Origin of the sequence: Streptomyces sp. SID8352, assembly GCF_009862265.1 — a bacterium.
Classification (GTDB): Bacteria; Actinomycetota; Actinomycetes; order Streptomycetales; family Streptomycetaceae; genus Streptomyces.
The window spans coordinates 1-53,714 of record NZ_WWGX01000009.1; the positions used below are offsets into that span (position 1 = coordinate 1).

Below are 53,714 nucleotides of genomic sequence, written 5' to 3' on the forward strand. Positions count from 1 at the left end.
GGCCGGATCAGGGAGCGGGGTCCGGCGCCGTGCGTCGCAAGGCGGAGGAGGGAGTCAGGGCGGAGCCCTGGCGACCGACGACAACGCGGCGAGGTGCGGTGTCAGGGCCCGCGAGCCCGGCATGATCCAAACGAGAGGCCCTAGACCGCCCGCTCCGGCGCCCACGCGCGCGGGCCCGGCACCGGTGCCGACGCGCCAGGGCCCCGCTCCGACTCCTCGGGTTCAAGGGGACGGAGCGGGGCCCGTGCGTGGGTGCGGCCCGCGCGGGGCCGGGGCGGCTACTCCGCCTTGATGGCCAGCAGGGTGTTCAGCCGCGCCGCGCGGCGGGCCGGCCAGAGCGCCGCCAGGACGCCCACTACGGCGGACAGCAGCAGGAAGACGGCCATCCGGCCCCAGGGGAGGACCAGTTCGTAGGTCGCCAGCGTGGTGCCCATCAGCTCACCGGCGGCCCAGCCGAAGAACACGCCCAGGCCGATCCCGAGCACGCCGCCGAAGAGGGAGATCACCAGGGACTCCAGGCGCACCATCCGCTTGACGGCCCGGCGGTCCAGGCCGATGGCGCGCAGCATGCCGATCTCCTGCGAGCGCTCGAAGACGGACATGGCAAGGGTGTTGATGACCCCGAGGACGGCGACGATCACCGCCATGGCCAGCAGGCCGTAGAGCATGTTCAGCATCATCGTGAACATCTGGGCGATCTCGTTGGAGATGTCCTTCTTGTCCTGGATCTTGATGGCCGGGTTGCTGCCCAGCGCCTTCTCCAGGGCCTCCTTGGCCTGCCCCGAGGTGCCGTCGGCCGTCTTCACCATGACCTGCATGTCGACGGGGTCCGACAGATGCGGGGTGAGGGTGGCGTTGTCGACCATGATGCCCCGGATCATGTCGTTGCCCTCGTAGACCCCGGCGACGGTGAGGCGCTGCTTCTTCCCGTCCTCGTAGCCGACGGTCAGCGCCGACCCGGTCTTCCAGCCGTGCCGCTCGGCGGTGTCGCCGTCCACGACGATCCGGGTGCCGGTGACGGTGAATGCCCCCTCCTCGACGGGCAGGTCGGTGAGGGCGCCGATCGTGGCGCCGTCGACACCGGTGAGGTACTCGGTCTCGCCGTCGATGCGGGAGGGCGAGTCGCGCAGCGGGCTGAGGGCGGTGACGCCCTCGGCGCGCCCCAGCTTCTCGCCCACGTCGGGGGAGAGCGGGTTGCCGTTGGCCATGGAGACGACGTAGTCGGCCCGGATGGCGGACGACGCCATCCGGTCGATGGACTTCTGCAGGCTGCCCGCCATCACGGTCATGCCGGTGATCAGGGTGAGTCCGATCATCAGCGCCGAGGCGGTGGCGGCGGTGCGGCGCGGGTTGCGCACCGAGTTCTGCCGGGCCAGCTTGCCGGCGATGCCGAAGACGCGCAGCAGCGGAGCCGCGGCGGCGATCAGCGGACGGGACAGCAGCGGCGTCAGGATGAAGACGCCGATGATCAGCAGCACCGCGCCGAGGCCCATCGGGGCCTGCCCGTCGGAGCCCTTCATGGTGGTCGCCGCCAGGACCACGGCGACACCGGCTGCCGAGAACAGGGCGCCGAGGGTGTTGCGCAGTACCAGGGACTTGGTGGTCGCCGCGGCGTGCACGCTGTTCATCGCCGCCACCGGCGGGATCTTCGCCGCGCGGCGGCCGGGCAGCCAGGCGGCCAGCATGGTGACCAGGACGCCGACCACGAGAGCGGCGGCGACGGTGCCGGGGGAGACCACCAGCGGGCCGTCGGGCAGGTTCCCGCCGAGGGAGCCCACCAGCGAGCGGAGTCCGGCGCCGATGCCGACGCCGGCGGCGAGACCGGCGACCGCGGCGACGGCGCCCACCACGAACGCCTCGATCAGCACCGACCGCGTCACCTGGCCCCGGGAGGCGCCGACCGCCCGCATCAGGGCCAGTTCCCGGGTGCGCTGGGCCACCAGCATGGTGAAGGTGTTGGCGATGATGAAGGTGCCGACGAACAGCGCGATCCCGGCGAAGACCAGCAGGCCCTGCTTCATGCCGCTCATCGACCGGGCGATCATCTCCGCCTGGTCGTCCGCGAGCTGCCGGCCGGTGTGGGTCTCGTAGAGGCCCTCGGGCAGCGCCTTGTCGAGCTGCGCCTTGAGCGCGGTCTCGGTGACCCCGGGCCTCGCCTTGACGTCGATCTCGTCGAAGGTGCCGGGCTTGCCGAACAGCCGCTGGGCGGTGTCCGTGTCGAACAGGGCGAGGGTGCCGCCGGCGGCGACGGCGCCGTCGTCGGTGCGGAAGACACCGGTGACCTTCGGGGTGAGCACCGGGCCGTCGACCGACAGCCGCACGGTGTCGCCGACGCCGTAGCCGGTGCGCTCGGCGGTCTTCGCGTCGATCAGGATCTCACCGGCGCCCCGGGGGGCGCGGCCCTCGGTCAGGGGGTAGCGGGGGTCGTCGGTGCCCCAGTAGTTGCCGCCCTGGGTGCTCCAGCCGTCGCCGATCAGGCCGCCGTCCTTGTCGGCGATGGCGGTGAAGCCGCGGACCACGCCGATGGCGGAGGCGGCGCCGGGCACCCCGGCGCTCCGGTCGAGTACGGAGCCGGTCAGTTCGGGGACCTTGCCGGGGGTGTCCCCCGAGGCCTCCTGGTAGGCGGGCCCGATGGCCACGTCGACATGGCCGAAGCCCTTGGCCGAGCTGTTCTGGAGGGCGCCGGAGACGGAGTTGGTGAAGACCAGGGTGCCCGAGACGAACGCCACGCCGAGCATCACGGCGAGCACGGTCATCAACAGCCTGGCCTTGTGCGCGAGTACGTTGCGCAGGGCGGTACGGAGCATGGGTCTTCTCTGTCGGTGGAGGAGGGCGGCGGCGCGGAGGCGGCGGCGGGGGAGTGCGGGGCGTGGTGCGCCCCGGGCGGGAGCGCGGGGGCCGGAGTCCTGGGAGGCGGAGGTCCGGGGCCGGTGGCGCGGGTGCGTGGTCGGGCGCCCGGTGCCCCGGCGGGGCGGGACCGGGCGGGGGCTCAGCTCGTGCGGCCCTTGGCGTCGAAGCGCTTCATCCGGTCCAGCACGGAGTCCGCGGTCGGCCCGCGCAGTTCGTCGACGATGCGCCCGTCCGCGAGGAAGACCACGCGGTCCGCGTAGGCCGCGGCCACCGGGTCATGGGTGACCATGACGACGGTCTGGCCCATCTCCCGCACCGAGTTGCGCAGGAAGCCCAGGACCTCGGCGCCCGAGCGGGAGTCCAGGTTGCCGGTGGGCTCGTCGCCGAAGATGATCTCCGGCCGGGAGGCCAGGGCGCGGGCCACGGCCACACGCTGCTGCTGGCCGCCGGAGAGCTGGGCGGGCCGGTGCCCGAGCCGCCCGGACAGTCCCACCATGTCGATCACGGAGCCGAGCCACTCCTTGTCGGGCCTGCGGCCGGCTATGTCCATCGGCAGGGTGATGTTCTCCAGCGCGGTCAGCGTCGGCAGCAGGTTGAACGCCTGGAAGATGAAGCCGATCTTGTCCCGGCGCAACTTGGTGAGCTGCTTGTCCTTGAGCGAGCCCAGCTCCGTGTCGCCGATGCGCACGGAACCGGAGGAGAAGGTGTCCAGCCCGGCGACGCAGTGCATCAGCGTGGACTTGCCGGAGCCGGAGGGCCCCATGATCGCGGTGAACTCGGCGCGGACGAAGTCGACGGAGACGCGGTCCAGGGCCACGACCTGGGTCTCGCCCTGGCCGTAGATCTTGGACAGCTCCGTGGCGCGCGCGGCCACGGTGGTGGCCCGGTCGGCGGTGGGTGCGGTGGTCACGGGGGTGCTCCTGTCGGTACGGCGTGCTCGGCTACCCCTTCATCGTGCCGTGCGGGAGCGCCGCCGCCGTCAGCCCTTGTTCCGGTTCCGGGGGGCGACCTCGGTCGGACGGCACCGCCGGACCGTCCTACCTGAGGATGACACCGGCCCCCGACGGGCACCGTTCACGAACCGTCCGACCGGGATGTCGCCCATGCAGGTTCGGACGCTTCTGTCGAGACGGTGAAATTACGTCATTCCGTATACGCGGCCCGTTCCCGCACGCAAGGCTGTTGGCAAGTGCGGATGGCCTGCCCATGGAGCTGATGACCCCTCAGGCGCCAATAAAATAAGACAACATGGGTCCTCCCGGCCTCGGTCGGGACGAGCCGTCCCGATAGGCTCAGGATGCTCGATGCGGTGCCCATGGCCTGCCCGGATGGTGGAATGCAGACACGGCGAGCTTAAACCTCGCTGCCCCTGTGAGGGCGTGCCGGTTCAAGTCCGGCTCCGGGCACGAACCGGCATGCGGGTCCCGGCCCGCATGCCCGGTGCGGGCCCCCGTACCCGCCTTCCCGACGGGGAACACAGGGAGGAGGCGCCGCCTCCGCGGCACACCGCGCGGGCCCGCCGGAACCCGGGCGGGCGAGGTGTCCGGTCACCGGGCGAGGCGGGCGCCCCGGAGGCTCCGGGCCGGTGCCCGTGCGGACGGGCCGCCTCTTCCGTCTCTCGCCGGGGTGGGCGGCTCTGAGCGGCTCACGCGCGGGTGCGGCCGAACGGCGGGGCATCCCGCCGGGGCGCCGTTGACCTGGCGAACTGCCGTCCGGCCCGCCCCATGCGCGGCGGCCCGCAGCGGCCCCGGCGAAAGTCCCGGCCCCGGCTGTCTTCGTCCCGGCGAGCCGCCCATGGCCCTCTGCGGGCCCGGCCCGCCCGCACGGGCCGGGAGGCCGTGTCGGCGGGCCAATGGATCAACCGGCGCACAGATGGGTGCTGGTGGGACACTGGGCCATGGAAAGTCGGAGAGGTGAAACACCTTTTTGGCTCATAGCTGGACGTATTGCGACAATCGGCGGCATTCTGGCGCTGATCGGCGTCCCGTCGTTTTTCGCGTTACTCAATGGGGCCGACGATGAGAAGGGTGCCGCCTCCCCCACGCCGACCCTGAGCGCGGAGGTCACGTCCCATGCGCCCGAACCCGCACCGTCTCCACCGTCCGAGAGTCCAAGTCCTTCGCGTGCCAAGGGCCTGACGATCAACCTGTCGGTGGACGAGACGTATCGCCCCGGCAAGGACAAGGTCTACTCCTGCGAGGAGATCCAGGTCTTCTGCGTCGCCGTGGAGAACTCGGTGTACACGCTGGAGGGCGTCGAGCAGAGCAGCGGGTGCCACCTGACATGGCGGCTCTACGCCGGCCGGGAGCTGTTCGAGCAGGGCGCCATCCAGTACTGCGGCGTGGACACGATCTTCCTCGGGCGCAAGCCGATGTACCCCGGCACCTACTACCTGGAGGCGTCCGTCGAACTCGACGACGGCACCAAGGGGTCGACCAGGTACGAGTTCGCCGCGTTCCCCCGTCCCTCGAACTGACCGCGGCGCATCGCGAGCCGCCCCGGAAGAAGGCACGCCAGGGCGCCGATCGACCGTGAGCGGGCTCGGAACGGGATCGCACCCCGTCACCGAGGAGGGAACCGACCGCGTGCCGGACCGGAGGGCGGTGGCCGCAGCCCGGGACGGTACGGTGCACGCGGACAGAGCCCTTCCTCCGGAGTGCACCCTTCCGGGCGCATCCCGTCCGAATCGGGCCGGAGGGGCCCGTCGGCGTCGAGTAGCGCGCCGCCCGGGCGGACCGGCGGACCGGCGCGGCCGGGACCGATGGCGGGGCGACGAGGAAGCGTGCGAGACGGGGAACGACGTGGGAACACGGAAGAGAGTCATGGCGGGGCTTGCGGCGGCCGTCCTCGGACTGGGCCTCGCGGCCTGTTCGACGGACGAGGCGGAGCCCTCGGCGGCCGGGGGGAAGCCCGCCGCCGAGACCACCGGCGCCGCGCCGTCGGAGGCGCCCTCGAAGCCGGCCTGGGAGGCCCCCGCGTCGTGCACCGCGCTGAGCCTCCGGCCGGGCGCGACGCTCGCCGGCGGACCGCTCGGCACGTGCGTCTCCGAGGCGCTGTCGAGTCACGGCTCCGGAAAGATGCGCATCACCGCCGACACCTTCGGCGACGTCGAGTTCACCTACGACCCCGAGTACAACTTCCAGGGTGAACTGACCAGCCCCGAGGGCCCGGTCAAGATGGTCTTCCTCGACGGGACGATGTGGATCGACCAGGGGGACGGCCCCGTCAAGGGCGACAGGGACTCGGACGACCCCCAGGAGCAGCTCGTCGGGGTGACCGGTGAGCTGTACCGGGTCTTCTCCGACGTCAAGTACACCGCGGAGATGGTGCGGTCGCAGCCGGTGTGGAAGGTCGACGACGCGAAGGACTCGATCGAGCTGCCCGACGGCAAGACCGCCCAGGCGTACCGGATCACCAGCGACGGCGCGTTCACCTGGAACGGGTTCCCGGTGCAGGACTTCGTCCTCTGGTTCGCCGAGGACTGGACCCCGGTCGGCGACCAGGCCACGGTGGAGGTCGCCGGCACCCGCGCGACCCACACCCAGCACTTCTACGACCTGGGCGAGCCGGTGGAGATCACCCCGCTCGGGTGACGAACGGCGAGACGGCACCCGTCCTGGACGCGGCGGCGTCCGCCTTGTTGAGGGCGGACGACCGCCACCGGCGCCCGTCCGCTCCCATCGCCTCCGGTCACGAGGTGGGGCGGATCATCACTGTGAGGAGCGGGGACGCCGGAGAGGGCCGGCTGTGGCCGATGTCCACGTAACCCCAGGACCGGTACACGGAGTGGACCTTTCCGTCCCCGGCCGCCGGGTTGACCATGAGCGTGACGTAGGGCTCGCCGCGGGCGAGGAGCAGCGCGTCGTGGATGCGCCGGGCGGTTCCTGTCCCCCGCCAGGCGGGGCGGACCCCGATCTCCTTGAGCGCTACAGCAGGTTGCGCCGTGTACTCCGGCGACGGCGGCGGGACGGACCGCTGCCAGTACCGGTCGCCGTGGGTGATCCTGTTTGCGCGTAGGCGTAGCCGACGGGCGCGTCGTCGGCATACGCCAGAACGGCCAGGAACCCCGACTCGTTCCCGTGCCGGTCCAGGCGTTCGCCGAACGGAGTGATCCGCGTACGGGCAATGCCCGGCAGGCCTGAACTCTCAGCTTGCACAGGGTGGAAGTTTGCTGAGAATGGAGTGAGTTTGGCGAAACCGCGCAACTCGATCGCGCTCGGCCGGCCTATGCGGGCCTTCTCCAGTTGGAGGTGTGTTCACTCCATGTCTGTGCGCTGCTGCTCCCGCGCGCGGCAGTTCGCAGGCTGATTCCGAACGCGTCGAGAATGCGTGTCACGCGAGCGTGGCCGGTGGCGACATCGGTGGGTACACGCATGGCCGTGGCGGTGGCTGCCTCAGCGTCTCCCTGCCGAAGCTGCGCGTACGCTAGCCGGGCGGTGTTGAGGGCGCGGTCACGCCGCATGTGGGGGCGGAGCAGGGCAAGGCTCCGATGGGCATGGGCTTCGGCTTGTTCGAAGTCGCCGAGGCGTAGGTGCGCGGCAAGCGAGAGCGTTTCAAGTTCTGCTCCGCTGAGGGTCGCTGTCATCCACACCGGACGGGAGAGGCGGGGGTCAGCGCGGTCCATGGAATCCCGAGCACTGCCGAGTGCGCTGCGTACTGCTGCCGAGTCTCCGGTGAGGCCGAGAGTGGCGGCCTGGCGAGCATGCCCGAGGCACGCGAACAGCGGGTCGCGGCGCGTGATGTGCAGGTTGCGGGCGACATCGTTCGCGGCGATGGCGTCCGCAGGACGGCCCATGTGCCGGTACATGGTGCCCGCGTGGCTCCAGATGCGGAACTTGATCGCCTGGTCGTCGGACATCTCGGCGAGTGCCTGGGCCTCGCGCATGTGATCCGTAGCTGCTTCGTAACGGCGTCCGTCGATAGCGGCCCACATCGCCGACGAACGAAAGGCGGCGGCGGACGCGTAGAGGCTGCCGCGTACGCGCTGAGTCGCGCTTCCCGCGTTCTGGAGACTCAATGCATCGTCGGCGAGCGCGGCGGCACGCTGTTCGGTAGCTGGCTGACCGCCGTGGCGGTGGTCGCTGGCGATGATCTCGGTGAAGCGCTGTTGCAGGCGTTCCACGTCGCTCATGCCGATCCGGCGAGCAAAGGTGCTGGGGGTGGTGGCAGCGGCAGTTGCCGCCGCAGCGATACCGCCGACGAAAGTTCGGCGCTTCATGTCGGAGTCCTCCTGCGTTGGGGCGGGCGCGGATGAGATCCGGCTCCGCGGGAGGAACCCTAGAGCGGTGGCGGGTAGGCCGGTGATGTCCTCAAGGGCCGTGCGGGTCGCAGAGTTGGGCCATCGAACGCGCCCCGACTTCCACCTGCGTACGGACGATCCGTCGTGTCCACCGGGGCGTCCGGTGAGGTGCTCCACGGCCACGTTCACCGCTTCAGCCAGGCTGTTTGAGCTGTGGCCGTGCTCTGCCATCCATGCTTCCAATGCTGTGTTGCGCATGGCGTCCATCTACGCACCGTAGCGTTTTAGCTGCCGTGAGTCAGGTAAATAGGTCGCCAAATCTCCCTATGTGGCCGTGCACGGTTCTTGCCGGATCGTCCTAAGTGAACTGCCCGGCAGGGGAGTTGTCTGGTCATCGGCGGCCCGTTCGCGGGTCCTGGTGCGAGCCTGGCCCGGTCGGTGGACCGAGGCGCGGGCGCTCCGATTCCCCCAGAGGCAAGGCGTAGTCATGGCGAGAGCAACCACGCAGAAGACCGATCCGAGCACCACCGTTGCGCTGTCCGGTTTCCTGGCCGGACGGATCGTCATAGGAGGCGAGCCGTCTCCGGCCGCGCAGTCGTGGCCCCTCGGCGTCGCCCCCTTCCTGATGTCTGGCACGGTGCCTCGGGGTCCGGCGGCAGGACGCGTGGGAAGCGGCTACCCCGGGGCGGTGGGGGACGGCGCATGGTGACCCCGGAGACCCTGCGCGCCGAGGACGACACGCAGGCCGCGTCGCTGCCCCGCACGGCGGAATCCGTCGGAGCGGGACGGCGCGTCGTACGCCGGGTGCTCCGGGAGTGGGCCCTCTCCGGCATTGCCGACGCGGCGGAACTGGTCACGAGCGAACTGCTGACGAACGCCGTCCAGCACGCGCGGCGGGACTCGGTCCGCCTCACCGTGACGCGGCTGAGTGACCGGTGTGTCCGGGTGGCCGTGGTGGACCTGTCACCGAGCCGTCCACAGCCCCGCGCCGCCCGCGCCGGAGAGGAGAGCGGGCGGGGCCTGGAGATCGTGGAGGCGCTGAGCGGCGGCCGGTGGGGCGTCGAGATGCTGCGGGAGGGCAAGCGGGTGTGGGCGGAAGTCGCCTGCGAGGAGGCGGAGACCGGTGACTGAGCTGCCGGGCCGTTCCGTCGGCGCCCGAACCGTGGGCGTCCCGGCCGGGGGCGGCTCCCGTAACGCCGTCCCACCGCCGGGAAGGGGGAACCCCACGGCTTCCGCCGCGCGGCGGGACGCCGTGGTCGACGCCGTGCTGCTGGACACCGCCACCCGGCGGATCATCACCCGCGCGGTCGCGGACCTGTGGCCGGGGCGGGAGGTGGTCCTCGGCCCCCGGAGCCCGAGCGCGGCCTCGTACCTCCGCCGGGTCCTGGTGGACGGCGAGGAACTGGTCGCCCGGTACGACTGGCTCGGCCTGCCCCTCGGGGCGGTCCTGCGGGGCGCCGGGGGGACCTGGGCGCAGGTCCGGCAGGCCCAGCGCCCCTACCTGGCGAACGCCGACCCGCTGACCGTGCGCGAGGCCCGGCACCTGGACCGTCTCCGCTCGCTCGGCCGCCCCCGGGTGTGCGGGACGGCCGGCCTGCGCGGCGGTGTGCTGCTCACCCGGACCGCACCCGGCACCCCGGTCTCCGACGTGCTGGCGGCCCGCCCGTGGGAGACGGGCATGCTGCTCGACGAGGTCCTCGGCGCCCTCGCCGCCCTCCACGGCCCGCCGGGGGCGGGCAGCCTGCGCGGGGTCGCGACGGTGGGCGAGCGGTCCGTGGTCCGGGTCTTCCGCCGGACGTTCGGCGGCCCCACCGCCCCCGCCCGGCTCCGAGTGCTCGGCCGGGGCGGCGGACTTCCGGAGGACGCGCGCCGGAGGGCCGTGGTCCCCATGGGGAGCGCGGCGCGACGGCTGCTCCCGATGGCCGACGCGCTCCCGCCCCAGCGGGAGACGGCCGTGTTCGGGAACCTCGACCCCGAGCACGTCCTCCTCGACGGCCCGCGCCTGACCTTCACCCGCCCGGCCGTCCGGTGGGCCGCCGGGCCCCAGCCGGACCTGGCGACGCTGCTGGGCCGGGCGGTGCTCGTCGCCGCCGCGCATCCGGATCCGCGGGCGGCGCGGCAGATCGTGGGGGGTGTGGCCGCGACCCTCGAACGGCACCTCGCGCGGCTGCCCGGGCGCGAGCGGACGGCCCGGCTCCGGGAGGTGGCGCTGCTCTGGCTGATGGACACCCTGAACGTCCTGGCCGACTGCCTCGGCGCCCCGCCGGAACTCCCCCTCCCCGCCCGCCGCCGGGCCCTCGTCCCCCGCGCCCCCGTGGTGGCAGCCGCCGCGGACCGGATGAGCGCGGTGCTCACCGGGCCCCTGACCGGGCCCGCCCTCCTGGACGCCCTCCTCACCGAGGCCGACCGGGCTGTCGGGAGGGCCGGTGACGGGGCCGCGACCCGGGGGCCGGCGGGCCGGGGACCGACGGTGCGGGGGCGGTGGTGAAGGGCCCCGCCGTGCGGTCCCGCCGTCCGTCCCCGCCGGGAGGCCCGGTCGTGCGGGTGCTCCGGGATCGGCGCCCTGCCGAGGGGATGCGCGCACCGTTCCCGTTACCCGCGCGCTGCGGCGGACCGGCCGACGGCACCGCGTCCCCGGAGGCCGGCGGCCCCCGGGTACCCGCCGTCCGTCCCCGCCGGGAGCGCCGGGCCGGGTCAGCCGTCGGCCGGGCGGAGTCCGTGTTCGGCGGCGAGGGTGCCGATCCGGGCGGCCATGGCGGTGTCGAGGGAGGTGACGGCGTCCCCCGCGTCGTGGGTGCTGAGGGCGAGGCGGACGGTGCCGTAGAGGATCGTGACCTCGGCGTGGTGGTTCGCCTCGTCCTCGGCCGCGGCCACCGCCGCGTAGAAGTCGGGGACGGCGGAGCGCTCGCCCTTGAAGGCGGCGGTGAGCCGCCCGTCCCGGACGGCCCAGCCGGGGAGGCCGGTGAGGGCCCGGTCGATTTCGGCGTCGGTCAACGGGGTCGCGGCCATGGGTGGGCTCCTTCGGTTCAGCGGTTGTCGGGGGCGAGGGGAGCGAACGCCCGGTCGAGCCGGGCGCCGAGGGGGGGCGTTCCGTCCGCCGGAGCATCGGGTGCGCCCCGGGCCGGCGCGTCGGCCCCGGTGGGCGGCGGCCCGCTGCCGGGACGACCGCCCGTGGGCGGGCCGCCCCGCGCGCGATCCGTCGCCGGTCCCCACGCGTTCCCTCGCGCGATGCCTCTCCAACGTAGCGTCCAACCGGCCTGTCCGAAGCAGGTGTTGCGGCGTGGCGGCCCGTCGTTCCAGCAAGCCGCTCGGTCGTCCCAGGCGGCTGGGCCTGCCCGGCCATCGGGCGGGCCGCCGGGGAAGTCCGGGGGGTCACCACCGGCCCACGGAGGGGTGAGACGAGGCCCGCGCTCCTCCGCCCGCCNNGCCACGGGCGTCGGCGCCGAGGTGTGGGCGGAGTCGCGACGGGACCGTCCCGGGTGCCCCGCCGCCCAGGGCCCCGGCGAGCCGGGGAGCGGGACCCGCGCGCGTGCCGTGGACGCGCCGACGGGCGGCGGACCGCCACCGGTGGCCGGAATTCGGATGACCCGGGGGAACGGGCCGGTCAGGATGGGGGCATGAGCGACGGAACGGTGGGGGAGCGGCGGCCGGTGGCCCTGGTGACGGGGGCCGGGCGGTCGGCGGGGATCGCCGCCTCCGTGGTGCTGCGGCTGGCCCGGGACGGCTGGGACGTGGCGTTCACCCACTGGACGCCCTACGACGCGCGGATGGAGTGGGGCGCCGAGCCCGGGGCGGCCGGGGCGCTGCGGGAGCGGGCGGCGGACCTCGGGGCGCGGACGTACGCCGTCGAGGCGGACCTGGCCGACCCGGCCGCGCCGGCCAGGCTCTTCGACGCCGCCGAGCGCGAACTGGGCGGTGTCACCGCCCTGGTGCTCTGCCACTGCGAGTCCGTCGACTCGGGCCTTCTGGACACCACCGTGGAGAGCTTCGACCTGCACTTCGCGGTCAACGCGCGGGCGACCTGGCTGCTGATCCGGGAGTACGGGCTGCGGTTCCGCGGGACCCACGGCACGGGCCGTGTCATCAGCCTCACCAGCGACCACACCGTCGGCAACCTCCCCTACGGGGCGAGCAAGGGCGCCATGGACCGGATCACCCTGGCCGCCGCCCGGGAGCTGGCCCATCTCGGGGTGACCTGCAACGCCGTCAACCCCGGTCCCGTCGACACCGGGTGGATGTCCGAGGAGCACCGGGCGGACATGGTCCGGGCCACGCCCCTGGGGCGGCTCGGCGTGCCCGGGGACTGCGCCAACCTCGTCGGCTTCCTCTGCTCGGCGGAGGGCGGCTGGGTCAACGGCCAGCTCCTGCTGAGCAACGGCGGCATCGGCTGAAAGAGGGCTGTCCCGTGAACCCCGGCGGGCGCACGGCACAGCCACGGCGCCTCGCCGCGTTGTCGGATCGGCCCGGTATGAGGACGCCCCTCCGCCTTGCGATGCACCGCATCCGACGCCGCGCGCTGATCCACCGGGGATCACGGGACAGCCCTTGGGGGGCCTTTCCCCGGGGCCTGCCGGGCCGGGGGCGGCGGTCCCGGCCCGCCCGTCCCGCCACCGCCGCGCCGCACGGGCGGCGGCACCGCTCACCACAGGGCCTGGGCGACGGCCATTCCCGCGAACGACAGTCCGAGCCCGACGGCGAGCGTGACGAGGAGATAGCCCGCCGCCCCGGCCAGGCGCCGGGCGCTGGTCAGGGACAGCAGCTCGTTGGAGAACGTCGACCAGGTGGACAGCGCGCCGCAGAAGCCCGTCGACAGCAGGGCCTGCCCGGTCCTGCCCAGCGCGCCGTCCGTGCCCGCCTGCACCAGGAAGCCCAGCAGCAGACAGGCGGCCATGTTGGCGAGAAAGGTGCCCCAGTGGAAGGCGGACCGCAGGTGCTCCCGCGTCACCACTCCGGTCAGATGGCGGACCGGCGCGCCGACCGCCCCGCCCGCGAGGACCAGCAGCCACTCCATCAGACGCCCCCGTCCGGGCGTCCCGGCCCGCTCCGCGCGGCCGGGGGGCCGTCCGCGTCCCGTCGGAGCCGCCGCCCGGTCAGGGCCAGGCGGGCCAGGGCCGTGCCGAGGGCCACCCCGGCCAGCGCCCCGGCCACCGTCACCACCATGGAGGCCACGGCGGTGCCCGGCTGGCCGTTCTCCAGCAGCCGCCGCACGTCGTCGGTGTAGGACGAGAAGGTGGTGAAGCCGCCCAGCACCCCCGTCCCCAGCAGCGGGTTGAGCAGCCGCGGGGCGCGGGTGAACCGCTCCTTCAGGGCCACCGTCAGCACCCCCATCAGAAAGCACCCGAGCACGTTGACCACCACGGTCGTCCAGGGGAACGCGGCGGAGCCGGTGTGCCAGAGCAGGGAGGCGTCGCTGCCGTTGCGCCAGAGGCGGGACAGCCCGTAGCGCAGCAGCGCGCCCACCGCCCCGCCCACCGCCACCACCGCCACCACCGGGCCCAGGGAACCGGGGGTGTGGTCCGGATGGGGATGGAGGTGCACATCGTTCATAAGGTGCATATCGTCACATTAGCTGGCGGCCGGTCACTCGGCCCCGGCACGGCCGGCGGCGGCACCGCCCCCCGGCCGACGGCCCGTCAGGGGTCCCTTCCGAAGGAGTACGTGTGGCCTCGCAACCCCTCGGTCCCGGCACCGGGCCGTCCGCCCCAGCCCCGGGGAGCGCTCCCCCGTCCACAGCGCGCGCGTGGCGGGACACGGCGCTGGGCACGCTGCGCGGCGTGGGCCAGGTCGACTTCCAGGCCAGCGTGTGGACCTCCCTGGCGATCCTCGCCGCGCTGTGGGTGGAGGGCTGGCAGACCGGCCTCTTCGCCACCATCGGCGCCGTCGCCTCCACCCTCACCGCGCGCCTGCTGGCCGTCCCGCACGACTCCCTGACCCAGGGGCTGATGACGTACTGCGGGGTGCTCGGCGGCATCGCCATGCTGGTCTACCTCGGCCACCACCCCTCGACCTATGTCATGGCCGTGGCCGCCGCCGTCATGTGCACCCTGGTGACGGCCACCCTCACCACCCTGCTGGCCCCCTTCGGGCTGAGGGCCTTCACCGGGCCGTTCTGCCTGGTCTCGCTGGTGATGGTGCTGGGCGCCCCGTCCTTCGACCGGATCTGGCACGGCACCCCGGAGACCGCGGTCACCGGGGCCACCCCCAAGAGCCCCGTCCTCGACTGGACCGACCTGTGGCAGGGCTTCTTCTCCAACGTCTCCCAGATCTTCTTCGTCGAGACCTGGTACGTCGGCCTGATCATGCTCGCCGGCCTCTTCCTCGCGGGATGGCGGGTGGGCGCCTTCGCCGCGCTCGGCAGCGCCGTCGGCCTCCTCACCGCCTGGGCGCTGGGCGCCCCGGCCGTCCTCGTCCACGAGGGCATCTACGGCTACAACGCGGTCCTGACGAGCCTCGCCTTCGGCGTGGTCCTGCTGCGCCCCACCCTCTGGAACCTCGGCTACACGGTGCTGGCCGCCGCCGCGACCACCGCCCTGACCGCGTCCCTGGCGGTGTTCTTCGAGGAGTTCGGCAGCCACACCTTCACCTGGCCGTTCAACATCGCCACCTGGGCGCTGCTGGCCGCCGTCCCCACCCTGTCGCGCATCACCCCGCTCACCGACGACTGACCGCCCCGCACCCCGCCCGTACACCCGTCCGACGTCCCCCACCCGCTCCGGCCGGTCCGCACCGCCGCCGGCCGCGGCCGTGTCCCGCGAACGCGCTTCCCGAGGAAGGCAGCCCAGCCCATGAACCTGGCCCCCCGAGAGATCGACAAACTGCTCGTGTACGTCGTGGCGGACCTGGCCCGCAAGCGCCGCGACCGCGGACTGAAGCTGAACTTCAGCGAGTCGGTGGCCCTCATCACCGAGGCCATCCTGGAAGGCGCCCGGGACGGGAAGACCGTCGCGGACTGCATGGAGCTGGGGCGGCACATCGTCCGCGAGGACCAGACCATGCCGGGCGTCCGGGAGATGCTCCCGCTGCTCCAGGTGGAGGCGACCTTCGACGACGGCAACAAGCTCGTCTCCTGCCACGACCCGGTCGGCGGCTGAGCCGTGCGCCGGGGCACGGTGGTGGCCGTCGGCGGCCACGAGAGCGACGGCGGACGCGCCCTGCGCGGGCTGCTGGATCCCGGGGTGGCCCGGGTGGGCCGGGGGCGCGAACTGCTCGCCCGGGTCAGGGCGGAGCGCGCCCGGGACGAACCGGTGTGCGTGGTGCCGATGACCCTGGGCCGGGACCCGGACCTGATCGCGGACGCCGCCCGCACCCTGCTGGCCCTCTCGCCCGCGGAGCGCGCCGGCACCGTGCTGGCCGGGCCCTTCGGCACCGCGGACCACCTCACCGGCTGGCTGCGGTCGGCCGCCCTGCGGGTGCCGGCGGACCGGGCGCTGCTGGTCACCGCGCCGACCGGGGACCCCTTCAGCGACGCCGACCTCTTCCGGATCGCGCGCCTGGTGCGGCAGTACGGACGGCACCGCCTCGTCGAGACCGCCCTGATCGGCGGCGACCCGGACCCGGCGGAGGGCGTGCGCCGCTGCCGGGCCCTCGGCGCGGAGCGCGTCGCGCCGCTGGCCGCCTCCTGGGTGCTCCCCGTCCTCCCCGCCGGGGCGAGCGAGCCGGTGCGGCCGCTGCTCACCGCGCCCGCGGTGGCCGGGGTGCTCGCCGCCCGCGCGGCCGACGCCTGGCACCTCCACGACCGGCACGGCGACGACGGCCTCTCCCGCGCCCTGACCGCCGCCCACGGGCACGGCCACGCCCACAGCCACGGCCCCGGGGACGACGGGCACGGCCACGGCACCCCCGGCCACGGGCACGGCACCCCCAGTCACGGACACGGTCCCGGCGGCCACGACCACGGCCACGGGACCCCCGGCCACGGCCACGCCCCCGGCGTCCACGGGCACGACCACGGTGAGCACCCCCACCCCCACGGCCCCGGGGAGCCCGGCCCCGCGCACGGCGGTCACGGCGACCACCTCCACGGAACCCCGGCGCCCGGCGCGCACCCCGACCCCCGGGACGGCCGCGCCCCCGCCCCGTACGCCCTCCCCTTCGGCAGGAGCCTGTCATGACGCTTCCCCCCCGCCACCAGTACGGCGAAGGCACCATCGAGATCAACGCCGGACGGCGCACCGTCAAGGTCACCGTCCGCAACACCGGCGACCGGGCCATCCAGGTCGGCTCGGACTACCACTTCTTCGAGGCCAACTCCGCCCTCGAATTCGACCGCAACGCCACGCTCGGCACCCACCTCAACATCGCCGCCGGGACCTCCGTCCGCTTCGAACCCGGCGGCACCCGCGAGGTCGAGCTGTGCGCCTACGCCGGCACCGGGCGGCTCACCGGCTTCAGCGGCCTGCTCAACGGCAGCGTCAAGTCGCACCCCGCCCGGGTGGAGGCCGTCGCCCGCGCGTTCCAGCGCGGCTTCCGCGGCGCCGAGGGGCCGGCCGGGAGCGCCGCCGGGAACTCCCCGTCCGCCGGAAGGTCCTCCGCCGGAAAGGCGGAGGGCAAGGGCGACTCCGCCAAGTCCGGAGCCAAGAAGGCCAAGAAGAAGGGAACGAACTGACATGCCGACCCTCTCCCGCAAGCAGTACGCCGACCTGTTCGGCCCCACCGTCGGCGACCGCTTCCGGCTGGCCGACACCAATCTCGTCGTCGAGGTCGAGAAGGACGTCCGCGAGGGCTCGTACGGCGACGAGATCGTCTACGGCGGCGGCAAGACCATGCGTGACGGCATGGGCTCCGACCCGCAGGCCACCGCCGCGCAGGGCGCCCTCGACCTGGTGATCACCAACGCCGTGGTGCTGGACCCGGTGCTCGGCGTCGTCAAGTGCGACATCGGCGTCAAGGACGGCTTCATCGCGGGCATCGGCAAGGCCGGCAACCCGCAGACCCAGGACTCGGTGGACCCCCGGCTCGTGATCGGCACGGGCACGGAGGTCATCGCGGGCGAGCACCTGATCGCCACCGCCGGGGCCATGGACGCGCATGTGCACCTGATCTCCCCGCAGCAGTGCGAACAGGCCCTGAGCAACGGCATCACCACCCTCTTCGGCGGCGGCACCGGGCCGACGGACGGCAGCAACGGCACGACCTGCACCCCGGGCCCGTACAACCTCGCCCGCCTCCTGGAGGCCGCCGAGGACCTGCCGGTCAACATCGGCATCATGGCCAAGGGCAACGGCAGCCTCCCCGCCGCGCTCGACGAGCAGATCGAGGCCGGGGCCGCCGCCCTCAAGGTGCACGAGGACTGGGGCTCGACGCCCGCCGTCATCGACAACGCGCTGGCCGTCGCCGACCGCCACGACGTGCAGGTCGCCATCCACACCGACACCCTGAACGAGGGCGGCTTCTTCGAGGACACCCGCTCCGCGATCGACGGCCGCACCATCCACACCTTCCACAGCGAGGGCGCGGGCGGTGGCCACGCCCCCGACATCCTGCGGGTGACCGGCGAGCCCAACGTGCTGCCGTCCTCCACCAACCCGACGCTGCCGTACACCAGGAACTCGGTCGACGAGCTGCTGGACATGGTGATGGTCTGCCACCACCTCAGCCACGACATCCCGGAGGACGTCGCCTTCGCGGACAGCCGGGTGCGGGCGGAGACCATCGCGGCCGAGACGGTCCTGCACGACCGGGGCATCATCAGCATGGTCTCCTCCGACTCCCAGGCCATGGGCCGCGTCGGGGAGTCCGTCACCCGCGCCTTCCAGATCGCCCACGTGTGCAAGGAGGCGTTCGGTCCGCTGCCCGAGGACTCCGCGCGCAACGACAACGAGCGGGTGCTGCGCTACCTGGCCAAGGTCACCATCAACCCGGCCATCGCCTGCGGCGTCGCGGACCACGTCGGGTCCCTGGAGGCGGGCAAGCTCGCGGACATCGTGCTCTGGCCGATGCACTCCTTCGGCGCCAAGCCCAAGATGGTCATCAAGGGCGGGGTCGTCTCCTGGGCGCAGATGGGCGACCCCAACGCCTCGCTGCCCACGCCCCAGCCCGTCTACTACCGGCCCATGTTCGGCCAGTACGGGAGGGCCCTCCAGAGCACCCACGTCACCTTCATGTCCCAGGCCGGCATCGCGGCCGGGGTCCCGGAGCGGCTCGGGCTCCGGCGGCGGGTGCTGCCGGTGCTCAAGACCCGCACCATCGGCAAGCACAACATGGTCCGCAACGACGTGCTGCCGGAGATCGAGGTCGACCCGGAGACGTACCAGGTGACGGTGGACGGCGAGGTGGTGACCATCGACCCGGCCCGCGAACTGCCCCTCAACAAGCTGTTCTTCCTCGCCTGAGCCCATGTTCCGCGACGAGGACACCACCCTGGAGGCCGCCGGTCCGGGCCCCGGCGCCCCACCGGGCACGGCACCGCCCGGGACCGCCGCCGCCCCGGCCGCGACGGCGGTGGGGCGGCTGCTGACCGCCCTCCAGCTCACCGACTCGGCCTTCCCCAGCGGCTTCTACACCCTCTCCCACGGCCTGGAGGGCTTCACCCAGCAGGGCGCGGTGGACCGCGACACGCTCCCCGCGCTCCTGCACGACGTGCTGCGGCACGGCGTCGGCCCCTCCGACGCCACCGCGCTCGCCCTCGCCCACCGGGCCGCCTCGGCCCGGGACTGGGAGACCGTGGCCGCCGTCGACCGGCGGCTGCACGCCACGAAGCTCAACCGCGAGTCCCGCCAGGCCGCCATCCGCACCGGGCGGCAGCTCCTGGACCTGGCCGCGGAGGTCTTCGGCGGGCCCGGCATCGTCCGCTACCACCGCACGGTGGCGGAGCGCCGGGCGCCGGGCACCCAGGCGGTGGCCGCCGGGGTCGTGCACGCCGCGTCCGGGGTGCCGGTCCGGCAGGCCGTCGCCGCCGACCTGTTCGCCTTCTGCGCCAGCTTCGCCGGTGCGGCGCTCCGGCTGCGGCTCACCGACCACCGGCTCGCCCAGGTCCTGCTGCGGGGCGCGGCCCCGGTCATCGAGCGGGCCACCCGCGAGGCCCTGGCCCGGGACCTCGACGACCTCGGGGCGACCACCTTCGCGGTAGACGTGATGTCGGCCCGCCACGAACGGGCGGAGGCCCGCCTGTTCGCCAGCTAGGGAGTGCCGGGCACCCCGCCCGAACCGGGTGCCGGACCCCCGGCGGCCCGGCCCGTCCCCATCGAAAGGAAATCGGACCATGACGGACAACGTCCTGCGCGTCGGAATCGGCGGCCCCGTCGGATCGGGCAAGACCGCCCTCATCGAGGCCCTCGTCCCCGTCCTCATCGGCCAGGGCCGCACGCCCGCCGTGATCACCAACGACATCTACACCCAGGAGGACGCCCAGCACATCCGCCGCACCCTGGCGGGCGTGCTGGACGGCGACCGGGTGGTCGGCGTGGAGACCGGCGCCTGCCCGCACACCGCGGTGCGCGACGACCCGACGATGAACCTGGCGGCCGGCGCCGAGATGCTGGAGCGCTGCCCCGACGTGGACGTCCTCCTCTACGAGAGCGGCGGCGACAACCTGACGCTCACCTTCAGCCCCGCCCTCGTCGACGTCTTCGTCTTCGTGCTGGACACCGCCGAGGGCGAGAAGATGCCGCGCAAGCGGGGGCCCGGAATCACCGACTCCGACCTGCTGGTCATCAACAAGATCGACATTGCCCAGTACGTGCGGACCGACATCGGCGTCATGGAGTCCGACGCCCACCGGGTGCGCGGCGACGGCCCGGTGGTGCTCACCGACTGCCTGACCGGCACGGGCGTCGACGAGGTCGCCGCCTTCCTCGCCTCGCGGCGCAAGGTCCTGATCTGAGATGCCCGCCGTCCGCGACCGGCTCGCGCCGGAGTACTACGAGCCCGCCCGGCTGCCGCCGGAACTGGCGGCCCACGCCGGCGCGCCCCGGACGCTCGGGCCCGGCTCGCCCGCCAAGGTCGGCATCCTCGACCTGGGGTTCGCGCGGCGCGGGGACCGGACGGAGCTGGTCGAGCGGTACCAGAAGGCGCCGCTGGAGATCATGCGCCCGCTGCACGTCGACCCGTCGCTGCCCGGCATGGCCGTCACCTATGTGATGGCCACCGGCGGGGGCGTCGCCCAGGCCGACCGCTACCGCCAGGACCTGCGCTGCGGCCCGGGCACCGAGGCGCTGTTCACCACCCAGGCGGCGACCAAGGTCTACCGGATGGAGCAGGACTACGCGACGCAGCTCGTGCGGCTCTCCGCCGACGAGGGCGCCTACGTGGAGTACCTGCCCGATCCGCTGATCCCGTTCGCGGGCGCCCGCTTCCACCAGAGCGCCGTGGTCACCGTGCACGAGGACGCCACGGTGGTGTACGGCGAGACGGTCACCGCGGGGCGGCTCGCGCGGGGCGAGCGGCACGCCTACACCGTCCTCGGCGGCGACCTGGAGTTCCGCCGCCCCGACGGCACCCTCCTGGCCGCCGACACCCTGCGGCTGCGCCCCGGGGGGCGCGGCGGGGTGGACGGGCCGGGGGTCTTCGCCGGGCACGACCACGTCGCCTCCCTGTTCGTGGTGAGCGGCCGGTGCCCCGCCGCCGGGATCGCGGACGCCCTGCACGCCTCCCTTGCCGGGCACGAGGTGCTCCACGGGGCGAGCGTGCTCCCCGGGGAGTGCGGGGCCTGGGTGCGGGTGCTCGCCCACGAGGAGCCCGCCGTCACCGCCGCCGTCCGCGCCGCCTGGGACGCCGTGCGCCGTCTGCTCACCGGTCACCCCGCCCCCGACCTGCGCAAACCGTAGGAGGTACCGCCGTGATCACCGCACCCGCCCCCATGCCGCCCGCCTACGACTCCGGCGACACCGCCTGGATGCTGGCCGCGGCGGCCATGGTGCTGCTGATGACCCCCGCCCTGGCCTTCTTCTACGGCGGCATGGTGCGCACCAAGCACATCCTGGTGATGCTCAAGATGAGCTTCGCCTCGCTCTGCTTCGTGAGCATCCTCTGGTACATCGTCGGGTACACGCTCGCCTTCGGCCCGGACGCCGGGGGTGTCGGGCTCATCGGCAACCTGGACCACGCCTTCCTGCGCGGCATCGGTCCGACCACCCTGACGGGCTCCATCCCCACCTATGTGTACGCCACCTTCCAGATGGGCTTCGCCATCGTCACGGTCGCGCTGATCAGCGGCTCCATCGCGGGCCGGGCGACCATGCGGGGGTGGCTGGTCTTCTCCGCGCTCTGGCTGCTGATCGTGTACGTACCGCTCGCCCACTGGGTCTTCGACACGGAGCACGGCTGGATCACCGCCCGGCTGGGCGCGCTGGACTTCGCCGGGGGCCTGCCGGTGGAGCTGAACTCGGGCATCGCCGGGCTGGCCGCCGCGCTGGTCGTGCGGGGCCCGGCGGACTTCCGGCGCCAGGAGCCGCGGCCCAACAACATCCCCCTGGTCATGATCGGCGTGGCGCTGCTCTGGTTCGGCTGGCTGGCCTTCAACGCGGGCTCCGCGGTCCGCGACACCGGGACCGCCGCGACGGCCTTCATCAACACGCAGCTCGGCGCGGCCGGGGCGATGGTGACCTGGCCGCTGGTGGAGTACTGGCGCACCCGCAGGGTCACCATGATGGGCGTCGGCTCGGCGGCGGTGGCCGGCATGGTCGCCATCACCCCCGCCTGCGGCGAGATCGACCCGACCGGCGCGCTGGTGACCGGGCTGGTCGCCGGGTTCGTCTGCGCCTTCGCCGTCACCCTCAAGTACCGGATCGACGTGGACGACACCCTGGACGTGGTCGGGGTGCACGGCGCCGGGGGGCTGACCGGCCTGATCATGGTCGGCCTGTTCGCCACGGCCCAGGTGAGCGGCAAGAAGGGGCTGTTCTACGGCGGCGGCGGGACGCTCCTCTGGAAGCAGGTCGTGGCCGTCCTCGCGGTGTCGGCGTTCTCCTTCGCGCTCACCTGGCTGCTGGCCAAGGCGGTGGACCTGACGGTGGGGTTCACGGACCGGAAGGCGTACGCGGCGGTGCCGGGCGAGGACGAGGAACGGGCCTACGACTTCCGCGCCGCGGCCCGGCTGGACGCCCTGGCGTCCGGCGGCCATGCCGACCGGGAGGCCCTCGCCGAGATCCAGCGCCTCCTCAAGGACCACCGGGACGCGTGAGGGGCGGGGGCGGGGGGCGCCGCTGTGCTGTGCGCCCGCGGGGCCGGGACGGGACGGCCGGGGACGGGGATGCCACCGGGGGAAGGGGGCGGCCGGGGCGGATTCCGGTCCGCCGGGCCCGCACCGCGCGATCCCGTCGCCTTGGGCGACCGGTAACAGGCAGGGCTGTCTATATGGCAACCCTGTTCGATGGTTCGGGGCGTGAATGAAGATCCCTGGTCGCGACCGACAGGGGCCGGGTTTCGGTCAATCATCAACGATTCTGGTGGGTGTTCCGCGCTTCGCCCTGCCCATCAAAACAGGCAGAGTTGTATGCTCTCTGGTGTCGCCGGTGCCCACGCCTGCGGCACCTCATGTTGCGGCGGGAGCGGGCGGGAGCGGATCTGATGCAGACGCGGGCCGAACGGACGCGCCGGTCCCTCGTGCGGGCCGCGGCCGAGCTGATCGCGGACGGGAGCCCGGCCGACGCGGGGCTGGTCAACGTCTGCCGCCGGGCGGGGGTGAGCCGGGGCGCCCTCTACCACCACTACTCCTCGCTCGGGGAGCTGACCGCCGAGGTCTACGGGCAGGCCCGCGGCCGGCTCGTCGAGCTGATGGACGAGGCGTTCGCGGGCCCGGCCGCCGACGCCCCCGAGCGCTTCCTCGTGGCCCTGGGCGGGGCGCTGCGCGCCGAGACGGTGGTCCGGGCGGGGGTGCGGCTGGCGGCGGACGGCTCCGCCGGCCCGCCGCTGCTGCGCGACGAACTCCCCGCCCTGGTGCGGGAGAGGGTGAGCCGCGCCCGCTGGGAGGGCGGGCCGCCGGAGCCCGGCACGGCCGATCTGGTCCTCGCCGTGGCCGCCGGGATCGAGTCGCTCGGCTACACCGACCCCCGCTGGTGGGACCGGACGACACTGCAGCGGCTCAGCGGCCTGCTGCGCCCCCTGGTGGCACCGGTGGAGGAGGGGCGGTGCTGAGGCGGGCGCGCGGCTCCCGCGGGCGGCCGGGTCAGGGAGCGGCGGCGGGAGCGGGCGGCGCGGCCTCCGGGGCCGGGACGGCGGGCGGGACGACGCGCAGCCGGCCGATCAGCCCGGGGGTGGCCAGGCCCGGGAGCGTGAAGCGCCAGAACGCGGTGACGCGCTCGGGCAGGTCCGCGCGGTTGGTGTACACCTGGGACACGATCTGGAGTCCGGTGAAGGCGCCGATGATCAGCGACGTGGCCTCCCGCACGTCGACGCCGGGAAGGATCTCGCCCTGGTCCTGGGCCTGCCGCAGAAGGCCGAGGATGGCGGTGCCGGACTGCTCGTAGGCGGTCTGGCGGGGCGCGTCGAACGACGTCTGCTCTATGGTCAGGCGCACGCTGGCGCGCAGCACCGGGTCGATCTGGAGGCGCCGGGAGAACTCCAGCGTCAGGTCGATCACGGCCTGGAGCTTCACCGGCTGGTCGGGCACCTCCAGGGCCTCGGCGTGCGCGTCGACCAGGGCCATCGCGATGGCCTTCTTCGACGGGAAGTGGTGGTACATCGAGCCCCGGGTGAGACCGGTGCGGGCGAGGATCTCGTTGGTGCTCGCGGCGTCGTAACCGCGTTCGTCGAAGACCTGGGCGGCAGCCTCCAGGATGCTCCGTCTCGACCTCCTGCCGCGTTCCTGCTGCGTCATCCCGCTCCCCTACCCTGTATGAACAGACTTGTCTGTATCTTAGGGGACGGCGGGCCGCGCCGCCGGTCCCACGACCGCGCCGGGCGCGCCGGGGCACCGCGGGGCGTGCGGGGCGCCATCGGGCGCGCCGGGGCGCCGCCGGGCGAGCGGGGTGCCGTCGCCGGGGCGGGGTCCGGGGTGGGCGTCGGACGTCCCGGGTCCAGGGTTCGCGCTTCCCCGGCCGACCGGTCCTCCCGCGGTCGGCCGGTTCTCCCGGCGCCGCCCCTCTGCGGCCGTCGCCCTCCTTCCGTGGCCGGTCGGCCCTCCTGTCGCCGTCGCCTTCCTCCCGTGGCCGGCCGGTCCTCCCGCCGCGGGTCGGCTCCTTCGGGCCCACCGCCCGCCCGCGCGGGGCCCGTCGGGGCTCCTCGCCGCCGTCCTCCGTCCCGTCCGGCCCCGCCCGGCCTCGCCCGGGATGCGGTGCTTCCGGCCCGTGCCCCCGCCCGCGCCCCCGTCCGAGGGGGCGGGATCGTCTCCGCCCGGCCGGCGCGGGCGGTGGGCCCGTTCGCCCGCGCCGTCGTCGTCGCGCCCCGGCGCCGTCCGGGCACGTGCGCGGACGGCGGTGACCGCCCCCGCCGTCCGTCGCCCGCGCCCCGGCCCTCCCGTCGCCCGCCCCACCTTCCCGTCGCCCCCTCCGCCCTGCCCGGCCGCTGCGCGGGGCGGTGGGCGGGCCGGTGGGCGTTGACAGATGGAGGCACACGGCAGAGACTCACCCCCAGAAAGTGAAGGAATTTTCACCAGGCGAACAAATGCTCGCCGCGCCGCCGCACCCGCGCCGCCGCACCCGTGCCGCGCACCCGGCGCGCCGTGCCGCCGCACCCACACCGACCGAAGGGAACGACCGATGCGCACCACCGTCGGGATCATCGGGGCCGGCCCCGCCGGACTGCTGCTCGCCCGGCTGCTGCACAACGCCGGGATCGACTCGGTCGTCCTGGAGAGCCGGGACCGCGCCTACGTCGAGCAGCGCCAGCGCGCCGGAATCCTGGAGCAGGGCACCGTCGACGTCCTGCGCGCCGCCGGAGCGGGCGCGCGGATGGACCGTGAGGGACTGCGCCACGACGGCGTCGAGCTGCGCTTCGACCGCCGCCGCCACCGCGTCGACTTCCCCGCGCTCACCGGCGGCCGGTCCGTGATGGTCTACGCCCAGACCGAGGTCTGCAAGGACCTCATCGCCCTGCACGCCGAGGACGGCGCCCCGCTCCTCTTCGAGGCGGAGGCCCTCGCGGTGGAGGGCGCCACCACCGACCGTCCCCGCGTCCGCTTCCGCCACCAGGGCACCGAGGACGTCCTGGAGTGCGACTACGTCGTCGGCTGCGACGGCTCCTGGGGCGTGGCCCGCAAGGCCGTCCCGGACTCCCTCGGCCGCGGCTTCGAGCGCGTCTACCCCTACTCCTGGCTCGGCATCCTCGCCGACGTCGCCCCCTCCCACGACGAACTGGTCTACGCCCGGCACGACCGCGGCTTCGCCCTGCTCTCCATGCGCTCGCCGTCCGTCTCCCGCCTCTACCTCCAGGTCCCGGCCGGGACCGACGCCGGGGCGTGGAGCGACGAGGAGATCTGGGACGAGCTCGACCGCCGCCTGGAGACCGACGACGGCTGGACGCTGCGGCGCGGCCCGATCACCCAGAAGTCGGTGACGCCGATGCGCTCGGCCGTCCACGAGCCGATGCGCCACGGCCGGCTCTTCCTCGCCGGGGACGCCGCCCACATCGTGCCGCCCACCGGCGCCAAGGGACTGAACCTCGCCGTCGGAGACGTCGTCACCCTCGCCCGCGCCCTCACCCACCGCCGGGACACCGGCTCGGGCGCCCTCCTGGACGCCTACTCCGCCACCTGTCTGCGCCGCGTCTGGCAGGCCGAGCGGTTCTCCTACGACATGACGACGATGCTGCACCGCGACCCCGGTGCCACTCCCTTCGAGGACCGGCTCCAGGTGGCGCGGCTGGACCGGATCTCCCAATCGCGGGCCGCCGCCACGGACCTGGCCGAGGGCTACACCGGCTTCCCGCTGGACGCGTAGTCCGCCCGCACCCGGCCCGGCGGCGCGCGCACCCCGCCCGTGAGGAGCGTCACCGGTCCGCGTAGCGTGTTCCGTCAAAGAGGGAGGGAAAGATCCTCCCCAGGCAGTAGGGTCAATCCTTTGCCGTTCTATTACTCTTGAGCCCAAGGCTGCGCCGTGTGGCCATGGAGGAGTGAAATGAGGAGCAGAAACCCGGTCTTCTCGCGACGGGGGTTCAGCCGCGACAACGGCTACGCGGGCTTCAACGCCGCGCCGCAGGCCGGGGGCCCCGCCGTCGCCACCCAGGGCAACCCGTACGCGCAGCCGTCCGGCAACCCCTACGCGCAGAACCCGTACGCCACGCAGGACCCGCAGTACGGCGTGCCGCCGCAGGCGCCCGCCGTCGCCGACCGGATGACGATGGACGACGTCGTCATCCGCACCGGCAGCACCCTCGGCCTGCTGGTCGTCACCGCCGCCCTGTCCTGGGCCCTGCTGCCGGTCGACGACGCCAACATCGGGCGTTCCTACGGCATCGCCATCGGTGCCGCGCTGATCGGCATGGTGCTGGCGTTCGTCCAGTCCTTCAAGCGCAAGGCCTCGCCCGCGCTGATCCTGTCGTACGCGGCGTTCGAGGGCGTGTTCCTCGGCGTGGTGTCCAGCGTCGTCGACAACCGCATCGCCAGCGGCGCGGCCATGCAGGCCGTGATCGGCACGATGGCGGTCTTCGTGGGTGTGCTGATCGCCTACAAGGCGGGCTGGATCCGCGTCAACCGCCGCTTCTACGGCTTCGTGATGGCGGCGGCGCTCGGCTTCGTCCTCCTGATGATGGTGAACATGCTGTTCGCCGTCTTCGGCGGCGGCGACGGCCTCGGCTTCCGCAGCGGCACCCTCGGCATCGTCTTCGGCATCGTCGGCATCCTGCTCGGCGCCTGCTTCCTCGCCCTGGACTTCAAGCAGGTCGAGGACGGCATCGCCTACGGGGCCCCGCGCGAGGAGTCCTGGCTCGCCGCCTTCGGCCTCACGCTGACCCTGGTCTGGATCTACATGGAGTTCCTGCGGCTCATCTCGATCCTCAACAGCAGCGACTGACCCGGCGCGAGCGCCGGCGGCCGTCGCCGCAGCACAGGAAGGGCCCCGGGCACCCGCCCGGGGCCCTTCCCGCCGTTCCGGGGCCCCGCGGCCCCGCCGCGGCCCGTCGCGCACCGGGCGCGCCCGCCCGACGCCACCGGGCGCGCCGGTCGGACGGGGGGACACGACGCCGGGTCCTAGCGCTCCCGGGCGGGTGCCGCGAGGGCGTCCAGCAGCCGGTCCACCGGCAGTCCCGGAAGGGTCCGCCCGCCGAAGCCGGTGGTCGTGGACGCCGCGAGCAGCGAGTTGAGCACCGCCTCCTCGACCGCGTCGAGCACTCCGTCGAACAGCGGCCCCAGTTCCGCGTCGGCCACGGCCGCGCCGCCCGTGCCCGGTGGCACCGTCCCGAGGGCGACGGCGTAGTCACCGCTGCCGTGTCCGTACGCCGCGCCCGTGCGGGCCAGGGCGAACACGGCGCGCCGGGCCAGCCGGGTGAGCTGCCGGGCGTCCAGCGGGGCGTCGGTGGCCACCACGATCACGCAGGAGCCGGTCTCCGCCGCCCCCGCGCCCGCCCCGTCCGCGAGCCCCAGCGAGTCCGGGGTGAGACGGCGGCCGAGCACCCGCAGCGTGCCGCCGAAGTTCGCCTGCGCCAGCACCCCCACCGTGTGCCGCGCCCCGCCCGGGGCCGCGACGCGCGAGGCGGTGCCGATGCCCGCCTTGAACCCCAGCGCGCCGGTCCCGGTGCCCGCGCCCACGCTCCCCTCGGCCACCGGGCCGCCGCGCGCCCCGTCCAGCGCGGCGCACACGTGCTCCTCGCGCACCGGCCGGGACCGGATGTCGGAGAGGAAGCCGTCGTTGCACTCGCCCACGACCGGGTTGAGGCTGCGCACCTCCGCGCAGCCGGGCCGCCGGAGCATCCAGCCGACGAGCGCGTCGGCCACCCGGAAGGCGGAGAGCGTCGAGGTGAGCAGCACCGGGGTCTCCAGGGTGCCCAGTTCGGCGAGCTGGGTGGTGCCGATGAGCTTGCCGTGGCCGTTGCCGGTGAACACCCCCGCGGGCAGCGGGGAGTGCGGCCCGACCGCGCCGGGCACCACGGCGGTCACCCCGCTGTGCACGTCGGGCGGGCGGCGGACGGTGGTGTGCCCGACCAGGACGCCGGGCACGTCGGTGATGGCGTCCAGGGGACCGGCGGGGAGGTCCCCGGCGACGAGGCCGAGGTCGCGGGCCCGGGGCCGGGCGGGGCCTTCGGGGGCGGGGTCGGTGAGGGGGTTCATGGGGCGGGAGGCTACGCGCCAGCCGGGGCGGCGGGGAACGTTCGGCCCGGCCGGTGCGTCCGGAACCTCCCGGCGCCCGCACTCCTTCCGGTACCGGAACTCCTCCCGGCGCCTTCGGGCACCTTCCGGCGCCGCGCCGTTGGCGGCCCTCCCCGGCGGGCGCGTACGCTCGCGCCGTGCTTGATACGACGCCGTTGACCCGTGCAGTGGAGGACTTCGCCGACCGTCTGCGGGCCGCGCCGCAGAGCCGGCTGCAACGCGGGGCCGCCGCGGAGGCGCTGGAGCTGGCCAGGGAACTGGCCCGGCGCGCCCAGCGGCTGGAGGAGCCGGGGACCGAGCCCCGGGTGATGCCGGACGCGGGGATGTTCGCCGCCGCCGACCAGATCGCGGTCGCCGCGAACGACCTGGCCGCGGTCCTGACGGAGCCGGGCCAGGTGGAGGAGGCGGTGGGCCTGGTGGAGGAGGCCCGCGGACGGGCCGGGGTGTGAACCGGGCGGCCGGGGAGTCCGGCGCGGGTGCGGTCCGGCGGGCGGGGCGGCGGCGGTGCCGAGGGGGCGCCGCGGAATCCGCCGGGCCCGCGGTGGTCCGGGCGCCGGTTACAGCGAGGCGATGACCCGGTCGGCGAGGATGTACACGTTCTCCTCGCCGCAGGAGAAGGTCAGGGTGTAGGCGCCGGAGACGCCCGAGCCGCCGAGGAGGCGCGGGGTCTCGCCCCCGGCCAGGGCGGCGGCCAGGCGCTCCGCGGTCTCGCGGTGGCCCGGCGTCATGCACAGGGTGGTGCCGTCGGCGAAGACGTACACGTCGAGGGTGCCCAGCGGGCCCGGCCGCACGTCGGCCAGCGCGACGCGGGAGGCGGCCAGTTCCTCCAGCGCGGCGACGGTGCGCTCGTGGTCGGCCACGGCGGGCGACGGGGTGGGCACGAAGTCGGGGTGCGAGGGGTGGCGGCGGCGGGCGGCGGCCAGTTCGGCGGATTCCGCGGCGCCCTCCTCGGCGTCGGCGACCGGGTCGGCCAGCGGCTCCACCACCGGCTCCAGACCCGCGAAGTCGGCCTGGCGGGGCAGGAACAGCTCGCTGTCGGAGAGCCCGAGCAGCAGCGGGGTGTCGGAGGCGTCCCGGGACTCCTGGGCGGCCCAGAAGGCCCGCGCCTCGGCGAGTTCCCGCTCGCGCTCCTCGGCGAGGGCCTCGGCGACGGCGGCGCGTATCTCGTCGGCGTCGGCCGTCGTCCGGGCGGCCGGGACGAGGCCCCGCGCGGCGGCGGCACGGCTCTCGATCAGCTCGGTGTGCAGGGCCGCGACCCGGCGGCGCAGCACCAGGACGGTGCGCAGGACGGCGACGCCCACGGCGCCGGTGGCGGCCGTGGTGAGCAGCAGGGCGATGGGCATGGCGCTCACTGACAACTCCCGGTTCAAGGTCGATCCCCGACTTCCTACCTCAGCTTGAAGGGTGGACTAACCGTCTGTCAGTGCGTAACGTCACGAAACGGACAGGACTTTGGGCCCCCGGGAGCCCGCTCGACCCCTCTGACCTGCGAGGATTCCCCGCTGAGAGAGGTAGGTCACATCCTGAGGGAGATTGAGTCACAAAACGGCCCAGAACCCAGGGGATTCCGGGGTTCCGGGCCGTCGGGTCACACCGGGTGCCGTCGGGGTCACTGACGGTTTCTCAGCCGGTGGTGCCGGGTCAGCTCAGCCGCTCGACGACCATGGCCATGCCCTGGCCGCCGCCGACGCACATGGTCTCCAGGCCGAACTGCTTGTCGTGCCACTGGAGGGAGTTGATCAGCGTGCCGGTGATGCGGGCGCCGGTCATGCCGAAGGGGTGGCCGACGGCGATGGCGCCGCCGTTGACGTTCAGCTTCTCCAGCGGGACGCCGAGGTCGCGGTAGGAGGGGATGACCTGTGCGGCGAACGCCTCGTTGATCTCGACGAGGTCGATGTCGTCCATGGTGAGCCCGGCGCGGGAGAGCGCCTGCCGGCTGGCCTCGACGGGGCCCAGGCCCATGATCTCGGGGGAGAGGGCGGAGACGCCGGTGGAGACGATCCGGGCGAGCGGCGTCAGGCCCAGTTCGCCGGCCTTGGTGTCGCTCATGATGACGAGGGCGGCGGCGCCGTCGTTGAGCGGGCAGCAGTTCCCGGCGGTGACCAGGCCGTCGGGACGGAAGACGGGCTTGAGCCCCCGGACGCCCTCCATGGTGACCCCCGCGCGCGGTCCGTCGTCCTCGGCGACCACGGTGCCGTCGGGGAGGGTGACCGGGGTGATCTCGCGGTCCCAGAAGCCGTTCGCGACGGCCTCCTCCGCGAGGTTCTGGGAGCGGACGCCGAACTCGTCCATCTCCTGGCGGCTGATGCCCCGCAGCCGGGCCAGGTTCTCGGCGGTCTGGCCCATCGCGATGTAGGGGTCGGGGGTCAGCCGGTCCTCGCGCGGGTCGTGCCAGGTGGTGCCCTCCCGCGCGGCCGTCCCGGCGGTGCGCGCCTCGGCCTCGGCGAACAGCGGGTTGTGGGTGTCCGGCAGGCTGTCGGAGTTGCCCTTGGCGAACCGGGAGACCATCTCGACCCCGGCCGAGACGAAGACGTCGCCCTCACCGGCCCGGATGGCGTGCAGGGCCATGCGGGAGGTCTGGAGGGAGGAGGAGCAGTACCGGGTGATGGTGCAGCCCGGCAGGAAGTCCATGCCCATCCGGACGGCGACGATCCGGGCGAGGTTGTTGCCCTGCTCGCCGCCGGGCAGCCCGCAGCCGAGCATCAGGTCGTCGATGTCCCGGGGGTCGAGTCCGGGGACCCGCGCGAGCGCCGCCTCGATGACGGTGGCGGTCAGGTCGTCGGCGCGCAGGTCCTTCAGGGAGCCCTTGAACGCGCGGCCGATGGGGGAGCGGGCGGCAGAGACGATCACGGCTTCGGGCATCACGGCTCCAGTGGCGGGACGGTACGGACGGGGTGGGGGCGGGCGGGCAGGCGGCGGCGGCCGGGTCGGGGTCGGAGGGGCTGCCTGGGAAGTTACCGCTCCGTAGTGGCCGGGTCACGGGGGGCGGGGTGTGAGATGGGCCCCATGTGTCCAAGCGCTTGCTTGGCAGCGTACGCCGTGACCACGGCCGCTGCCACGGGGGCGCGGCCCCTGCCCTTGGCTCCGTCCTGGCCCGGCCCTGGCTCCGCCCGGGCCCACGCCGGCCCCGGCTCGGCCCCGCCCTGTCCGGAGCGGTCGGCGGCGGGCGACGCACCCGCGCTCCCGCCCCGTCCGGTCGGGTCGGCGCCGCCACCCCGCCGCGCGTCGCGCCGTCCGTGTCCGCCGCTGCCACCGCTGCGACCACCGGTCGCCGGTCACCGTCCCCATGGCCCCCCGATCCGTAGCGGCCCCGGCCGGACGGAGCGGGGTGGGCGGGCCGGTACCCGCCCCGCCCGCCTACCGCGTCGTCCGCTCCGAGGGCTCCGGCTCCGCCTCGGCGACCCGGCGCCTGCGGCGCCGCTTGAGCAGGACCCAGGCGCCCCAGGGCCCCCGCGGTCCCGTCGGGAGCGCGGCGGCGACCTCCGTGCCCGCCTCGTCCGCGGCCTCCGCCGCCGCCCGCGCCACCGGCAGGAACCCCTCGCGCCGGGCGGCGTCCGGCCGCTCCTCCTCCGCGGGCCACAGCCCGAGCGCCGCGCAGACCGACGGCAGCACCGCCATCGCCGCCGTCGCGTATCCCTCGGCCGAGGGGTGGTAGTTGTCGGGGCCGAACAGCTCCCGCGGGTTCTGCGCGAACTCGGGTCCCAGCAGGTCGCCCAGCGACACCGTGCGCCCGCCCTGCTCCACCGCGCCGATGGTCTGCGCCGCCGCGAGCTGCCGCGAGGCGCGCCGGGCCAGCCAGCGCAGCGGCTGCCGCACCGGCTCGATGGTGCCCAGGTCGGGGCAGGTGCCCACGACGACCTCCGCGCCCGCCGTGCGCAGCCGCCGTACCGCCGCCGACAGGTAGCGGACCGAGCGGGTGGCCGGCATCCGGTGGGTGACGTCGTTGGCGCCGATCATGACGACGCAGATGTCGGGGGCCTCGGCCGGGTCGGCCAGCACCAGCGCCACCTGGCGGTCCAGGTCGTCCGAGCGGGCCCCCGGCAGCGCCACCGACCGCAGCCGCACCGGCCGCTCCGCCACCGCCGCCAGCCCCGCCGCCAGCAGGGCCCCCGGGGTCTGCCCGGCCCGGTGCACGCCCTGCCCCGCGGCCGTGGAGTCGCCCAGCATCACCAGCCGCAGCGGTGTCCCGCCCGCCGCGGTCAGGGGGCCGCCGTAGAGGCCCTCGGCGTTCGGCACCCGCTCGGGCGTGCCGCCGCCCACCGCCCGCCGGGCGAGCTGCACCTCGGCCAGCAGCAGCCCGGCCGCCGCGGCACCGGCGAGCCCGATCCCCCCGCCGCCGTACGCCGCGCCGGCCGCGATGCGCCGGGCCACCCTGGCCCTCGACATGCTGGTCATACGTCGCCACCACCTCCGTCGAGCCGTACACCCACTGCTTGCCCCGTACGGACGGTTGCCCAATCCCACCGGTGAGTGAACGGACGGCGCAGGACACCGGCCGGTCGGCAGGCCATAGGGTGGCGGGACCCAGACGACCCCATACTTCGCCGCCCCCGGAGACCACGTGCACTTCCACGACTCGATGATCAGCCTCGTCGGCAACACACCGCTGGTACGGCTCAACAGCGTGACCCAGGGCATCAGGGCCACCGTCCTGGCCAAGGTCGAGTACTTCAACCCGGGCGGCTCGGTCAAGGACCGTATCGCCCTGCGCATGATCGAGGCCGCCGAGCGGAGCGGCGAGCTGCGGCCGGGCGGCACCATCGTCGAGCCGACCAGCGGCAACACCGGGGTGGGCCTGGCCATCGTGGCCCAGCGGAAGGGCTACAAGTGCGTCTTCGTCTGCCCGGACAAGGTGTCCACGGACAAGATCAACGTGCTGCGGGCGTACGGCGCCGAGGTCGTCGTCTGCCCCACCGCCGTCGACCCGGAGCACCCGGACTCGTACTACAACGTCTCCGACCGGCTGGTGCGCGAGACGCCGGGCGCGTGGAAGCCGGACCAGTACTCCAACCCGCACAACCCGCTCTCGCACTACCACTCGACCGGACCGGAGCTGTGGGAGCAGACCGAGGGGCGGATCACCCACTTCGTGGCGGGCGTCGGCACCGGCGGCACCATCTCCGGCACCGGCCGCTATCTGAAGGACGCCAGCGACGGCCGGGTCCGGGTGATCGGCGCCGACCCGGAGGGCTCGGTGTACTCCGGCGGCTCGGGGCGCCCGTACCTGGTCGAGGGCGTCGGTGAGGACTTCTGGCCGACCGCCTACGACCGCGGTGTCGCCGACGGGATCGTCGCCGTCTCCGACAAGGACTCCTTCCAGATGACCCGCCGCCTCGCCAAGGAGGAGGGCCTCCTGGTCGGCGGCTCCTGCGGGATGGCCGTGGTGGCGGCGCTGGAAGTGGCGAAGCCGCTCGGCGAGGACGACGTGGTGGTGGTCCTGCTCCCGGACAGCGGGCGCGGTTACCTTAGCAAGATCTTCAACGACGAGTGGATGGCGGACTACGGCTTCCTGGAGGACACCGGCCCCAGCGCCCGTGTCGCGGACGTCCTGGACGACAAGGCGGGCGGCTCCATCCCGTCCCTCGTCCACATGCACCCGGACGAGACCGTCGGCCAGGCCATCGAGGTGCTGCGCGAGTACGGCGTCTCGCAGATGCCGATCGTCAAGCCCGGCGCCGGCCACCCGGACGTGATGGCCGCCGAGGTCGTCGGCTCGGTGGTGGAGCGGGAGCTGCTGGACGCCCTGTTCACCCGGCGCGCCTCGCTGGAGGACCCGCTGGAGAAGCACATGTCGGCGCCGCTGCCGCAGGTCGGCTCCGGTGAGCCGGTCGCGGACCTGATGACGGTGCTCGGCGCGGCCGACGCGGCCATCGTCCTCGTCGAGGGCAGGCCGACCGGCGTGGTGAGCCGCCAGGACCTGCTGGCGTTCCTCGCCAAGGGCACCGGATGAGGTGACCCCGGCCCGCGGCGGCGCAGGCCCTCCCGGCGGCGGACCGGCCCCGCCGGGAGGCACACACCCTCCCTCGCCCGCGCGGGACGGCGTCCGACGCGCGGGACCCGCACCGGGCGGACCGGCGGCGGGCGGGGACCGGGCGGGGACCGGCGCACCGGGCACGGGCCGCCGTCCGCACGGAAGCGGAACGCGTGCGAAACGCGCCCGCAGCACCGGCGTCGCACGCCTGCGCGAGAGTGGGGCGCGTCGGCGTCACGGACCCGCCGGAGCGGCTCCCGGACCTCCGTGCGCGCCGAGGGCGCCGTGCCCGGCCGCCGGGCCGGGTCCGGACGTCCCCCGCGGGGACCCGCCGCCGTCCCGCCCCCGGAGACGGGGGTGCGCGGCGGTCCCCGCGCGGCCTCAGTCCTTCCAGGTGTCCTCGTCGCCCCCGGGGCGGCGGGCGCGGGCGAAGAGGCCCGGGTGGGAGCGGGCGGCCTGGACGATGTTGACGCCGACGATGCCCGCCCAGGCGACCAGCAGCCCGGGGAGCCGTCCGACGCCCCCGCCGATCGCGGACAGCGGAATGGCCAGGACCAGCGAGACGATGCCGAAGCCGAAGCGCTCGCCGAAGGAGTCCGTGGACCGGGGCGAGCGCGACTCCCGCGCCGCCGTCATCCGCTCCTCCGCGAGCACGCGCCGCACCCGCCGCTCGACCGCGCCGTCGATCCGCCGGTCGATCTTCTCCAGGAACGACTCCACCAGCGCCGCGTCGTACTCCTCGCCCAGGTCCCTGCGGGCCCGCAGGGTCGCGTCGAGTTCCTTCGTCAGGTCAGGGTCCCGCCCGTCCGTTGCCGTCACGCTGTCACCGTAGGCGACGGGTCCGGCGGGGACACTGGGGTTAGCCCCCGGCTCCGGCCGGGGGCGGGCGGGAGGGCCGGCGTCGGCGGGCGCGGAGCGGGACCGCCCGCCGGAGCAGCCGTTCCCGGCCGGTGCGGCCGGGCTGCCCGGACCCGGGCATTCACCTTCCCTTTCCCCGTGCGGTTCCACCGTCCGGCGCCGGGGTTTGCGGCCCCCCGCCTTTCGGGGTTGACCGGTCCAGGACAGTCCGCTTTCGGTTGTTGCCACTCCTGATAGGGCTCCCTAACGTAGTTGACCGTGTCGGATTAAAAAACGGCGGGCAGTTGCCACTGGCGACCGCCAGGACGACGCGAGGGAGTGGGCATGGTCAGTTCTCTCATTCAACGGGATGAGCGGTTCCTGACGATCCTGGACCGGCTGAGCAGCAAATCGGTCGAGGAGTACTACAACCCGTACAAGCTCTTCGAATGGCCGGACACCCTGCCGGAGGACATGTGGTGGATGAGTCCCGAACTCACCACCACCCACGGGACACCGGCGGCCGAACGGCTCGGCCCGGAGCGGCTCCACGCGCTCTCGCGGCAGGAGAGCATCAACTTCTACAGCCTCAATGTGCACGGCATCCGCGAACTGCTCATCGAGGTGACCCGGCGCATCCACACGGCGGGTTTCGAAACCCCTTCGCAGTTCTTCCACCACTTCATCGGTGAGGAGAACGAGCACATGTGGTTCTTCGCGGAATTCTGCCTCCGCTACGGCGGGAAGATATACCGTCAGCCCGGCGGGGTCGCCGCCGACATTCCCCGGTCCCCCGTCGAGAGCCTGCTGGTCTTCTCCCGCATCCTCATATTCGAGGAACTGGTCGACCACTTCAACTCCCGGATGGCCCTCGACGACCGGCTGCACGACACCATCCGGGCCATCAACCGCATCCACCACCAGGACGAGTCCCGGCACATCGCCTTCGGCCGGGAACTGGTCGCCGCGCTCCACGCCGACGTCCGGAGGAACGCGGGCGAGCGGGAGCTGGACGACATCTCGGACTACCTCAAGCGGTACATGACCTTCAGCTTCGAGTCGCTCTACAACCCGCAGGTCTACCGCGACGCGGGCATCGACAAGCCGCAGGAGCTGCGCCGGGAACTGCTGGCGGGGCCCGCCCGCGCCGAGTTCGAGGCATCCGTCTTCCGCAAGACCGCCAAGTACCTGCGGAAGACCGGGATCATCCGGTGAGCCCCGGCCCGCACCGCACCGGGGACTTCACCCGGGGCCGGGACGGCACCGCCGGGGACGCGCTGGTGATCCTGCCGCCCGGGCCGACCGCCCTGCTGCGCGCCCTGGACCGGGTCTTCGCCGGATGGGGCACGGCCGCCGGAGCCGACGAGATCCTGCCGCCGCCCCTCTACCCGGTGTCCGACCTGGAGAAGTTCGACGTCTACGCGAACTTCCCGCACCTCGCCCTGGCCGCCGCCCCGCTCGACCTCGAACACGGCGGCGGCAAGCCCGAGGCGGGCCGTTTCCGCCCCGGCGACCTCCGGGGCGCCCGGCTCGGCCTGCCCCACGCCACCTGCTACGGCGCCTACCTGTACTACGAGGACACCCGGCTCCCGGGCGACACCCTCGTGACGCTGGTCAACCGCTGCTTCCGGCACGAGGACCACTACGACGGACTGCGGCGGCTGCTGAGCTTCCAGATGCGGGAGATCGTCGCGCTCGGCTCCTTCGAGCACACCCAGCGGGTGGTGACCCGGTTCGCGGAGGTGATCGCTGACTTCGCCGGGGCCCTCGGCCTGCCCCTGGACAAGCGGGCGGCCACCGACCCGTTCTTCGAGGCGGACGGGGCGCGGGCGCTGCTGGCGAGGCTCAGCCCGGTCAAGTACGAGTTCCAGGCCGGCGGCCTGGCCATCGCCTCGGTCAACACCCACCGCAACTTCTTCGGCGAGCGGTGCGGCATCCGCCTGGCGCCGGACGGCGGGCACGCCTTCACGAGCTGCGTCGCCTTCGGGCTGGAACGCTGGGTCGCGGTGCTGCTCGACCACCACGGCCGGGACGCCGCGCGCGCCCTGGACGCCGTGGAGCGGGCCGCGGGAGAGGTCTCCTGACGTGGACGCGGGACGGGTCGGCATCGATCTGGTCCCCTACGGCAGGGTCCGGGAACTGCTGGCCGCCGACGGACGGCCGGCCCTGACCCGGATGCTGTCCGCCGAGGAACAGCGGCTCCTGCGCACCGGGCGGGAGCCGGACGTCCCCGGCATCGCCGGCCGGCTGGCCGCCAAGGAGGCCGTCTTCAAGCTGTTCCGGACCGCCGGGCAGACCCTGCCCTGGCAGGACATCGAGATCCTCCGGGAGGAGGGCGGCTGGCCCGTGGTGCGGCTGCGCGGACGCGCCGCCCGCCTCGCCGCCGAGTCCCTGGTCGGCGCCATCGCGGTGAGCATCGCGCACGACGACCCCTGCGCCATCGCGATCGCCTACTCCGGCGCCTGACGGCCGCCCCGCCCCGGGCGCGCCCCGCCGGACCGCCGCACGGCCCCCCGCGCACCGCCGCCGCACGGCCCCACCGCGCACCGCCGCACGGCCCCACCGCGCCGCACGGCCCCACCGCGCACCGGCGCACCGCACCGTCCCCACCCCGACAGGCCCACCCGAGCGAGGAGTTGGACATGGCTTCGGCAGGAATCGAAGACGTACGCGCGTGGATACTCGGCCGCCACCCGGACCGCACGTCCGTGTCGGACGACGAGAACCTCATCGAGAACCGGCTCGTCGACTCGCTGTCCTTCGTCGAACTCGTCTACACGATCGAGGGCGCGAGCGGCGCGGAGATCGACTTCGACGCCATCGACATCCAGGACTTCCAGACCCTCTCGGCCATCGAGAAGGCGTTCTTCGCGACCGTCTGACCCAGGAGGGAGCACACCATGGAAGCCGTTTCCTACACGGCCCAGTGGACCGCGGCCGCCCGGGCCGTGGAGTCCGAGCGCGACGGCGACGCGCTGTTCACCGATCCCTACGCCCGGGACCTCGCCGCCCCGCGCGGCTTCGAACTGCTCGCGCGCTACGGCGGCGGAGGGCTGCTGCCCTTCATCGCGATCCGGACCCGGTACTTCGACGACGCCGTCGCGGACGTCCTGCGGGAGACCGGCGCCGACCAGATCGTCCTCGTCGCCGCCGGCATGGACACCCGCGCGTTCCGGCTCGACTGGCCCGCCGGCGCCACCGTGTACGAGGTCGACCACGCCGCGCTCATCGACGAGAAGCGTGAGCGGCTGCGGCGGCTGGGCGCCGAGGCCCGCGCCGACCGCCGCGAGGTGCGGGCCGACCTGGCCGGCGACTGGCTCCCCGCGCTGGCCGCCGCGGGCTTCGACGCCTCCCGGCCCACCGTGTGGATCACCGAGGGACTGCTGTTCTTCCTCACCGAGGACCAGGCCGCCGGACTGCTGCGCACCCTCGGCTCGGTCTCCGCGCCCGGCAGCCGCCTCGTGGTCGACTTCGTGAGCCGGGCCCTGCTGCGCAGCCCCTTCTCGCAGAGCTTCCTCCGGGGGCTGCGCGAGGACGGCACGCCCTGGCGCTTCGGCACCGACGAACCCGAGCGGTTCCTCGCCGGGACCGGCTGGAAGACGCACGAGGTGCGCGAGCCCGGCGAACCCGGCGCGGGCGAGGGCCGCTGGCCCTACCAGGTGCAGCCGCGCGAGCGGCGCGGCGCCTCGCGGAGCTGGCTGGTGCGCGCCGAGTACGTCGGGGAGTGAGGCCGGCATGCCGACCGCCACCACCCTGGAACGCGTCGAGTCCTTCCTCCCCGACCGCAGCGTCCGCATCGACGACGTCGCGGACCGCCTCGGGCTCCGGCGCCCGGAGATCGGCGTCTTCCGGCGGATCTACGGTCTCGACCGGCTCCGCTTCGACCCGGACGGCGGGCTGTTCGACCTGGTCCTGCCCGCCGCCCGCAGGGCGCTCAAGGCGCTGCCCGAGGGACGCCGCGTCCGCTACGTCGTCTACGCGCACACCGTGCAGACCGTCACCCCGCCGCACATCGACGCCGCCCAGGTGATCCGCCAGGACCTGGGCCTGCACGACGCCGAGGCGTTCGCCCTCAGCCAGCAGGCGTGCGTCAGCAGCCTCGGCGCGATCGACCTGGCCGGGGAACTGCTGCGGGCCGAGGCCCCGGAGGGCGCCTACGCCCTCATGGTCACCGGTGAGCGGGCCTACTCCCCGAAGGTCCAGCTCATCCCCAACAGCGCCATCATGGCCGACGCCGCGGCGGCCTGCCTGGTCACCGTGGGCGGCCCCGGGGACGAGGTGAGGTCCTTCACCACCCGCACCCTGGGGGAGTTCGCCGCCGGACTGGAGATGACCCGCGAGCAGATCACGCGCTTCGGGCAGGTCTACGGCACCGTGCTCGGCGAGGTCATCCACGAGGCGGTCGCCGCCGCCGGACTGGACTTCGACGACATCGACCTCGTCGTGCCGCACAACGTGAACACGGTGTCCTGGCGGCAGACCATCAAGGCCATGGGCGCGGATCCCGCGAAGTTCTTCCTGGACAACATCCCGCGCTACAGCCACACCTACGCCTCGGACGTGTTCGTCAACTACACGACCCTGCGCGAGGGGGGCCGCCTGGTGGACGGCGGGCACTACGTCCTGGTCTCCGTGGGCCTGGGCGCCACCTTCGGCGCCATGGTCATCACCCACAGGGCGCGGTGATCCGATGACCGACCGCACGCGCCCCGCTCCGGCGGCCCCGGCCCCCTTCCCCGGCCTCGCCGGGGGACCCCCCGGCGCCGCGGACCTCGCCGGCACGGACCGCACCCGCACGGACCTCACCTACACCAAGGACCTGAAGGAGGCCCTCACCAAGGACCGCGACGCCCGGTTCGTCTGGCTGTGCAACTTCGAGGTCGAACGCCGCTGGGCCCGCTCCTACACCGGACTGCCCGCCGTGCGGGGCTCCGCCACCACCGCCACCGTGCAGCGCATGGAGGAACTCGGCGCGCTGCTCGCCGAGCCCGGGGACCACCTGCTGCTGGACCGCCCCCTGGACGAGGGCTACCGGCGCTACGCCGACGCCCTGGGCCTCGGCACCCCCACCGGACTCGTCACCCCGGCACCGGCGGGCGACGCGGGCACCGCCGAGGCCGTGTCGCGCTCCCCGGAACTCCTCGACCGGCTGCGCGAGCTCGCCCGGCAGGGCGCCTGGCTCATGCCGATGGGCGTCTCCGACCAGGAGGAGCACCTGGCCCGGCTCACCGGCCTGCGCCTCGCGGTGCCTCCGGCCGCCGTCCACGAGCGGGTCAACAGCAAGATCTACAGCCGCCGCGTCACCGAGGAACTGGGCCTGCGCACCATCCCCGGCCACTGCTGCGAGACCGTCGGGGAGCTGCACCGCGCCCTGGACGAACGGTTCCGCGACGACCCGGGCCCGGTCGTCGTCAAGGACGCCTTCGGCGTCTCCGGCCGCGGGCTGGTGGTCCTCGACAGCCGCCGCAAGGCCGACCGGCTGCTGCGCATGGTCGACCGGCGGGCCGCGAGCAGCGGGGACGACCGCCTGCACGTCGTGGTGGAGGCGTTCCTGCCCAAACGGGCCGATCTGAACCACCAGCTCACCATCGACCGGGAGGGCCGGGTCCGCCAGGACTTCGTCAAACAGGCCATCACCGCGGGCGGCGTGCACCTCGGCCACGTCAGTCCCGCCGGCCTCGACGCCGTTCAGCGGGACGAACTCGCGGCGACGGCGCAGGCGTTGGGCGGGAGGCTGTACGAGGACGGCTTCACCGGCATCGTCGGTGTCGACGCGCTGCTCGGCGCGGACGGGCTCGTCTATCCGGTGCTGGAGATCAACGCCCGTCTCAACATGTCCAGTTACCAGGGCAGGGTCACCGAGCTGTTCGGCCCCGGGCAGGGGATCACGCTCGCCCGCCACCACACCCTGCGCCCGGCGGCCCCGGTCGCCTTCGAGGAGGTCACCGAGGCGCTAGGCCCGCTCCTCGACCCGCCGCTCGGCCGGGACGGCCTCGTCATCACCTGCTTCGGCACCGTCAACGCCCAGGCGCCCGCGTCCCCCGGGACCCCGTTCGAGGGACGCCTCTACACGATGCAGTTCGCCGCCGACCGGGCGGGACTGGACGCCCTGGACCGGCGGGTCACCGAGGCGCTGAGCCGCTTCGACACCACCGGGAGGACCTCATGACCGGCCCGCACCGCGTCCAGGGCATCGACATCACCGCACTCGCCGAACGGTTCGGCACCCCGCTCTACGTCTACGACGCCGACGTCCTGCGCGACGTGTTCACCGGCCTGCGCGAGCGGCTGCACCCGGCCGTCGACGTCTTCTACTCCCTCAAGGCCAACCCCAACGTCGCGGTCTGCGAACGGCTCGGCTCGCTCGGTGCCGGTGCCGAGATCTCCTCGCTGGCCGAGCTGATGACCGTCCGGCGGGCCGGCATCGCCCCCGAGGACGTGATCTTCCTCGGCCCCGGAAAGACCCCCGCGGAGCTGGAGGCCTGCGTCACCGCCGGCCTGTACGCCGTGGTCTGCGAGTCCCTCGACGAGGTCGCGGAACTGGAACGGCTCGCCGCCGCACACGACGTGGCCGACCTGCCGGTGCTGCTGCGGATCAACCCCGACTTCCGGACCAAGGGCTCCGGCCTCGCGATGAGCGGCAAGCCCCGCCAGTTCGGCATCGACGCCGAGGTGCTGCGCCGTTCGGCCGGGGCGCTCGCGGGACTCGGCCGGGTTCGGGTCCGGGGCTTCCACGCCTACATGGGCACCCGGTTCCTCAACGCCGACGACATCGTCCACAACACCCGCGAGATCCTCGCCCTGTCCGGCGAACTCGCCGGGCGGCTCGGCATCGACCTGGACACCGTGGACTTCGGCGGCGGCTTCGGCGTGGCCTACTTCGACAACGAGAAGGACCTCGACCTCGCCACCACCGTCGACGGCGTCAACGAGGCCGTGGAGTCCTTTCTGCGGGACCACCCCGGCTGCCGGCTCATCAACGAACTCGGCCGCTACCTCGCCGCGCCCTGCGGCACGTACGTCGTGCGCGCGCTGTACGTCAAGCAGTCGCTGGGCGAGACGTTCGTGATCGCGGACGGCGGCACCAACCACCACATGGCCGCCGTCGGCATCGGCAGCTTCGTCAAGCGCAACTTCCCCATCCGCTCGCTGAGCCGCCCGGACGAGGACCCCGCGCACACCTACACCGTCACCGGGCCCCTGTGCACCCCCAACGACGTCGTCGGCAAGAAGGTCCGGCTGCCCCGCGTCGTGCCCGGCGACCTCATCGGCGTGGAGCGCTCCGGCGCCTACGGGCCCAGCGCCTCGCCCGGACTCTTCCTCAGCCACGGCTACCCGGCCGAGGTGATGGTGCACCGGGGCACGGCCCACCTGGTCCGCGAACGGGACCGCGCGGAGGAACTGCTCGCCAAGCAGCACACGGTGGGACCCGACCCCGACCCCGGCCCCGCCCCCGAATCCGGCGCCCGCCCCTGACCCCCGCCGCCCCGCCCCCGCCACGCCGAAGGAGAAGCACATGGAACGCCACACCGCGGTCGTCGCCATCGAGACGGCCCTGAGCGAGGTGCTGGAACGTCCCGTCAGCGGACTCACCGAGGGCACCCGGCTCTTCGACGACCTGCACCTGGACTCCACCTCGGTCCTGGAGATGCTGATGGCACTGGAGGACGCCATCGACATCTCCGTCGACCCGGAGAACCTCGACATGGAGGACTTCGCCTCGGTCGGCAGCCTCACCGACTACGTCCTGTCGCAGCAGGCCCCGAGCGGAGTGTGAGGCACACCGCCATGCCGACCCTCCTCGCCGCCTCCGGGGTGGTCTCCCCGCCCGCCCGGCCCTTCGACGACTCCCCGGAGGACCTCGCCCACCACCGCGCCCTGGCCGCCTCCTTCGGGGCCGAGGTGGAGGAGCGACTGCTCCGCGACGGCCCCAACGTCGGCCACCGCGACCTCGTGGACCGCCTCGCCCGCGCCGACGGCGTCCGGGACAGCGACCCCGATCTGGTCGTCGTCGCCCACGCCCTGCCCGACCTCACCCCCTTCACCGCCATCGCCCCCCACCTCGACCACCTGCTCGGCGGGCGGTCCGTCAACTTCGGCATCCACCAGCAGGGACTCGCCGCGCCGTTCACCGCGCTGCGCGCCATCGACGCCTTCCAGCGCGCCGGACGCGCCGGGCGGGCGGTGCTCGCCGTGCTGGAGCAGACGACCCTGCCCACCCGTTTCCCCCTGGTGCACGACAACGGGCTTGTCGACTCCGGCGTCGTCCTGGTCCTCGGCACCGGTGACGGGCCCCGGCTGGCCGGCGTCGAGACCGTCCCCGCCACCGGCGACCCCGTGCGGCGGCTCGCGGAGCTGACCGCCGCCGACCCGGAAGGCACCCTCCTCGTCACCGGCCCCTGGACCGACCACGAGGCGCTCCGCCCCGTCACCGCCACGACGACCCCCTACCGGGTGAACCGGGGCACCTACGCCACCGGGCTGTGGCTGGCCCTCGCCCGCCAGTGGCGGCTCTGGTGCCGGCACCACCGCACCGTGGTCCTCTGCGACACCGACCCGCGCTCCGGCGACACCCACGTCGCCGTGCTCGCCACCCGGTCCGCGCCCCCGGCGGGGGGACCGCGATGAGCGCCGCGCGGGACCGGATCGGCGCCTTCGCCACCGCCCTGGACGAGTGCCACGACGCGGCCCTGCCCGGCGGCGCGGTCCCCTCCGGCACCGGCTGGGCCGTGGCCTCGGCCGAACGGCTCACCGGCGGCGGTCCGCTGCCCGGCACCCACGGCCGGCTCGCCGCCCGCCGCGCCGGGGGACCGGCGGACCCGGCCGCGTACGGCACCTTCTGCGGAGCGCTGCTGCGCCTGCAGTGGCGGACCCTCGCCGAGACCCTCGACGACGCCGTGCACCGGCTCGGCGGCCGGGAGTCCGAGGGCGGCGCGCTGCTCGGCCGTCAACTCGTCCGGGGCGCCGTGGCCGACGTGGCCCTGGTCCTCGCCGAGTCGCACGACCTGCTGGACCTGCCCGGGCCGGGGCCCGCCCGGCGCCACCGGGTGCACCGCGACCTGGTGGCCGCCGGACGGACCACGCTCCGGCTGCACGGGGCCCACGGCTTCACCGCCGAGGGACCCGGACCCCTGCTCCATCTGACCGAACTGCTGGGCAACACCTATCTGCACCCCGAGGCCGCCGATGACTGACACCCTGCCCCGGCGGGCCGTGCTGCTGCGCGACCACGTGCGCGAGGCCGCCGCCGGACTCCGCCCGGTCGGCCTGGAACTCGACCGCGATCCCACGGCCGTGGACCGGTGGCTGGACCTGCCCGCGGTCGACCTGATGCGCCGCAGCACCGTCCCGTCGGAGTACCTGGCCGCACCGCTGCGCATCGGCCCGTACACCTACGACATGCGGTCCTGTCTGGAACACACCCTCACCATCGAGGAACTCAGCTACGGCGACGCCGGGTTCATGCTGGCCTGCCCGGGACCGCTGATGTCGGGCGTCGCCGTCGACGCGCTCGGCGACGACAAGCAGCGCCACGCCTACTACGAACGGCTCGCCGGGCCCGGGCCCGTCTGGACCTTCTTCGGCCTGACGGAACCGGACAAGGGCTCCGCCGCCGCCGAGCTGCGCACCGAACTCCGCCCCGACGGCGACGGGTTCCGTCTCCACGGGGCCAAGCGGTACGTGGGCAACGCCGCGTTCGCCCAGCTCGGCGTCGTCTTCTGCCGGCGCGCGCCGGGCCCGCTCGGCATCGAGGCCGTCCTGGTGGACACCGCCGACCCCGGCTACCGCGCCGAACTGATCCCCACCGTCGGGCTGCGCGGCGCGCGGATCTCCGCCATCACCCTCGACGGGGTGCGCGTCGAGCGCGAGCACGTCCTCGGCCACGACACGCTCAAGCCGAGCCGCCGGGGGCTCGTCGGCGCCATCCGCACCCTCCAGCGCTTCCGGCCGGTGCTCGCGGGCACCGCGCTGGGACTCACCCGTGCCGTCCTCGACCATGTGCGGGTGCGCCGGCCGGGCCTCGCGGGCGCCGCCCGGCACCGCCTGGAGGACCTCCAGGACCGGCTGGCCGCCGCCCGGCACCGCAACCACGCCGTCGCGGCGGCCATCGACGCGGGCACCGTGCGGGCGGACCGCGTCGCCGGGATCAAGACCCGTGCCGCCGAACTGGCCGAGGCCGCCACCCTGGCCGCCGCGGAACTGCTCGGCCCCGCGGCCCTGCTGGAGGACCCGTGGCTGGAGAAGGCGTACCGGGACGCGCGGGCCTTCGAGTTCATGGAGGGCACCGGCCACATCCAGCGGCTCGCGGTCTTCCAGGGCGTCACCAGGGGCACCTTCCTGCCCTGACGCCGCCCGCCGCCGACACAGAGACGGGAGCCGGACGTGTGGATCGGCATCGACGTCCTCGCCGAGGACGAACTGGAGGGGCTGCTCGGCCGCCCCTGGTTCCGCGCCTATGTCTACGACGCCGGCGAGCTCGCCCTCGCCGACGGTCTCGGGGCCGGCCGCGCCCGCGAGTTCCTCACCGGGCGGTTCGCCGCGAAGGAGGCCGCGCTCAAGGTCATCGGCACCGGGGTGCGGGCCGGGGTGACGCCCCGGCAGGTGGCCGTTCTGCGCGACGGGAACGGCGGCCCGGTCGTGCGGCTCTCCGACGCCGCCGCCCGGCACGCGCGGGAGCGGGGCATCGGCACCGTCCGGGTCTCCATCGCCCACAAGCGGGGCCTGGTGGTGGCCGCGGCGATCGGCGTCCCGGACCCCGCCCCGCCGCCCTGACAGGTGCGGCGGGGCGGGGTCCGGCGGGGTGCCCGGCCGGGCGGCCCCGCCGGGGCTCAGCCGACGAGACCGTCGACCAGGCCGGCGTTGGCCGCGGCGACGCCCGCCTGGAAGCGGCTCTCGGCGCTCAGCTCCTCCATGATCACGGAGATGTGGCGCCGCAGCGTCCGCGAGGAGATCCCGACCCGGCGGGCGATGACGTCGTCCTTGAGGCCCGAGGCGAGCATCCGCAGGATCGAGCCCTTGACGCTGTCGAGGGCCGATTCCGGCGGATTGCCCCCGGTGAAGGCGCACGCGGACTGCCAGACGTTCTCGAACAGGCCCCGCAGGAGATTCACGATCACCGGCTCGTACACGGCGGTGACCAGGGGCCCGCGGCCGGCCGCCGAGTCGGTCGGCAGGAAGGCCGCCTCGTGGTCGACGACGACGAGGAAGTGCGCGATCTCCTCGGAGGTGCGGACGTCGACCCCCGCGTCCCGGTTCTGGTGCAGGGTGGCGCGGAAACTCGGGTGGGACATGGCGGTGTGCGGGAAGAGGGTGCGCAGGGCCACCCCGCGCTGGGCCGCCTCCTGGGAGAGCACCTCGGTCTCGGTCAGCAGATTGGTCTCGTGGCTGCTCACCGGCCACATGGTCAGGATCTCGTCCGAGCCGCGGCGGATGGAGTCGGCCAGCCGCAGCGTCACCTCGCGCGGGTCCTCCAGGATGGCGACCAGCTCACCGCGCCGCTGCGAGCGCTGGTGCCGCTGGTAGGAGGCGAGGAAGCGGCCCAGCCGCTGGTGGATGCAGGCCACCTCGCGCCGCTTCTCGTGGATCAGCGCCTCGACCGGCAGGACGAGTTCGACCTGCGCGGAGTCCGGGTCGGTGGCGGTGTAGGTCAGCTGTTCCGCGCAGTACCGGACCAGTTTGAGATCACGCAGGCGCGTCATGATCCATTCGGCCGTCGCCACCGGCAGGCCGAGGGCGGTGGCCGTCTCCCGCGCGGTCACGGCGTGGCGGGAGAGCGCGTACTCGTAGGCGCGGACCGAGAGTTCGTCGTCGCTCCCGTCGCGCCGCGGCAGCGCCGCTGGGCGTAATCGGGCGTCGCCGTCCGGTGCGGGGGCACGGGGTACGGGAAGGGGGTCGGGGGCGGACGGGGAGGGGGCGTGCGGCGCGCTGGGTGGGGGGATTTCCCGCGTCACTGTTTTCCGTCCTGTTCATCCGGCGGTCAGTGAATGTCTGCCAAAAGGGTTTTGGTGATTTCTTCGGCCACGGTCTCCGTCTGGTCGTTCAGAAAGAAATGGCCGCCCGGGAAGCGCTTGACGCGGAAATCCGCGGAGGTGTGCCTGCGCCAGCCCTGCTCGCCGCCGTCCGTGACATAGGGGTCGGATTCGGCCAGCAGGAATGTCACGGGGCAGCCGACGGTCGCGTCGGGGGAGGCGAGATAGCGCGAGTTGGCGCCGTAGTCGTTCTTCACCACGGCCAGGACGGGGCGCAGGAACTTGGGTTTCTCGAACACCCTGGCCGGAATCGACCCGAGTTCCCGGAGTTCGGCCACGATCCCGGCGTCGTCGCGCGGGGTGTGCGCGCCCAGGCCGTCGGAGGGGGCGCGGCGCCCGGAGACGATCAGATGGACCGGGCCGCCGCCCGCCGCCTCCAGACGGCGGCTGACCTCGAAGGCCACCACCGAGCCGAAGCTGTGGCCGAACACGGCGAGCGGTGTCCCGATCCACTCGCGCAACTCCCGGGTGATCCGGTCGGCGAGCGGCCCGACGTCCGCGACCGGTGGCTCGTCACGGTTGCCGGGGCGGCCCGGGTACTGGACGGAGAGCGCCTCGACCGACCCGGGCAATGCGGCCGACAGTGCACTGTAGGCCGTCGCCGAGGCGCCCGCATAAGGGCAGCAGACCAGGCGGACGGCGGATTCTCGGTGGGGGGAGAGTCTTTGTATCCATGAATTGCCGCTTGCTGTCTCTGGGATCTCCATTGTGCCTTCCGTGCGGAGCCCGTACGGCCAGTGGAAGAGAGATGCATGTGTGCTGCATTCGGACGCTACTGTCGATGACTGGGTGTGTCAATGGCGATGGTGCCGGTGTGTGCGGGGGTGTGGCGGAAATGCGGCGGGTGAATCCGGACGGACGGGGGAGGGTCGTGCGCGGTGAATGCCGCCGGGCGTTTTCCGGGGCGTCACGGGGTGCGCGGAGCCGCCTCCCGCTGAGCGGGTGCCGCGGGTGCGGAGGCGTCCGCGGCGCGCTCGGTCCGCCCACTGAGCGCGGTGGCCCCGGCCGCGGCGAGCACGAACGCGGCTCCCGCCCAGGCGATCCAGGCGGCCCCGGCCCCGTCCAGGAGCCCGGCGCCGAGCACGCTCGACAGCGAGATCGCCAGGTACATCACGGCGGCGTTGAGGGAGACCGCCAGCGGTTCGGTGCCGGGGGCGGCGAGGGCCATCACCCGCTGCTGCTGCGGCGCGGTCACCGACCAGGAGCCGATTCCGGCGACGGCCGTCAGGGCGACGGCCACCGGGTAGGAGGAGTGCGCGAGGGCCGTCAGCGCGAACACCACCGTGAGCAGCAGCGTCGCCCCGATCACCACCGCGCGCGGCCCCCTGCGGTCGGCCAGCCGGCCGGCCGTGAGGTTGCCGACCGTGCCCGCCAGGCCGAACACCAGCAGCAGGACGGCCACCTTCCCGCCGTCGCCGCCGGTGGCGGGCTCGAAGACGGCGCTGATGTAGGTGTACGGCAGGTAGACGCCGACGAAGGCGATCAGGGTGCCGGCCAGCACCCCGACGACCCTGCGGTCCGCGAGTGGCGCCAGCCGCTGCCGCAGCCGGGTCGGGCCGCCGACCGTGACGTCGGGCAGCCGCAGGGCGATGACCGGGGCCACCAGCAGGGCCAGGGCGGTCACGAACCACATCGTCGCCTGCCAGCCCCACGCGTTGCCGATGGCGGTGCCGAGCGGTGCGCCGAGGGCGAGCGATCCGGTCAGGCCGACGGTCACGATCGCGATGGCCCGGCCCCGGTGCTCCGGACCGGCCAGGGTGGCCGCGGTGGCGCCCGCGTTCGGCGTGAACATCGCCGCGCCCGCCGCCGCCACCACCCGGGAGGCCAGCACCAGCGGGTAGTCCGGGGCCAGCGCGGTCACCACGTTGCCGACGGCGAAGATCAGGAGCGCGGTGATCAGCACCGTGCGCCGGGACCAGCGGGAGGTGAGGGCCGCGAGCACCGGCGACAGCAGCGCGTAGGCCAGGGAGAACACGCTCACGAGCTGCCCGGCGGCCCCGACGGAGACGTCCAGGGAACTGCTGATGTCGGGCAGCAGGCCCGCGATGACGAAGGCGTCGGTGCCGACGGCGAAGGTGCCCAGCGCCAGCACCGCGGCGTGGCTTCGCCAGACCGGTCCTTCCGGTGCGCTGACGGTCCGCGCGGCTGAGGTCATGGAGGGGCTCCGTGGTTCGATGGGCGTCGACTTGGTCGACAACCATCGTAATAGATGGTCGACATGTATCGTAGATGTCGATGGACATCGACATAGGGACCCGCCGCACGCCGGGCGCGCGGCGGGTCCCGGTGGGCATCGACGGCGGTGGGGGTGGCGGCGGGCGCCGGTGCGGGGCCCGCCGCCGGTACGGACCGACGGGACGCGCATCCGGGATGCCGCCCGGCACGACGGGGTCGAACGGGAGAAGATCATGGGAACGCTAGACGCGACGCGGCTGCCGCAGCCGGACCTGGCCGCGGTGGAGATCCAGGCCGTGCTGCAGTGCCTGGCCGATCCGGTCAGACTGCAGATCGTGCGGCTGCTCACCGACCAGGGGGAGGCGCCCTGCGGCGGCCTCGACCTCCCGGTGAAGCGGTCCACCGTCTCCCACCATCTGCGGACGCTGCGCGAGAGCGGCCTGGTGGAGACGCATCTGCGGGGCAACACCAGGGTCAGCCGGGTCCGCCGGGCGGAGCTGGACCGGCGCTTCCCCGGCCTGCTCGCCTCGATCCTGGACGCCCCGGCCGCCGTCCCCGCGCCCGTTCCCGCCCCCGCGGCGGACCCGGACGACGCCGTCGCCGCCGGCCCCGACGGCACCGGACCAGGAGGAGGACGCTAGATGGGACGCTACGCGCATCTCGCCTACACCGAGAGCGTGCGCCGGGCGCAGGAGGAGAACGGCAGCGCCCAGGTGGGCCTGCGGGCCCTCGCGCAGGGCGACCCGGGCCCGGATCCGCTCGGCCCCGACGAGGCCGCGTTCATCCGCGGGCGCGACGGCTTCTACCTCGCCAGCGTCGGCGAGACCGGCTGGCCCTACGTCCAGTACCGGGGCGGCCCGCCCGGCTTCGTGCACCTGCTCGACGAGGCGACGCTGGCCTGGGCCGAGGTGCGCGGCAACCGGCAGTACATCACCACCGGGAATCTGGCCGCCGACGGGCGCGTCTCGCTCTTCTTCATGGACTACGCCCGGCAGGCCCGGCTGAAGCTGTTCGGCCGGGCCAGGACGCTCCCGCTCGCGGAGGACCCGGGAACGGCCCGCGTGGTCGGCGGCGTCCGCTCCGACGGCCCGGTCGAGCGCCTGACCGTCGTCGCGGTCGAGGGCCTCAACTGGAACTGCTCGCGGCACATCACCCCGCGCTACTCCCAGGCCGAACTCACCGAGAGCCTCGCACCGGTGCGCGCCCGGATCACCGCGCTGGAGCGGGAGAACGAGCGGCTGCGCGCACGGCTCGCGGAACGCGACGCCCCGGACCCCCGCTGACGCCCGCCCCCTTCCCGCCCGGCGTCACCGCCTCCGCCCGCGCTGTATAACGGTATGCAGGATTCGGGGTGTGTGAATACGGCGAGGGGGAGCGGCATGAGCGGGAGCGACAGCCCGGCCGCGCGGTTGCAGGCGCTCTTCGAGGGGCACCGGCTGACACCGACCCAGCGGCGCATCGCCCACGGGATGGTGCGGCGGGCGGCCGACGTGCCCTTCCTGTCCAGCGTGGAGCTGGCCGAGCTGGCCGGGGTCAGCCAGCCCTCCGTGACCCGCTTCGCCGTCGCGCTCGGCTTCGACGGCTATCCGGCGCTCCGCCGCCACCTGCGCGAACTCGCCCCCCTGGAGCAGCCCGCCGACGCGGGTGTCTGCAACGAGTACCAGCAGGCCGTGGAGGCCGAGATCGAGAACCTGCGGCACCTCGCGGAGGCCCTGGCCGACCCCGGCCCGGTGCGCGAGGCGGGCCGCCTGCTGTCCCGAAGCCGCCCCCTGCCGGTCCTCGGGCTGCGCGCCGCGGCGGCCCAGGCGCACGGCTTCGCCTACTTCGCCGCCAAGGTCCACCCGGACGTACGGCTGCTCAACGAGGGCGGCACCGTGCTCCTCGACCGCATCGACGCCACCGCCCGGGCCGGGGCCGGTGCCCTGCTCTGCTTCGCCCTGCCCCGGCACCCGCGCGAGGTCGTCGACGCCCTCGCCCACGCCAAGGGGGCCGGCCTCACCGTGGTCACCGTCGCCGACTCCGCCTTCGCCCCGGTCGCCAAGATGTCCGACCTGCTGCTCCCCGCCGCCGTCGGCACCGGGCTCGCCTTCGACACCGCCTGCGCGCCGATGCTGCTGGGCCGGGTGCTGCTGGAGGCGATGTGCGACGGCCTGCCGGACGCCCAGGCCCGGCTGGAGGAGTTCGACGCCCGGGCCGCCTCCCGGGGCCTGTTCGTGGAGTGAGCCCGCCCGTGCGGCGGCCCGCGTTCCCGGACGCGTCCCGGCCCCGGTCGGCCCGTCCGCCCCGGGCCCCGGCCCCGTCCCGGCCCCCAGGGGCAGGGGGCCGGGCCCCGGCGGCCCACGCACCGGGTGATGGTCCATCCGGCCCCGGCCCCGGCCCCGGCCCCGGCCCGGGTCACCCCGTGCCGTCCCCGGGGGCCGCCGTCGCCGCCCGGGCCGCGTCCACCAGGGCGTCCGCCAGGGCTCCGCCCGATTCCGCCACGATCTCCGCCACCGTCTGCGGCTCCCGCACCGTCGCGAAGGACACGCCCCCGGCGGCGTCCGCCGTGTAGCCGTACACCCCGGGCCGCGCCAGCGAGTTGTAGGCGTAGTGGTGGGCGAAGTAGTACGCCCCCGTGTCCAGCGCCGCCGCGTAGTCGCCCTGCTCCAGCGGCGGCAGCGGCCGGGCCGCCGCCAGCAGGTCGCCCGCGAAGCAGGCCGGGCCCGCCACGTCCTGCACCACCTCCGGCCCCCGCTTCGGACGGCCGGCCCCGTCGTACGCGGCGATCCGCAGCGGCCAGGAGGCCGGGGCGTACACCGTCCGGGCAGCCACCTGCGCGCCCGCGTGCGTCACCGCGATCCGGCGGCCCCCGGCGCTCTTGGCGTACTCCACCCGCGCCACCAGCGTGCCCTCCTTGGCCAGCAGCGACCGGCCGAACTCGGTGACCAGCCCGTACCGTCCGTCGAACAGCCCCGGCACCGCCTCCCGCAGCGCCCGCGCGTACGCCCCGTACGTCGGCGACGTCTCCTCCGAGGCGAAGTTCACCGGCAGCCCGCCGCCGATGTCGAGGGTGTCGACCCGCCGTTGCCCGGCCCGCGCGTTGATCTCCTCCGCGAGGGCGTGCACCGCGCGCACGCCCTCGGCCATCAGCGCCGGCGGGATGCCCTGGGAGCCGGTGTGGGTGTGCAGCCGGGTCAGCCACGGCCGGTCCAGGAAGGCCCGCACCACCCACTCCCGGGCCCCCTCGTCGCGCAGCGCCACGCCGAACTTGGAGGTCGCCGTCGCCGTCGACAGCGCCTCGATGGAACCGCCCCCGACCTGCGGATTGATCCGCAGGCCCAGCGGCGAACGGCCCTCCCGCCCCGGCGAACGGCCCTCCCGCTCCGCGACCAGGGCGTCCAGGCGCCGCAGTTCCTGCGGATTGTCCGCGTTGACGGCGACGCCCAGCGCCAGCGCCTCCCGCAGTTCCTCCGGGGTCTTCGCGGGCGAGTCCAGCACCGTCCGCCCCGCCGGGACCCCCGCCGCGCGCGCCAGCGCCAGCTCACCGGGGCTCGCGACCTCCGCGCCGATGCCCTCCGCCGCCAGCAGTCGCACCACCGGCACCAGCGGCGCCGCCTTCACCGCGAAGGCGTGCAGCACCGGCGTCCCGGGCGCCGCCACCGCCGCGAACGCCTCTCGCAGCGCCGCCGCCGACTCCCGGATGCCGGTGACGTCCAGCAGCCCGGCCAGCGGCGCGCCCGGCCCGAGGAGCCCGCGCTCCACCGCAGCCCGCACCGCCGCGTCCCGCCGCGCCGCCCGCGCCCGCCCGCCGTCGTGCCCGCCGCCCCCATCGCCGTCCTGCCCGCCGCCCCGCCCGAGGTCGCGCGCACCGCCGGGTCCGTCCGTCGTCCGTCCGTCCCCCGCGCCGTGCCCGCCGCCCGCCGTGCCGTGCGTGCCCTCGCCCATGCCCCGCCCGTCCCTTCCCGTCGACGACATCCCCTGACGACTTCCCCGTGACGGCGCGGCCGGTCACACCCGCGCGGCGCGCCCCGCCGCGGCCCGGCCGTATTGACTAGCTCTATTCAGATAGCCAGGATGTGAATATCTGCAGTACTCCGCGCGTGCGGTGATGAGCAGCCGCCGGGAGCGACCCACCAGGAGGCAGACCATGTCCGGACCCCGTCCTGTCCGAGCCCCGCGCGGCACCCGGCCGAGTGCCCTGGGCTGGCAGCAGGAGGCCGCCCTGCGGATGCTGCAGAACAACCTCGATCCCGAGGTCGCCGAGCANCCCGACAAGCTCGTCGTCTACGGCGGCACCGGCAAGGCCGCGCGCGACTGGCGCTCCTTCGACGCCATGGTCCGCACCCTGACCACGCTGAAGCAGGACGAGACGATGCTCGTCCAGTCCGGCCGCCCGGTCGGCGTGATGCAGACCCACGAGTGGGCCCCGCGCGTCCTCATCGCCAACTCCAACCTCGT

51 protein-coding genes, 1 tRNA gene and 2 pseudogenes are annotated in these 53,714 nt (G+C 74.2%); 37 read left to right on the forward strand and 17 right to left on the reverse strand.

Annotated elements, in window-relative coordinates; translation table 11 throughout:
- Positions 1-278: 278 nt before the first annotated feature.
- A complete protein-coding gene (locus GTY84_RS03215; protein ID WP_161224548.1) occupies positions 279-2,807 on the reverse strand; it encodes an ABC transporter permease in 2,529 nt (842 codons plus the stop codon).
- A gap of 182 nt (positions 2,808-2,989) precedes the next feature.
- Positions 2,990-3,760, reverse strand: coding sequence for an ABC transporter ATP-binding protein (locus GTY84_RS03220; RefSeq protein ID WP_161224549.1), 771 nt, complete (start codon positions 3,758-3,760; stop codon positions 2,990-2,992).
- Between the two features lie 412 nt (positions 3,761-4,172).
- Here GTY84_RS03220 and GTY84_RS03225 point away from each other — a divergent pair.
- The 3 genes from GTY84_RS03225 to GTY84_RS03235 all read left to right on the forward strand — a co-directional run bounded on the left by GTY84_RS03225 (position 4,173) and on the right by GTY84_RS03235 (position 6,443).
- Positions 4,173-4,256, forward strand: a tRNA-Leu gene (locus GTY84_RS03225).
- A 746-nt stretch (positions 4,257-5,002) separates the two neighbouring features.
- A complete protein-coding gene (locus GTY84_RS03230) occupies positions 5,003-5,326 on the forward strand; it encodes a hypothetical protein (RefSeq protein WP_161224550.1) in 324 nt (107 codons plus the stop codon).
- Between the two features lie 346 nt (positions 5,327-5,672).
- Positions 5,673-6,443: a hypothetical protein gene (locus GTY84_RS03235; protein WP_161224551.1), complete on the forward strand. Its 771-nt coding sequence runs from the start codon at positions 5,673-5,675 to the stop codon at positions 6,441-6,443.
- Positions 6,444-6,540: 97 nt separating this feature from the next.
- Here the strand turns inward: GTY84_RS03235 and GTY84_RS33370 are convergent.
- Positions 6,541-7,007 (reverse strand): annotated as a pseudogene (locus GTY84_RS33370) (GNAT family N-acetyltransferase).
- Positions 7,008-7,075: 68 nt separating this feature from the next.
- Positions 7,076-8,068, reverse strand: a complete 993-nt coding sequence (locus GTY84_RS03240; RefSeq protein WP_237532008.1) for a hypothetical protein — start codon at positions 8,066-8,068, stop codon at positions 7,076-7,078.
- A 723-nt stretch (positions 8,069-8,791) separates the two neighbouring features.
- On the opposite strand from GTY84_RS03240, the gene GTY84_RS03245 reads away from it, so the two are divergent.
- Together GTY84_RS03245 and GTY84_RS03250 are read left to right on the forward strand one after the other, a co-directional pair.
- Positions 8,792-9,220 (forward strand): ATP-binding protein, encoded by a 429-nt coding sequence (locus GTY84_RS03245; RefSeq protein WP_161224553.1) that lies wholly within the window; start codon positions 8,792-8,794, stop codon positions 9,218-9,220.
- Positions 9,213-10,577: a hypothetical protein gene (locus GTY84_RS03250; protein WP_161224554.1), complete on the forward strand. Its 1,365-nt coding sequence runs from the start codon at positions 9,213-9,215 to the stop codon at positions 10,575-10,577. Before GTY84_RS03245 ends, GTY84_RS03250 begins: the two co-directional genes overlap by 8 nt.
- A 206-nt stretch (positions 10,578-10,783) precedes the next feature.
- On the opposite strand, the gene GTY84_RS03255 is transcribed toward GTY84_RS03250, so the two are convergent.
- The gene (locus GTY84_RS03255) at positions 10,784-11,098 is read right to left on the reverse strand and encodes a 4a-hydroxytetrahydrobiopterin dehydratase (protein WP_161224555.1); all 315 of its coding nucleotides are present in this window, start codon (positions 11,096-11,098) and stop codon (positions 10,784-10,786) included.
- Between the two features lie 608 nt (positions 11,099-11,706).
- Here GTY84_RS03255 and GTY84_RS03260 point away from each other — a divergent pair.
- On the forward strand, positions 11,707-12,480 hold the full coding sequence (locus tag GTY84_RS03260) for an SDR family oxidoreductase (protein ID WP_161224556.1): 774 nt from the start codon (positions 11,707-11,709) through the stop codon (positions 12,478-12,480).
- A gap of 248 nt (positions 12,481-12,728) precedes the next feature.
- Here the strand turns inward: GTY84_RS03260 and GTY84_RS03265 are convergent, their stop codons facing one another.
- Together GTY84_RS03265 and crcB are read right to left on the reverse strand one after the other, a co-directional pair.
- The gene (locus GTY84_RS03265; protein ID WP_161224594.1) at positions 12,729-13,103 is read right to left on the reverse strand and encodes a CrcB family protein; all 375 of its coding nucleotides are present in this window, start codon (positions 13,101-13,103) and stop codon (positions 12,729-12,731) included.
- Positions 13,100-13,636: a fluoride efflux transporter CrcB gene (crcB, locus tag GTY84_RS03270; protein ID WP_237532009.1), complete on the reverse strand. Its 537-nt coding sequence runs from the start codon at positions 13,634-13,636 to the stop codon at positions 13,100-13,102. Before crcB ends, GTY84_RS03265 begins: the two co-directional genes overlap by 4 nt.
- Before the next feature lie 227 nt (positions 13,637-13,863).
- On the opposite strand from crcB, the gene GTY84_RS03275 reads away from it, so the two are divergent.
- The 10 genes from GTY84_RS03275 (at position 13,864) to GTY84_RS03320 (ending at position 23,161) form a co-directional block, all read left to right on the forward strand.
- Positions 13,864-14,754 carry an urea transporter gene (locus tag GTY84_RS03275; protein ID WP_345943327.1) on the forward strand — a complete coding sequence of 297 codons (891 nt, stop codon included), beginning with the start codon at positions 13,864-13,866 and terminating at the stop codon, positions 14,752-14,754.
- A gap of 120 nt (positions 14,755-14,874) precedes the next feature.
- Positions 14,875-15,180, forward strand: coding sequence for an urease subunit gamma (locus GTY84_RS03280; protein WP_161224558.1), 306 nt, complete (start codon positions 14,875-14,877; stop codon positions 15,178-15,180).
- Positions 15,181-15,183: 3 nt separating this feature from the next.
- A complete protein-coding gene (locus GTY84_RS03285; RefSeq protein ID WP_345943328.1) occupies positions 15,184-16,200 on the forward strand; it encodes a cobalamin biosynthesis protein CbiX in 1,017 nt (338 codons plus the stop codon).
- The gene (locus tag GTY84_RS03290) at positions 16,197-16,694 is read left to right on the forward strand and encodes an urease subunit beta (protein WP_161224559.1); all 498 of its coding nucleotides are present in this window, start codon (positions 16,197-16,199) and stop codon (positions 16,692-16,694) included. The genes GTY84_RS03285 and GTY84_RS03290 overlap by 4 nt, the downstream gene beginning before the upstream one ends.
- A 1-nt stretch (position 16,695) precedes the next feature.
- A complete protein-coding gene (gene ureC / locus GTY84_RS03295) occupies positions 16,696-18,420 on the forward strand; it encodes an urease subunit alpha (RefSeq protein ID WP_161224560.1) in 1,725 nt (574 codons plus the stop codon).
- A gap of 4 nt (positions 18,421-18,424) precedes the next feature.
- Positions 18,425-19,210, forward strand: a complete 786-nt coding sequence (locus tag GTY84_RS03300) for an urease accessory UreF family protein (protein ID WP_161224561.1) — start codon at positions 18,425-18,427, stop codon at positions 19,208-19,210.
- A 79-nt stretch (positions 19,211-19,289) separates the two neighbouring features.
- Positions 19,290-19,910: an urease accessory protein UreG gene (gene ureG / locus GTY84_RS03305; protein WP_161224562.1), complete on the forward strand. Its 621-nt coding sequence runs from the start codon at positions 19,290-19,292 to the stop codon at positions 19,908-19,910.
- A gap of 1 nt (position 19,911) precedes the next feature.
- Complete coding sequence (locus GTY84_RS03310) at positions 19,912-20,853, forward strand: urease accessory protein UreD (RefSeq protein ID WP_161224563.1); 942 nt, start codon at positions 19,912-19,914, stop codon at positions 20,851-20,853.
- Between the two features lie 11 nt (positions 20,854-20,864).
- Positions 20,865-22,208, forward strand: a complete 1,344-nt coding sequence (locus GTY84_RS03315) for an ammonium transporter (RefSeq protein WP_161224564.1) — start codon at positions 20,865-20,867, stop codon at positions 22,206-22,208.
- Positions 22,209-22,594: 386 nt separating this feature from the next.
- Entirely contained in the window at positions 22,595-23,161 is a 567-nt protein-coding gene (locus GTY84_RS03320) for a TetR/AcrR family transcriptional regulator (RefSeq protein ID WP_161224565.1), read from the forward strand.
- Positions 23,162-23,192: 31 nt separating this feature from the next.
- Here GTY84_RS03320 and GTY84_RS03325 read toward each other — a convergent pair whose 3' ends face one another.
- The gene (locus tag GTY84_RS03325; protein ID WP_161224566.1) at positions 23,193-23,843 is read right to left on the reverse strand and encodes a ScbR family autoregulator-binding transcription factor; all 651 of its coding nucleotides are present in this window, start codon (positions 23,841-23,843) and stop codon (positions 23,193-23,195) included.
- Between the two features lie 880 nt (positions 23,844-24,723).
- Between GTY84_RS03325 and GTY84_RS03330 the strand changes: the two genes are divergently transcribed.
- Positions 24,724-25,902 (forward strand): 4-hydroxybenzoate 3-monooxygenase, encoded by a 1,179-nt coding sequence (locus GTY84_RS03330; protein ID WP_161224567.1) that lies wholly within the window; start codon positions 24,724-24,726, stop codon positions 25,900-25,902.
- 177 nt (positions 25,903-26,079) lie between these two features.
- The gene (locus GTY84_RS03335; protein ID WP_161224568.1) at positions 26,080-26,973 is read left to right on the forward strand and encodes a Bax inhibitor-1/YccA family protein; all 894 of its coding nucleotides are present in this window, start codon (positions 26,080-26,082) and stop codon (positions 26,971-26,973) included.
- A 176-nt stretch (positions 26,974-27,149) separates the two neighbouring features.
- Here the strand turns inward: GTY84_RS03335 and GTY84_RS03340 are convergent, their stop codons facing one another.
- Entirely contained in the window at positions 27,150-28,226 is a 1,077-nt protein-coding gene (locus tag GTY84_RS03340) for a P1 family peptidase (protein WP_161224569.1), read from the reverse strand.
- Positions 28,227-28,402: 176 nt separating this feature from the next.
- On the opposite strand from GTY84_RS03340, the gene GTY84_RS03345 reads away from it, so the two are divergent.
- Positions 28,403-28,714, forward strand: coding sequence for a hypothetical protein (locus GTY84_RS03345; protein ID WP_345943329.1), 312 nt, complete (start codon positions 28,403-28,405; stop codon positions 28,712-28,714).
- A 108-nt stretch (positions 28,715-28,822) separates the two neighbouring features.
- On the opposite strand, the gene GTY84_RS03350 is transcribed toward GTY84_RS03345, so the two are convergent.
- The 3 genes from GTY84_RS03350 to GTY84_RS03360 form a co-directional block, all read right to left on the reverse strand.
- Positions 28,823-29,617, reverse strand: coding sequence for a hypothetical protein (locus tag GTY84_RS03350; RefSeq protein WP_161224570.1), 795 nt, complete (start codon positions 29,615-29,617; stop codon positions 28,823-28,825).
- A gap of 289 nt (positions 29,618-29,906) precedes the next feature.
- Entirely contained in the window at positions 29,907-31,127 is a 1,221-nt protein-coding gene (locus tag GTY84_RS03355; protein WP_161224571.1) for an acetyl-CoA C-acetyltransferase, read from the reverse strand.
- A gap of 495 nt (positions 31,128-31,622) precedes the next feature.
- A complete protein-coding gene (locus GTY84_RS03360; RefSeq protein WP_161224572.1) occupies positions 31,623-32,660 on the reverse strand; it encodes an SGNH/GDSL hydrolase family protein in 1,038 nt (345 codons plus the stop codon).
- Positions 32,661-32,826: 166 nt separating this feature from the next.
- On the opposite strand from GTY84_RS03360, the gene GTY84_RS03365 reads away from it, so the two are divergent.
- Positions 32,827-34,215 carry a cystathionine beta-synthase gene (locus tag GTY84_RS03365; RefSeq protein WP_161224573.1) on the forward strand — a complete coding sequence of 463 codons (1,389 nt, stop codon included), beginning with the start codon at positions 32,827-32,829 and terminating at the stop codon, positions 34,213-34,215.
- A gap of 402 nt (positions 34,216-34,617) precedes the next feature.
- On the opposite strand, the gene GTY84_RS03370 is transcribed toward GTY84_RS03365, so the two are convergent.
- Positions 34,618-35,055 (reverse strand): hypothetical protein, encoded by a 438-nt coding sequence (locus GTY84_RS03370; protein WP_161224574.1) that lies wholly within the window; start codon positions 35,053-35,055, stop codon positions 34,618-34,620.
- A 363-nt stretch (positions 35,056-35,418) separates the two neighbouring features.
- Here GTY84_RS03370 and GTY84_RS03375 point away from each other — a divergent pair, with 363 nt between their 5' ends.
- The 13 genes from GTY84_RS03375 (at position 35,419) to GTY84_RS03435 (ending at position 45,846) form a co-directional block, all read left to right on the forward strand.
- Positions 35,419-36,288 carry a diiron oxygenase gene (locus tag GTY84_RS03375; protein WP_161224575.1) on the forward strand — a complete coding sequence of 290 codons (870 nt, stop codon included), beginning with the start codon at positions 35,419-35,421 and terminating at the stop codon, positions 36,286-36,288.
- Positions 36,285-37,157, forward strand: coding sequence for a hypothetical protein (locus GTY84_RS03380; RefSeq protein ID WP_345943330.1), 873 nt, complete (start codon positions 36,285-36,287; stop codon positions 37,155-37,157). The genes GTY84_RS03375 and GTY84_RS03380 overlap by 4 nt, the downstream gene beginning before the upstream one ends.
- Before the next feature lies 1 nt (position 37,158).
- On the forward strand, positions 37,159-37,539 hold the full coding sequence (locus GTY84_RS03385; protein ID WP_161224576.1) for a 4'-phosphopantetheinyl transferase superfamily protein: 381 nt from the start codon (positions 37,159-37,161) through the stop codon (positions 37,537-37,539).
- Positions 37,540-37,715: 176 nt separating this feature from the next.
- Entirely contained in the window at positions 37,716-37,955 is a 240-nt protein-coding gene (locus tag GTY84_RS03390) for an acyl carrier protein (RefSeq protein ID WP_161224577.1), read from the forward strand.
- 18 nt (positions 37,956-37,973) lie between these two features.
- The gene (locus GTY84_RS03395; protein WP_161224578.1) at positions 37,974-38,801 is read left to right on the forward strand and encodes an SAM-dependent methyltransferase; all 828 of its coding nucleotides are present in this window, start codon (positions 37,974-37,976) and stop codon (positions 38,799-38,801) included.
- Positions 38,802-38,808: 7 nt separating this feature from the next.
- Positions 38,809-39,759 carry a 3-oxoacyl-[acyl-carrier-protein] synthase III C-terminal domain-containing protein gene (locus GTY84_RS03400; protein ID WP_161224579.1) on the forward strand — a complete coding sequence of 317 codons (951 nt, stop codon included), beginning with the start codon at positions 38,809-38,811 and terminating at the stop codon, positions 39,757-39,759.
- Positions 39,760-39,763: 4 nt separating this feature from the next.
- Positions 39,764-41,242, forward strand: a complete 1,479-nt coding sequence (locus GTY84_RS03405) for a hypothetical protein (protein ID WP_161224580.1) — start codon at positions 39,764-39,766, stop codon at positions 41,240-41,242.
- A complete protein-coding gene (locus GTY84_RS03410; RefSeq protein WP_161224581.1) occupies positions 41,239-42,549 on the forward strand; it encodes a diaminopimelate decarboxylase in 1,311 nt (436 codons plus the stop codon). Before GTY84_RS03405 ends, GTY84_RS03410 begins: the two co-directional genes overlap by 4 nt.
- Positions 42,550-42,589: 40 nt before the next feature.
- Positions 42,590-42,850, forward strand: a complete 261-nt coding sequence (locus tag GTY84_RS03415) for a phosphopantetheine-binding protein (protein WP_161224582.1) — start codon at positions 42,590-42,592, stop codon at positions 42,848-42,850.
- An 11-nt stretch (positions 42,851-42,861) separates the two neighbouring features.
- Positions 42,862-43,701: a hypothetical protein gene (locus GTY84_RS03420; RefSeq protein WP_161224583.1), complete on the forward strand. Its 840-nt coding sequence runs from the start codon at positions 42,862-42,864 to the stop codon at positions 43,699-43,701.
- The gene (locus GTY84_RS03425) at positions 43,698-44,267 is read left to right on the forward strand and encodes a hypothetical protein (RefSeq protein WP_161224584.1); all 570 of its coding nucleotides are present in this window, start codon (positions 43,698-43,700) and stop codon (positions 44,265-44,267) included. Before GTY84_RS03420 ends, GTY84_RS03425 begins: the two co-directional genes overlap by 4 nt.
- The gene (locus GTY84_RS03430) at positions 44,260-45,420 is read left to right on the forward strand and encodes an acyl-CoA dehydrogenase (RefSeq protein ID WP_161224585.1); all 1,161 of its coding nucleotides are present in this window, start codon (positions 44,260-44,262) and stop codon (positions 45,418-45,420) included. Before GTY84_RS03425 ends, GTY84_RS03430 begins: the two co-directional genes overlap by 8 nt.
- 36 nt (positions 45,421-45,456) lie before the next feature.
- A complete protein-coding gene (locus GTY84_RS03435; RefSeq protein ID WP_161224586.1) occupies positions 45,457-45,846 on the forward strand; it encodes a 4'-phosphopantetheinyl transferase superfamily protein in 390 nt (129 codons plus the stop codon).
- 56 nt (positions 45,847-45,902) lie between these two features.
- On the opposite strand, the gene GTY84_RS34840 is transcribed toward GTY84_RS03435, so the two are convergent.
- The 3 genes from GTY84_RS34840 to GTY84_RS03450 all read right to left on the reverse strand — a co-directional run bounded on the left by GTY84_RS34840 (position 45,903) and on the right by GTY84_RS03450 (position 49,257).
- The gene (locus GTY84_RS34840; RefSeq protein ID WP_161224587.1) at positions 45,903-47,024 is read right to left on the reverse strand and encodes a helix-turn-helix transcriptional regulator; all 1,122 of its coding nucleotides are present in this window, start codon (positions 47,022-47,024) and stop codon (positions 45,903-45,905) included.
- A gap of 26 nt (positions 47,025-47,050) precedes the next feature.
- Positions 47,051-47,809, reverse strand: a complete 759-nt coding sequence (locus GTY84_RS03445; RefSeq protein WP_161224588.1) for an alpha/beta fold hydrolase — start codon at positions 47,807-47,809, stop codon at positions 47,051-47,053.
- Between the two features lie 200 nt (positions 47,810-48,009).
- Positions 48,010-49,257, reverse strand: coding sequence for an MFS transporter (locus tag GTY84_RS03450; RefSeq protein WP_161224589.1), 1,248 nt, complete (start codon positions 49,255-49,257; stop codon positions 48,010-48,012).
- 253 nt (positions 49,258-49,510) lie between these two features.
- On the opposite strand from GTY84_RS03450, the gene GTY84_RS03455 reads away from it, so the two are divergent.
- The 3 genes from GTY84_RS03455 (at position 49,511) to GTY84_RS03465 (ending at position 51,499) form a co-directional block, all read left to right on the forward strand.
- Complete coding sequence (locus GTY84_RS03455; RefSeq protein WP_161224590.1) at positions 49,511-49,918, forward strand: metalloregulator ArsR/SmtB family transcription factor; 408 nt, start codon at positions 49,511-49,513, stop codon at positions 49,916-49,918.
- On the forward strand, positions 49,919-50,560 hold the full coding sequence (locus GTY84_RS03460) for a pyridoxamine 5'-phosphate oxidase family protein (RefSeq protein WP_161224591.1): 642 nt from the start codon (positions 49,919-49,921) through the stop codon (positions 50,558-50,560).
- 96 nt (positions 50,561-50,656) lie between these two features.
- Positions 50,657-51,499: a MurR/RpiR family transcriptional regulator gene (locus GTY84_RS03465; protein ID WP_161224592.1), complete on the forward strand. Its 843-nt coding sequence runs from the start codon at positions 50,657-50,659 to the stop codon at positions 51,497-51,499.
- A 172-nt stretch (positions 51,500-51,671) separates the two neighbouring features.
- Here the strand turns inward: GTY84_RS03465 and GTY84_RS03470 are convergent, their stop codons facing one another.
- On the reverse strand, positions 51,672-53,201 hold the full coding sequence (locus GTY84_RS03470; protein ID WP_161224593.1) for a diaminopimelate decarboxylase: 1,530 nt from the start codon (positions 53,199-53,201) through the stop codon (positions 51,672-51,674).
- Positions 53,202-53,403: 202 nt separating this feature from the next.
- On the opposite strand from GTY84_RS03470, the pseudogene GTY84_RS03475 reads away from it, so the two are divergent.
- A pseudogene (locus GTY84_RS03475) lies at positions 53,404-53,714 on the forward strand (urocanate hydratase); the annotation flags it as partial.

Bases quoted from the DNA above. Each gene is read 5' to 3' on its own strand.
- GTY84_RS03235 (WP_161224551.1), top strand. From the start codon at position 5,673: ATGGCGGGGCTTGCGGCGGCCGTCCTCGGACTGGGCCTCGCGGCCTGT.
- GTY84_RS03400 (WP_161224579.1), top strand. From the start codon at position 38,809: ATGCCGACCGCCACCACCCTGGAACGCGTCGAGTCCTTCCTCCCCGAC.
- GTY84_RS03340 (WP_161224569.1), bottom strand. From the start codon at position 28,226: ATGAACCCCCTCACCGACCCCGCCCCCGAAGGCCCCGCCCGGCCCCGG.
- GTY84_RS03425 (WP_161224584.1), top strand. From the start codon at position 43,698: ATGAGCGCCGCGCGGGACCGGATCGGCGCCTTCGCCACCGCCCTGGAC.
- GTY84_RS03445 (WP_161224588.1), bottom strand. From the start codon at position 47,809: ATGGAGATCCCAGAGACAGCAAGCGGCAATTCATGGATACAAAGACTC.
- ureG (WP_161224562.1), top strand. From the start codon at position 19,290: ATGACGGACAACGTCCTGCGCGTCGGAATCGGCGGCCCCGTCGGATCG.
- GTY84_RS03280 (WP_161224558.1), top strand. From the start codon at position 14,875: ATGAACCTGGCCCCCCGAGAGATCGACAAACTGCTCGTGTACGTCGTG.
- GTY84_RS03430 (WP_161224585.1), top strand. From the start codon at position 44,260: ATGACTGACACCCTGCCCCGGCGGGCCGTGCTGCTGCGCGACCACGTG.
- GTY84_RS03455 (WP_161224590.1), top strand. From the start codon at position 49,511: ATGGGAACGCTAGACGCGACGCGGCTGCCGCAGCCGGACCTGGCCGCG.
- GTY84_RS03320 (WP_161224565.1), top strand. From the start codon at position 22,595: ATGCAGACGCGGGCCGAACGGACGCGCCGGTCCCTCGTGCGGGCCGCG.
- crcB (WP_237532009.1), bottom strand. From the start codon at position 13,636: ATGAACGATGTGCACCTCCATCCCCATCCGGACCACACCCCCGGTTCC.
- GTY84_RS03415 (WP_161224582.1), top strand. From the start codon at position 42,590: ATGGAACGCCACACCGCGGTCGTCGCCATCGAGACGGCCCTGAGCGAG.
- GTY84_RS03390 (WP_161224577.1), top strand. From the start codon at position 37,716: ATGGCTTCGGCAGGAATCGAAGACGTACGCGCGTGGATACTCGGCCGC.
- GTY84_RS03405 (WP_161224580.1), top strand. From the start codon at position 39,764: ATGACCGACCGCACGCGCCCCGCTCCGGCGGCCCCGGCCCCCTTCCCC.
- GTY84_RS03410 (WP_161224581.1), top strand. From the start codon at position 41,239: ATGACCGGCCCGCACCGCGTCCAGGGCATCGACATCACCGCACTCGCC.
- GTY84_RS03260 (WP_161224556.1), top strand. From the start codon at position 11,707: ATGAGCGACGGAACGGTGGGGGAGCGGCGGCCGGTGGCCCTGGTGACG.
- GTY84_RS03375 (WP_161224575.1), top strand. From the start codon at position 35,419: ATGGTCAGTTCTCTCATTCAACGGGATGAGCGGTTCCTGACGATCCTG.
- GTY84_RS03290 (WP_161224559.1), top strand. From the start codon at position 16,197: ATGACGCTTCCCCCCCGCCACCAGTACGGCGAAGGCACCATCGAGATC.
- GTY84_RS03460 (WP_161224591.1), top strand. From the start codon at position 49,919: ATGGGACGCTACGCGCATCTCGCCTACACCGAGAGCGTGCGCCGGGCG.
- GTY84_RS03255 (WP_161224555.1), bottom strand. From the start codon at position 11,098: ATGGCCGCGACCCCGTTGACCGACGCCGAAATCGACCGGGCCCTCACC.
- ureC (WP_161224560.1), top strand. From the start codon at position 16,696: ATGCCGACCCTCTCCCGCAAGCAGTACGCCGACCTGTTCGGCCCCACC.
- GTY84_RS03215 (WP_161224548.1), bottom strand. From the start codon at position 2,807: ATGCTCCGTACCGCCCTGCGCAACGTACTCGCGCACAAGGCCAGGCTG.
- GTY84_RS03450 (WP_161224589.1), bottom strand. From the start codon at position 49,257: ATGACCTCAGCCGCGCGGACCGTCAGCGCACCGGAAGGACCGGTCTGG.
- GTY84_RS03245 (WP_161224553.1), top strand. From the start codon at position 8,792: ATGGTGACCCCGGAGACCCTGCGCGCCGAGGACGACACGCAGGCCGCG.
- GTY84_RS03465 (WP_161224592.1), top strand. From the start codon at position 50,657: ATGAGCGGGAGCGACAGCCCGGCCGCGCGGTTGCAGGCGCTCTTCGAG.
- GTY84_RS03330 (WP_161224567.1), top strand. From the start codon at position 24,724: ATGCGCACCACCGTCGGGATCATCGGGGCCGGCCCCGCCGGACTGCTG.
- GTY84_RS03420 (WP_161224583.1), top strand. From the start codon at position 42,862: ATGCCGACCCTCCTCGCCGCCTCCGGGGTGGTCTCCCCGCCCGCCCGG.
- GTY84_RS03300 (WP_161224561.1), top strand. From the start codon at position 18,425: ATGTTCCGCGACGAGGACACCACCCTGGAGGCCGCCGGTCCGGGCCCC.
- GTY84_RS03360 (WP_161224572.1), bottom strand. From the start codon at position 32,660: ATGACCAGCATGTCGAGGGCCAGGGTGGCCCGGCGCATCGCGGCCGGC.
- GTY84_RS03470 (WP_161224593.1), bottom strand. From the start codon at position 53,201: ATGGGCGAGGGCACGCACGGCACGGCGGGCGGCGGGCACGGCGCGGGG.
- GTY84_RS03310 (WP_161224563.1), top strand. From the start codon at position 19,912: ATGCCCGCCGTCCGCGACCGGCTCGCGCCGGAGTACTACGAGCCCGCC.
- GTY84_RS03240 (WP_237532008.1), bottom strand. From the start codon at position 8,068: ATGAAGCGCCGAACTTTCGTCGGCGGTATCGCTGCGGCGGCAACTGCC.
- GTY84_RS03335 (WP_161224568.1), top strand. From the start codon at position 26,080: ATGAGGAGCAGAAACCCGGTCTTCTCGCGACGGGGGTTCAGCCGCGAC.
- GTY84_RS03355 (WP_161224571.1), bottom strand. From the start codon at position 31,127: ATGCCCGAAGCCGTGATCGTCTCTGCCGCCCGCTCCCCCATCGGCCGC.
- GTY84_RS03325 (WP_161224566.1), bottom strand. From the start codon at position 23,843: ATGACGCAGCAGGAACGCGGCAGGAGGTCGAGACGGAGCATCCTGGAG.
- GTY84_RS03395 (WP_161224578.1), top strand. From the start codon at position 37,974: ATGGAAGCCGTTTCCTACACGGCCCAGTGGACCGCGGCCGCCCGGGCC.